Source organism: Chitinophaga polysaccharea (assembly GCF_007829335.1).
Classification (GTDB): domain Bacteria; phylum Bacteroidota; class Bacteroidia; order Chitinophagales; family Chitinophagaceae; genus Chitinophaga; species Chitinophaga polysaccharea_B.
Genome location: NZ_VIWO01000001.1, coordinates 1,903,159 through 1,960,829, shown reverse-complemented (window position 1 = coordinate 1,960,829; position 57,671 = coordinate 1,903,159). Strand labels below are relative to the sequence as shown.

Genomic DNA, 57,671 nt, shown 5'->3' with positions numbered 1-57,671 from the left:
GGTCTGTAATGTCAAGCCCGGTATTCATCGGGTATTCCTTCACAAACTCCCATGTGGGGTCACATGCACCGGCGGCGCCGGAAGATATCGAATTCGGGCGTTGTCCGGCCACAAAGCCATTTGTCCTTTCCGGATAGTGGAAGCGGACATACAGCACCATTTCTTTTGCAGCCTGGGCTTTATTGTACCACATATTTTCATTTGGCTTCGCCGTATTGTCTGTATACAGTCCATAACCATCTGCATCCAGTTCTTTTTTGGCGGCAGTCAGCGCATCAAAGGCATCTTTCCAGTAGCCTGCATTGGGCGTTTTACAGAAAAGCGGGCTTGCCTTCAATAGCAGCACTTCCCCTTTTACCGCCATAGCTGCGCCTTTGGTAATCCTTCCCACGTCGTTGGGGCCCCATGAAACCGGCAGGTTCAGAATGGCGCTGTCTAACTGCTTCGATATAAAATCGAAACACTCCAGCGTTGTATTTCTTTTTACCATCAGCGTATTCACATCAGCGAAAGGATTTTGTACGTCTGTGATAATAGGTACTCCGCCCAATATTTTTACCATCCTGTAATACAGGAATGCCCTGAAAAAGTATGCTTGTCCGGCTAAAGATTTGAAATCAGATTCCACTACAGTGGCTTTCACACTGGAAATATTGGCAAAGAATGTATTCAGCGAACGAACGCCTCCCCAATCCCATACCAGGTCAGGATAGCCGGATGAACTGGTATACTTCCCGGTTAAAAAGTTGTTGCTGGATGTGATCCCTCCACTGCCGCCGGAATAAGCTTCCGCTGAAATTTCTTCTGATCTGTTCCAGTTAGGCAGAAAGCCATAAAAGCCATTTACATACCCTTTGATAAAATCCGGGGAGCTCCATTGCTTTTCCGGGGTGATAGTTCCCCCGGGGCGTTCCACATCGAATATTTTTTTACAGGAGCTGGCAAGCGCCATACAGGATGCCAGCAAGAATAATTTATATGACAATAGTTTCATTAGTAACGGTTTTAGGTATTTACATGGTCACGTTCACGCCGAAAGTGAAGCTTTTGAGAATCGGATAAATTTGCCAGTTGGTCATCTCAGGATCTATATCTTTATTATGCTTCCATTGATACAGATTTTCACCGCTGAAATATGCTCTTGCCGCCCTGATCTGGCTGTTTTTAAACCACTTTGCCGGCAGGTTATAATTCACGACAAGCGATTTAAGACGCAGGAAAGCGCCGTTTACCAACCAGAAATCGGAAGGTTGATCTGCGTTGATAACGCCGAAGCTCTTGCTCATGGCAGCACTGGGCATAGTTGCCGTATTGGCGGTTTCCGGTGTCCAGGCATCTTTCCACATCAGCATGTTATTATTCCCCGGGTATGGGCGGCGATAGAAATACTCAGCGGGCAAAATCTGGTAATTGGCAAGCCCGGAAAAGACAACGGCAATATCAAAGCCCTTCCAGTTTACGCCAACATTAACACCATAGTTAACGCGGGGCGTTCCATTATAAGCCAGTGTAGTTTTATCATTATCATCAATCTTCCCGTCGGGTGTATCAACGCCAAGCGGTCCGCGGAGATCCTTATACATCAGCATTCCGGGCCTGGGCTTATTACCGAGAATGGTAAACCCGCTGCCATGTTCTTTTAGAATTCTGTCTACATCGTCTTGTGTACGGATGATACCTTCACAGATAAACCCGGTTATTTGTCCATTGATAGGATTGCCTAGTTTGTTCTGATAGTCCCTGACATTTGCAGCCTGGTCAACCTGGATATACTTATTTGAAGAAGCGGCCCAGTTCACGCCAAGCCGGTAGGCGAGCTGCCCGATATGGCTTTCGTGGTTGAGTGATATTTCAATTCCGTGCGCAGCGGCAATTCCATAGTTAACCGCGGGTAGCGAGGCACCAACTGTATTAGGAACAGAAGCATTCCGCGTACCGAGGATATTTGTTGTTTTTTTATACCATACGTCCACACTGCCCGATAATAGCCTGTTTTCCATACCTATATCAAGCCCCCCGTTATAACTATGATTTTTCTCCCAGGTGATATCCGGATTAACGGAGCCTCCCATACCCACAGCAGGCACGAGGCCGTTACCAATATACTGGCCGGAGTTGGCTTTAAAATTATATGCCTGCTGCCACTGCCAGGGCCCTGTATTATCAGTTCCTGTAACACCATAGGAAAGCCTTAGTTTCAGCAAATCCACACCATGCGCCCAACCGGAGAAGAATCCTTCCCTGGCAATATTCCATGCTGCAGAAACAGCAGGAAAATATCCCCATCTTTTGTTTGGAGGAAAAATATAGGAGCCATCTGCACGGAAAGTAATACCCAGCATGTACTTTGAACGGTAATTATAATCCATCCTTCCCAACCACGAGGCAAAAGCAGTAGGCTGATAAATATCTCCTCCAATTCCCCAGTCCTGCGGGTTCTGGGATCCGCCGTTCATTTGCTGATATGCGGGGTTAGGGAAATTATTAGCCGACACCTCTGAATGGTGGCCTTTATATGCCGCCTGTTCATAACCGCCGGTCATCGAAATATTGTGGTTGCCGAAAGTATGCACATAGTTCAGCATCAGGTCCAGCTGGTAATTGGAGGTTTGAGCGTAACTCTCAGAAAGCCCCGTAGTAGCGCCTATCCCGGCAGACTGGGCCTGGTCCAGTACCTTGTAGCCTCCCGCTATTGAAGAGTCCAGCTGGTCTGTAATGATATGGGAATGCGCGCCTGCCGTTTTAAAATAATAAATATAGGGAGCCTGACGCCACGATTTGGTATACGAATTTGTGTTGTTATAGGAAAATATTCCTTTCGCCGACAAGCCAGGAATACCTGGTATATCATACTTTAACTGGAAGGAAGGCGTGATACGGCTGTTGTTTGGTTTTGTATACCCACCATTACCCAGGGCGAGGTTAGCTGTATTTGTATTATCCATATTTCCTACCGGCATTCCGTTGATAAAGGAGGGCCTGCCCGGATTTACCATTAAGAGGCGGCTATACATATTGGCCAAATTCATATCCCCACCATCATAAGCCCAGTAAGGACGGGAGCCATTGTCCCATTCACCGTTCAATGTAAGATTGTAGGAAAGCCTGGCTGTTATCATACCATCCATTTTAGCCAGGAGGTTGTATTTATAAAAGTTGTTGGCAGTGGCCCCCTGTTGCCGGAAGTATCCTCCTGAGATGTAATACCGGGCCACCTTGGAACCTCCACTCACAGATAAATTATGGCTCGTATTCCAGGGATTGATCCAGGTATCTTTGAGCCAGTTGTAGGAATGGGTTTTGAAATATTCCAATTCATCAGGCGAATAGATCCTGGGATCAGTTGCAGGTACATTTTGCTGCTTCAATGCATCATTAACGAAACTGTAATTTTCATACGCATTCATGAGTCTCGGAACTGCCGTCCGCGTGTTAACAGTATACGAGCCGCTGTAGGAGATCACCGTTTTTTCTGCGGTTCCCTGTTTAGTCGTTACGAGGATAACACCGTTACCGCCCCTGATTCCATAGATAGCAGCTGAAGCGGCATCTTTGAGAACGCTGATATTATCAACATCTGCGGGATTCAGTGCCGCAAATGTAGCCGCATCGCGAACAAAGCCATCGATAACATACAGGGGATCTGTTGAACCCGCCCAGGTAGAAGCCTCGCGGATTTTTATGTTAGAACTGGCTCCGGGATAACTTCCCTGGGTAACAACCGTTAAACCTGGTATCAACCCCTGGAGCAGGTTAGCGGGAGACGATGTGGGCCGGTCCTGCAAGGCAGCTCCTTTAATAATACCTATTGCTCCTGTAAGGTTCTCCTTCCGTTGCGTGCCATATCCAACTACCACGGCTTCTCCCAGCTCTGATACAGAAGGCACCAGCTGAATTTTCAATTGCTGACCTTCTCCCGCTTTAAAACTGAAAGGTTTGTAACCGATCATAGTGGCAATGACTTCATCCCCCTCTTTCGCCTTTAAAACGAAATGGCCGTTATTATCGGTCAGGATGCCTCTACTCGTTCCTTTGATTGCCACAGCAACGCCGGGAACCGGTATTCCATGCTCATCATATATCGTTCCGCTGACTTCAATGATCTTCTCCCGCTCTCCTGTAATGTTTGTCTGGTCCGGGAGTCTGGCCTTTTCGATCATCACCACGTTGTTTTTAAGTCTGTACGACAAATTGAAACCTTTGAGGCATAAGTCCATCACCTGCGCCAATGTTGCTTCTTTTACATGGAGGTTAATGACCTGTGATTGGTTTAAAACCTTTCCATTCCATAGAAAGGAATAAGGAGTTTGTTGTTCAATGAGATGGAATGCTTTTTCCAGTGTAATACGCTTCGCAGAAATGGTAATGGACTGCGAAAAGCCAACGGCATGTAGTTGCAACAGGGCAAACAACATCAAAACAGCAGTCAGTTTCATGACAAGAAATAATTTAGGACACCGTAGCTCTTTTCTTTTAGCTTTTTGGCAAAGTAATGATAGATCCATACTTTTGTGAAGTTTGGTTTAATTGGTTCAGTTATCAATTTTGTGCAAAAGTTGTGCGCCGGATAAGCCAAAAACTTTCAGGGTCCTGATGGCTGTCAGGACCTTTTTTTTGGTCTCAGCAATGCAATAGAGATACTATAATTTCATACTAACATATTTTGGTTATCAATACTATCCTTATTAAAATGATGGCCCAATGGGGTTTACAACCGGCTGTTTATGGCAAGATTGTAATCGTTCTATTTTCGATTTTATAATGTATGCCGTTCTCTCCAAGGAACTCCAGAACTGTTGATAGCGGCACATCCCGTTGCAGAATACCCCTGATAGATATATCCGGCACTTTGCCCTGGTACACCACATCAACATCATACCAGCGGGCTACCTGTCGCATTAACACCTGGAAATCCCCAGCGCCTATTGCCAAACGCCCTCTTGTCCAGGCAATAACCTGGTCGGCATCAATTGACTGCATTGATAAACGGCCTGTTTTCCGGGCTATATTACCTTGCTCTCCGGGCTTCAGCAATAGTTCCTGCGCACCATTAACAACTTTTACCGCTCCGTCAACAAGCGTAGTGCTGATATTACTTTCATCGTTATACGCCATCACATTGAAGCTGGTGCCCAGTACAACAATTTCCGATTGATTAACCCGGGCTACAAAAGGCATATGCTCATTCCTGCTTACTTCAAAATATACTTCTCCGGTAACCGCCACATTGCGCCTGCTGCCAATAAAAGCAGTAGGAAACCTGATAGAACTTCCTGCATTTAACCATACTCTGGTGCCATCTGATAACACGAGCTGGAACTGTTTGCCCATAGGCGTCATCACCGTGTTGTATACCATTTCATTACTACCAGCGGTTGTTTTTTCATAGCTCAGTTCCCGGTTGTCTTTCCGCAATGACACCCCTCCCTGCACGCCCAGGTCGCCGTTCCTGGAACTGTCGAGCCCTATTTTGCTGCCGTCAGACAATATTAATATGGCGCCTGTTTTTCCCCGGGCGTCGGTAACCGCCATTGGTGCAGCGGTTGCCAACCGGGCATGTTGTGAATGATGGTGTACGGTAAACCAAAACGTTGCGGCACCTGCCAGCAACAGAAAAGACGCCGCCCACCCTATCCACTTCCCGTGGTATAAGCGCACTGTCTTTCCCCTCACGGCACCCTCATCTGAGTGACTGATCTTTGAGAAAATCATCTCCCAGGAATCCTGCTGGTCTTTTTCACCCGCTTTCACCGCATAGCGGGGGTTGATAAGGGTTTCTTCCAGCAGGGAGTCTAGCTGGCCGGCATCATAGTCCGCATTCATCAAGGCGTGCAATTGCAGCAATTCTTCCCTGGTGATCGTTTCATCCAGGTATTTTTTAAACAGTTGCTGTAACAGCATGTCATCGTTATTCGTCATACCACACTATAGACGTATGAGTTGTCAAAAAGAATACATCGATTCCAAAAAAAATTAGTGCTGATTCGGAAACAATTCCCGGGATGGCTTGTCAAAATGTTTCCTGATTAATATAAGCGCCCGGGTAAGGTAAGTTTTAGTAGATATGGGGCTTATATTCAGCTTTACGCTGATTTCCTGGTGGCTGAGCCCATCGAGGCGCTTTAACACAAATACTTCTCTCAATTGCGGAGGAAGGCTACTAATAGCTTCTGCAAGTGCGTTACCCACCTCTTTTTTTTCCAGTTGTTCGTGTGGCGTATTTTCCTTCAATGAAAAATAATCCACCAGGAATTCCTTATTTGACTCCTGGAAAATCTTCTTCCTGAGCTGATCATGAAAAAGGTTTTTTGTGATTACAAACAGGTACTTGCTTAAGTTCCTTATTTCAGGCAAAGCGGAACGATTATCCCATAATTTGAGAAATATTTCCTGTGCCAGATCTTTCGCAGATTCGGGAGATTTAGTGAGGTAAAGCCCAGCGCCATATACTTGCTCCCAGTATTCCTGAAATAATTGCTTATACGCCACGGTACATCCCTCAGCAACAAGCTGTAATAATTCCTGTTCACTATTTAAACCAAGTTCTCTCAAATCAAAAACATATTATACTACTGCCTTGCATTGGAAATAAAAAGAATTTTATCACCCTTTGTTATTATGTTTACAAGTGTCCAACTATTACTCAAAACAATAATTGTATTCCTCTGTTATTGTATAAATCAAAAGTAACCAGTAATCAAAACCCTGATATAAAGTTCACATTCTATAATATTATCCTGTCGCAATTACTGTTCGATAATAGTTTTGCTCCAGGTATACACAGAAAATAAACTCAACAAACAGTCACTAATTGCTATTAAACGCTTGCTGTATTACCGGGATATGCAAATATAAAAACAAGTGCTTGCTACATTACCAGGATATTAAAAATTGATCATTTCTTAACTTTCCGGATGAACCGAAATACCTGCCAGCAGCGGATAAAAAATGTCTAAGTTCGATAATCGTTATAAGTTCTACGCTGTCAATCTCCTTCGTCCGGTCCGCAAATAAAAGTCACCTCCCAAAAAGGTGTGGCTTTTTTCATTATACCGGATAATAAGGACCTGTCATGGTCTCTACTCAATAGAACGGCACACCCGAAGCGTTGCCCTTTCTACAACGATTCTAGCGTTGAATAAAGCTTGCAAGGTGGCGGTGACTAAGAGGTGGGATAGTTGTCAACACTTTGTTTTTTTCGTATATTAGACAACCAGCGCTAATATTATCAGGCTCCTACTTTCAATAATATGACCTTACAGCAAAAGACAAAAACTCTTGTTACGTTATATGTAATGGCAATTATTACGCTGTCTTTGATGCTGCTTACGATGATGTTCCTGAAATTCCCGATAAATAGCGCCGTTGCAGGAAAATCTATTATAACACTGAATGGTCCATGGAAATTTAAAACGGGAGACCATCAACAGTGGGCACAATCTGATTTTAATGATTCGGATTGGGAAAGCATCGATCTTACTGCACCTGCGGGAGCGCATGACGGAGATGTTGGTCTCTCCGGCTATGTACCGGGATGGACTGCCAGGGGGTATCCCACCTATTCAGGTTATGCCTGGTACCGCATGAAAGTGTCATTGGATAACGCCGAAAGAAACAACATCGCGTTAGCTGGGCCACCCGCTATTGATGATGCCTATCAATTATTTTTTAATGGAGCATTATCAGGCAATGCAGGAGATTTCTCCGGTAAATTTCCCATAACCTACAGTATACAACCCCGCATGTTCCTGTTGCCGGAAAGTGTAAAAGCACACAGCAATATTACCATCGCCTTCCGGGTATGGATGAGTGCTGCTACCCTGGGGCAGGCGCCCGATGTGGGGGGCATTCACATTGCACCGGAGCTTGGAGAAAAAAGTAGCATCGAATCAAAATACAGGTTCCAATGGGAACAAACCATTAAAGGCTATATTGTAGAGATAGTGGAGCCTGTAATATTTATGCTGCTGGGCATATCCCTGTTTTTGCTGTTTGGGAACCAACAACCACCCCGATCCTGCAAATGGTTTATTTTGGCGTTAGTCCTGCTGGCACTAGTACGTGCCAATCAAGCTATCTACTTCTGGCTACAAATAGAAAGCACGCATCAATACGATATCCTGACAACTGTTCTTCTGCGACCGTTGATACTGGGAAGTTGGCTGATGGCCTGGTGGGAATGGTATGAACTACGTCAACCAAAATGGATACCTCCCATGATGGCTATCCTTACTTTGATCTATATGGGAACGCAACTGCTGGGGCTTCCATGGATATCAGGGTCCATTGATGATACCCTTTTTCAAAAAATGGCGGACTATACACGCCTATTATTTGTTCCTTTAATGCTATTTATTATCTACCGGGGAATTCTTTGTCAGCAGCGGAGAGAATGGTTAGTCTTATTGGCGGTACTATTGGTGTCAATAGGTCTCTTCTCACAGGAATTCGCTAAGCTGCATATTATTCCGGGCATTTGGTTCCCCTATGGAGTGGGGGTGTCAACAACGCAATACGCTTATGCCGCTTTCGTATTAGTGATGTACATAATATTAATTCAAAGAAGCCGAAAAGTATTTGTAACTGTTTATCGGGAGACAGGCAACCAGGCATTGAGTACAGATCATAATGCCTGATGCTATATGCCGGGCATCGATTTGCAGCTGTTACTATTCTGACAGAAAATCTCAGCGCTTCTCCAAAACACTTCGATATAATATTGAAAATCAATTCCATTCGAAAAACTAAATATACTCCTGATATAAATCATACTACTTATTGACCCATGTCATTCAATAGCCATAATAGGTGATCTACATTAGTATTGTTAAAATTTGTCTGGTATACCTCTCTTAAACCGGAGTATATGAAGAAGATAATTGTAGTATTGGATGGCCTGCGCTTCCGTCAGAATGCCGTAGATTATGCCATCGCCGTCACCAAAAGTGAAAAATCGCACCTGGTGGGTGTCTTTCTGGAAGATTTCACTTATCGCAGTTATGGCTTTTATGAACTGGTAGACGAAGCGGGTAAAGTGACCGACCAAAGGATTACGGCGTTATCTGAGCACGATAAAAACCTGCGTGATAATGCTGTGGCACGTTTCGAAGAGATTTGCCAACGCGCTGGGCTGAATTACTCCATACATCGCAATAAAAATATTGCTATTGAAGAGTTGCTGCATGAAAGCATTTACGCCGACTTACTGGTCATTGACGCCCATGAATCCTTTACCCGTTCCCAGGAAGAAGCTCCCTCCCGATTTATCCGACACCTGCTCGCAGATGCCGCCTGCCCGGTACTCATGGTGCCCGATCCCTATCAGCCTATAGGCAAAATCGCTTTACTGTTCGACAGCTCACCCGCATCGGTACAAGCGGTGAGAATGTTCGACTACTTATTGCCAGGTATGAAACAGCTGCCTATAGAAGTTATTACCGTTAAAAGCGCAGCGGAGGACTTCCATCTGCCAGACGGCAAATTGATGAAAGAATTTATGAAGCGGCATTTTCCAGATGCGCACTACAACGTATTGAAAGGAATACCGGAAGATGAGATCGTTCAGCTAGTCAACGAAATGAACAGCAATACGCTCATAGTACTCGGCGCATATGCCAGAAGCGGTATCTCCCGTTGGCTTCGTCCCAGCATGGCCGACATCTTGGTGGAAGGAACAAGTGTACCATTATTTATTGCACATAGTAAATAACATATATAATGTTATCCACTATCCAACTGCCACATACCGCATCCCTACCCCCTGAAGAAATTGAGCAGCTACTAAACACCAGCATCATCCGGGGTATTACGGAACAGGAAGCGCTCGGGCGCCTGCGGCAGTTTGGGCCTAATGTAACTGGCAGTAAAAAGCGCGCAACCGAACTAGCTGAGTTGTTATCCCATTTCAAAAATCCGCTGGTACTGATCCTGCTGGCAGCAGCCGGCATCTCGGCGGGGATGGGAGAAACTGTGAATGCTGTTATCATCTTCGTCATCATCCTGCTCAGTATATCGCTGGATTACATGCAGGAAAGGGGTGCCAGGAATGCCGCAGCTACGCTGGGAAAAACGCTCGGCAGTAAAATTACTGTCACCCGCGGCGGGGAGAGTTACGATATAGCCACCTCCCAGCTTTGTCCGGGCGACCTTATTTCTTTACGTGCAGGCAACATCATACCGGCAGATGTACGGCTGATAGCAGCCCACGACCTGTTTGTGAACCAGTCTTCACTTACCGGCGAGTCATTCCCGGTAGAAAAAAATGCTGCCACCATCCCGGTTACAGCCAACAATGATACCTTCCTTGAAAATATGTGCTACATGGGCTCCGGAGTTATCTCCGGTACCGGGAAAGCGATTGTGTTGTACACTGGCCGGAAAACAATGATAGGTACCATTGCCGATGAACTCAATAGCGGCCAGGAAGAGACAGATTTTGGCAGGGGCATGCGGCAGTTCGGTTTGCTGATCACCAGGGTAACATTGATACTGGTGGTGTTCATATTCGTGGTAAATGCTATCAGTCACCATTCCATCTTCCAGTCTTTTCTGTTCGCAGTAGCCATTGCAGTGGGTCTTACCCCGGAGCTGTTGCCCATGGTAATGAGTGTGGCTATGTCCAGGGGAGCCATGAGAATGGCGCGCGAAGGTGCTATCGTAAAAAGAATTGCAGCCATTCCTAACTTCGGTAGTATGGATGTACTATGCACAGATAAAACCGGTACCCTTACCACCAACCAGATCAGCCTCGTAAAATGTGTAAACGCCACAGGAGAAGTATCTGCAGACGTATTCAAACTGGCCTATCTGAATAGCTCCCTGCAAACAGGTACCATTAACCCGCTCGACCAGGCGGTAATGGCCGCAGGAACACCTGATATTGCCTCGTTTGAGAAAACTGATGAGATACCCTTCGACTTCAACCGGAAACGTATGAGCGTAGTGGTAAAACACAGCGATACCTTTACCATGATCTGTAAAGGAGCGCCGGAAGAAATATTAAAAGTCTGTAATGTAGATACCGATACCACCAAACAAATACAGCTCCTTTATGAGCAGTTAAGCCAGGACGGCTTGCGGGTACTGGCTATCGCTTCGAAATCATTGCAAAGCGGCAAAAATCTCCTCGAAAGCGACGAATGCGACCTGTCCTTTGCCGGACTGGCGGTTTTCTTCGACCCACCGCGTGACGATGCCGCTACTATGATCGCCGAGCTGGAGAAGATAGGCGTGGACGTAAAAATTATTACCGGCGACCATTACCTGGTTACAGAAAAAATATGCCGGGAAATAGGCCTGCCTGTAAAAGGCATCCTGCAGGGTTTTGAGATGGACCAAATGACTGATGTGGTATTACAGGAAAAAGTACGCAATATCAGCATCTTCACACGTTTTTCACCAGACCAGAAAAATCGCGTCATTCATGCTTTAAAAACACACCATAGAGCAGTAGGCTACCTGGGCGATGGCATCAACGATGCTCCTTCACTAAAAGCCGCTGATATAGGCATTTCTGTTGCCGGCGCCTCGGATGTGGCAAAAGATGCTGCAGATATTATCCTTACCGACAAACAGCTCTCCATCCTTTACGATGGCATTATTGCAGGCAGGGAAACATTTGCCAATACCATGAAATATATCCTGATGGGGCTCAGCTCCAACTTTGGCAATATGTTCTCTGTGGCTGTAGCCGCGGTATTTTTACCTTTCCTGCCTATGCTGCCGGTACAAATCCTGCTCAATAACTTCCTTTACGATACCGCGCAGATCACTATTCCTGCCGACAACAACGACGCCGATATGCTCTATCATCCGCAGCAGTGGAATATGGCTGTTATACGCAATTTCATGCTCATATTCGGCTTGCTGAGTTCTGTATTCGACCTCATCATCTTCTTCCTGTTGTATCACGCCTTTCCTGTAAGTCAAGCCCAGTTCAGAACAGGATGGTTCATGGAATCGCTGGCCACGCAAATATTGGTAGTATTCATCATACGCACCAGGAAATTACCTTTTGTACAGAGCAAACCTGCCATGCCCCTGGTTATCAGTACGCTGCTATGCCTTACTGTTGGCTGGATCCTTCCCTACCTGCCATTCGCAGCATTAATGGGCTTCAAACCGCTTCCATCACATATCATGTTGTATATCTGCGCCATAGTAATCGTATACCTTATATGCGCAGAAATTACCAAACGGCTATTATATAGCTATCATTCAAAAAAACAGGCCGCAGCGGTATAAATATCTGAAGATTAAAGGTGGTGATCAATAATTCCTGCCATGACTGACATCACGCACCAGCATGACTGCTGTCATAGGATGAACAGTTTTTTTTCAGGAATCTTGTTATAAAGTTCAGTATATGAATACTTTCATTAAACAGTTCTCTGCAATTGGCATGAGCGATGTGCCGGAAGTAGGCGGAAAAAATGCATCTCTCGGCGAGATGATATCGGGGTTAAAGGGTAAAGGTATCCGCGTGCCAGATGGATTTGCCACCACCGCTGCGGCATTCCGGTATTTCCTTGATGTCAACCAGCTTACCGGTCAGCTGGAAATACTATTGCAAACACTGAACCGTCAAGACTATTCCAATCTTGCTGCCATTGGCGCCGCCATCCGTAACCTGATACTTCAGGCAACATTTCCGGATGACCTGAAACAAGCAATCCTCAGCGCCTACCAAACCCTTTCAGGTAGTACGCCTGCCGCTGTAGCCGTGAGAAGTAGCGCTACTGCAGAAGATATGCCGCAGGCCAGCTTTGCAGGGCAGCATGAATCTTTTTTGAACATACAAGGCCCAACAGCGTTAATCGACGCAGTACATCGTTGCTATGCATCTTTATATACAGACAGGGCTATCAAATACCGGGAAGACAATCATTTTGACCACAATAAAGTGGCGCTCTGCGCAGGGGTACAACAAATGGTACGTTCTGATCTGGCCTGTTCCGGCGTAGGATTTACCCTGGAACCAGAATCAGGTTTCCGTGATGTAGTACTACTCACCGGCATATGGGGCCTTGGAGAAAATATCGTACAGGGAACTGTTGTACCGGACGAATTCTATGTATTCAAACCCACTCTCCAGCAGGGTAAACAGGCAATTATCCAACGGAAAAAAGGCAGTAAAGCGCAAATGCTGGTTTATGGCGCCACTACAGCAACGTTAAACATCCCAACACCCGACTATAAACAAGCCCAATATGTATTGTCTGATGAAGAAATTACCAGGCTTGCCAGGTGGGCGGTAGATATCGAACAACACTATCAATGCCCGATGGATATTGAATGGGCTAAAGATGGTATCAACGGCGAGCTGTACCTGATACAGGCAAGGCCTGAAACCATTCACTCCCGGGAAAAGCCGCAACATGTTACCACCTACCAGCTCAAAGACAAGGGGCTTCGCATTGTATCGGGTGAAGCCATTGGCAGCCAGGCCATCAGCGGTACCGCACGTGTGCTGGCTTCGCCCACTGATGCCGGCCGCCTGAATGCCGGCGAAATCATTGTTACTACCAATACTAGCCCCGATTGGGATCCATTACTCAAAAAGGCCGCCGCCATTGTTACCGATAGCGGCGGAAGAACCAGTCATGCTGCCATCGTTGCAAGAGAAATGGGCGTACCGGCCATTACAGGCACCCAACACGCCACCACCACTATCCACGACGGACAGCTCATTACCGTTTCCTGCTGTGAAGGCAGGACCGGGTTTGTATACGATGGCGCTATTCCAATTGAAAAAACAACCTCCGACTACAGCCAGGTAAAAATGCCTCAAGGCACAGCTGCCATGCTGATCATCAGCGATCCGGAAAAAGCATTTCAACTGTCTCTTCTTCCTAATGACGGTGTGGGATTACTTCGCATGGAATTTATTATTACCCGGTATATCAACATTCATCCCATGGCCCTGGTGAAATACAATGTTTTAAAAGACCAGGAAGCAAAAGAAAAGATCGCAGCACTCACAGCAGACTATGGCAATAAGGAACAATTCTTTATCGACCGCCTCTCTGAAGGTATTGCCACCATTGCCGCTGCCTTCTACCCCAAAGATGTCATCGTACGGATGAGCGACTTCAAAACCAATGAATACCGGCAATTGCTCGGTGGTAAAGAGTTTGAGCCCTCAGAAGAAAACCCGATGCTCGGCTTCCGGGGCGCCTCCCGCTATTATCACCCGTTGTACCGGGAAGGTTTTGCGCTGGAATGCGCCGCCATCAGGCGGGTAAGGAATGAAATGGGACTCACCAACGTAAAAGTGATGATACCTTTCTGCCGCACCGTAAATGAAGGACGCAAAGTATTGCAGGTAATGGCATCCTGCGGTTTGAAACAGGGAGAAGACGCACTTGAGGTGTATGTAATGGCTGAAATACCTTCCAATGTACTGGAAGCTGAAAAATTCGCCGATATATTTGACGGTTTTTCTATCGGGTCAAATGACCTCACCCAACTTACCCTGGGCATTGACCGCGACTCAGGATTGATCGCCAACATTTTTGATGAGGAAGATCCTGCTGCTATGCAGATGATCAGCATGATGCTGCATAATGCTAAAAAAGCAGGCGCCAGGATAGGACTATGCGGACAGGCCCCCAGCGATATCCCCGCATTTGCAAGCTTCCTGGTAGCACATGGCATAGACAGCATTTCATTTAATCCAGACGCTTTGCTGAAAGGCATTGAAAATATCCGGAATGCGGAAGAAAAGCAATCAGCAGGTGAGCTTCCCCTGCCAGTACTGTTATAGTAAGCAATGCCTGCTATAAAAATTTAGCAGGCATTCTTTTCCCTCCATTACTATTCATTAAGCAAAAACATGGCAGATTTCAGACAAGGATTAATCTTAATCCGGCCGCTGGTATAGTACTGATCATAATCAGCCAATATCTTGCTGCAAGTCATTCTTTCCTTTCCTTCAGCAAGCTAATTTTATATCAAAAATCAATATGAAAAAGGTCTTGATTGCCTTCGACGGCACCAATTTTTCAAAAGGAGCGCTTGAATTTGCGGGCAAACTGAATGAACTTGCTCCAATTTTATTAGTAGGTGTGTTTCTGCCACAAACTGATTTTTCTATGGCCTGGAGTTATGCTGTACCAGATGGCGCCCCTTTCGCCCCCCTGGTAGAGGCAGCTACCACAAAAGAAATAGAAGAAAACATCAAACAATTTGAAGAAACTTGTATAAAGAAGCATATTGAATACAGGGTACATAAAAACCTATACGATGGTACATTGTGGGAATTGAAGAAAGAAACACGCTTTGCCGACCTGTTGATACTGGGAAGTGAAAAATTCTACCAGCAAAGAGGTACTGAAGATTACCTGGAAATTGCATTGCACGACACTGCATGTCCGGTCATTATTACACCGGAATCCTGCGTATTCCCTGAAACCATCTTGCTGGCTTATGATGGGAGCGATGATGCTACTTATGCAATTAAAACATTTGCAGCATTATTTCCCGAGCTGTGCAACAGGAAAGCAGTACTGTTATACGCAACCAGTAAAAATCATACAGAGATTCCTGATCAGGAATATATTAAAGAATTAGCTGCCAGGCATTATTCTCAGCTTGATATCCAAGTATTGCCTGCAACACTCAAAAAGTACTTCGACACCTGGGCGGAAGAACAGGGACACCCCCTCCTGGTATGTGGCGCTTTCGGTAGATCGGGATTATCACAGCTCTTCAGGAAGAGTTTTTCTTCGGAAGTGATCAGTGAGCACCATATCCCGGTATTCATTGCACACCGTTAAATGATTCGTGATATGGGAATTTACAAATGGTGTTTTTTCCTATTAATACTAGGTGGCTGCACCGCCACCCATATTACAAGCGAGTGGCAATCGCCGGATATTCATCCTTATCGCTACCGGCACATACTGGTATTCGCATCCTTACCTGCCTCTATGCAACAATGGCGACCATCACTTGAAACACACCTCGCCAATGATATTGCGGCAATGGGCTATACCACTATGCTATCATCTAATACGCTTTACAGTGAGGCACTTAAAGGAAAGGATGAAAAAACAGCCATAGCATTGCTGCAACAAGAAAAAGTAGATGCCATACTGACCATTACACTGTATAGCACCGCTAAAGAACGCTACCATATTCCATGGATTCTTGACTATTACTTCCTGGACGTAACTTCCGACTACTCTTTAGAATACTATAACCAGGCACTTCTATTAAGCACGCTTTCAGATTACGACCCTGATCATACCATCTTTTACTGGGAGAGCAACCTGTACGATATGACCAATGGTCAACGGGTTTACACACTCCAAACATCAGCATTGGATATCAATTCCGTAAAGCGGTTCAGTCATCATTACGGAAGACAGGTCGTAAAACGTATGAAAAGGGCAGGTATATTAAAACAACAATATCCAAGTGATTTAGAATAAATTACAATGAAAACGAAGCTCATTCTTTTATTGGTGGCCTGTATTCCCATTTGCATAAAGACGGTATGCCAGGATAACAACTTACAAAGGGAAATCCCCATACTTTGTTACCACAACATTTTTTCCGGCAGTGACGGCAAACCCGGCCCGCTGCGGATCAGCGCCAGCCAGCTGGAACAGCAGCTGCATGCCCTGGCATCGAACGGCTATCATAGTATTTCCCCCGACGACCTCCTGCAATGGATGCAAGGCCGCACACAACTACCAGCCAACCCGGTTATGATCACCTTTGACGATTCCCATTTGGAACATTTTACACTGGCGGCACCACTATTGAAGCAGCTGGGGTTCAGGGGCGCTTTCTTTGTTATGACCGTTACCATTGGCAAACCACATTATCTATCAGCAGCACAGATAAAAACACTATCAGATAATGGTCACGTAATTGGCTGCCATACCTGGGATCACCAACCACTTGGTACCGGCACTATCGACTGGCAGCAACAGCTTACAAAACCCAAGGCAATCCTGGAAAAAATTACAGGAAAACCTGTAAACTGTTTTGCCTATCCCTATGGGGAATGGAATATAGCTGCCATACAGCAAATTAAAGCCCATGGTTTCACAACAGCATTCCAGTTAAGTAATGCACAAAACAGCCAGGAACCCCGCTTTACTATCAGGAGAATGATTGTAGCAGGCAACTGGTCCGGCACACAATTGCTGCAGAAAATGAAAGCAACCTTTCCTTCCACCGGTAAAACAGCCCGGTGATTTCGGGCGACTGACAGTAATCACGCGATATACTGACCATCATCATTTTCAAAGTACCTATTTCGCCATAGCTTGCAGGTAAACCGAGAAAAGATGAAAAGTGCTGTAACCCTTTTCCGCATCCGTAAAATCGACATCTCTATTCACTGGTCGTTTCCGCTGCTAATGGCACTGATACTAATTGTCATGGCACTTCAGCGTGAAACTCTCTCCAGTACTTTGTGGGCATTACTGGGAATAATAGCTGTATTCAGCTGCGTAATATTGCATGAACTAGGGCATGCATTTACGGCAGCGAAATATGGCATCCATACCAAAAGTATCATGTTGCTGCCTATTGGAGGAATGGCCAATATGGAGCGTATTCCTGAGCAGCCAATCCAGGAGATTAAGATCAGTATCGCTGGTCCTCTCGTAAATATAGTCATCGCAGCAATGCTGCTACCCTTTATCCCCCACTATGTCCCATTCTGGAAATATTGGACCACTTTTACAAATCTGAACGGCGCCAATTTCCTGCTTTATCTCCATACTGTAAATATTTTACTGGCTGTTTTCAACCTGATACCCGCGTTTCCGATGGATGGCGGCCGTATTTTCCGGGGAGTACTGGCACTGGGTACCAGTTACCCACGGGCTACGGCGATCGCTGCCTTTACGGGGCGCATCATAGCGGTATTGTTTATTATTACCGGCCTTGCTTCCTTCAACCTGTTATTGCCTATCATCGGTTTTTTCATTATGGTAAGCGGCAAGGCAGAAGAAACAACCACCTACCTTCGTTACCATGCTGCGGGCCTGCTCATCCGGGATATCGCCATTACCCATTTCGTAACACTCCCTGGCGGACTGCCTTTGCAAACAGTTGCCAATGTGTTGCTTCGTAATGCCAATCCTTGTTTCGTAGTAACTGATGATAATATGCCTCCGTCCGTCGTTATGCGTAACGACGTGCTCCAGGCAATCGCAAAAGGCCATAGAAGTGAGCCATTAAGAAGTATTGTTGGTAACAATAAGACTATATTACAGTCGGATACTGCTGTCCTGGACGTAATGGACCAATTATTGGTCAATCCTTCACAAATATTCCCGGTATTAAAAGGCGGTCATCTCTCGGGTGTAGTAAGTCTTAATAACCTTACAGAGTACTCCCTGGTACATGAGCAGCAAACAGATACCACTATCAGTCACGAAGGCGGTTGGCAAACAACATCATAATAATTTATCTAATAAATAGTGATGGATCAGTACATACCCGAAGGCACTATGCGTGCAATGGTAATAGAAAAAATTGGTGCGCCACTCACCATGCAAACCTTACCCATCCCTGTTCCGCAGCCGGGACAGGTACTCATAAAAGTGCGTGCCTGTGGAGTATGTCGTACAGATCTGCATATTATTGATGGAGAGCTCTCTGATCCTATCCTGCCATTAATTCCCGGCCATGAGGTAATCGGTGAAGTAGTAGCAACAGGATCACCGTCAGGATCACTAAAAAATGGGGAAATCGTTGGTGTGCCCTGGCTGGCCCACACCTGTGGCCACTGCCGGTATTGCCGGCAACAGCAGGAAAACCTGTGCGAACAGGCACTTTTTACGGGTTACACCGTTAACGGTGGCTATGCAGAATTCATGGTGGCATGGGAATCTTACTGCGTAAAGATGCCAGCATTATACCAGGACGCACCTGCTGCCCCGCTTCTGTGTGCCGGATTGATCGGCTATCGCTCTTGGCGGATGATCCCCCCAACCGCACATAACATCGGCATTTATGGCTTTGGCGCTGCAGCGCACATATTAGTGCAAATCGCTACCTACCTAAATAAGAACATTTATGCATTCACAAAGCCAGGAGATGTTGCAGGCCAGGTATTTGCCAAAAAAGCTGGCGCTATATGGGCTGGAAACTCAAATGAGGCGTCACCGGTAATACTAGACGGCGCTATCATTTTTGCACCTGACGGAAGCCTTATACCGGAATCATTGTCACGCCTGGATAAAGGAGGCATCGTCGTATGTGGCGGCATACATATGAGCGACATTCCTTCATTTCCTTACCAGCTGCTCTGGGAGGAACGAACCATTAAGTCGGTAGCCAATCTTACCCGCGATGATGCTACCGCCTTTTTTCAACTTGCACCGGAAATACCCCTCACTACTACCGTCCAGCTCTTTCCGCTACACCAGGCAAACGAAGCGCTGAACCAGCTGCGTAGTGGTAAAATTAAAGGGGCTGCGGTACTTGTTACAGATAATTGATAACCCCGCCACTACACACAGGGCGAAAGCTTAATCATAACAAATCATCATGAAAATACTCATCTATAGCCTCCGGGATTTCGAACAGCCCTATTTCGATGATACCTGCGCAAAACATTATTCCCTTCTAACGACCTCCAAACGCCTTACGGAAACAACCGTTGCCTTATCTGAAGGTTGCGATGGAATCTGCATTTTCACTTCTGATGACGCCCGGGCGCCTGTCCTGCAAAAGCTCTCATTACAGGGTATCCGTTACATCGCCATCCGCGCCGCCGGCTATGACAATGTCGATTTACAAGCGGCCGCTCAATTAGGCATACGTGTAGCTAATGTACCTGCTTATTCGCCCTATGCCATTGCCGAACATGCTGTAAGCATGATGCTGGCATTGAACCGGAAAATCAGGCTCTCCAACAGCCAGGTTCATCAGTATGATTTTACCATCCGGAACCTGGTCGGATTTGATATGCATCAAAAAACTGTTGGCATCATTGGTACTGGTAAAACAGGCGCCGTTGTTGCTACCATACTACATGGTTTTGGTTGTCAATTGCTGGGATATGATATTGAGCGAAATAACAGCCTGGCATCAAACCTCGGACTGCGATATACAGATCTGGAAACATTGTACAGCTACTCCGATATTATTACCCTGCACACAGGTCTAAATAGCGGTACCAAATACATGATCGACAAAAAAGCGATCATGTCCATGAAAAAAGGCGTGATGCTGATTAATACGTCCCGGGGCGCTATAATTAATACAAAAGATGTTATCGATGCCCTGGAAACCGGGCATATAGGCTACCTGGGCATCGACGTCTATGAAAATGAGAAAGGAATATTCTTTGAAGATCTCCGCAACAAAAAACCGGCAGACAAAATACTGGACAAATTATTAAATATGCCCAATGTATTGGTAACGCCACACCAGGGGTTTGCAACACACGAAGCGCTGCAAAATATCGCCACAACTACCTGTAACAATTTTCATGATTGGGAAATGAACGAAACCTGTCCAAATGAGCTTAACAATATTGCCCTCATATGACATTTTCATCTGTTACATTATCAAAACTCCTTTACCATACTTTCCATCTCACCACATCTGTATCCATGAACCATTCGCCATTACCAGAAGTTGTCCGGTATCTTCCGGTACCATACGCGGTGAGCAACGTTCCGTCAGGCAACTGCACGGTGGAGGTAGACTGACAGGAGCGATAAAAGTAGTTGGGATTTGTTAATGGCAAATTACCTTTCCACCTGGAAATTACATACCGCTTGTTGATATTCCAGGTTGCACCGTTGTCGGTACTAAGTATGGCTTCAATACCGTAGTAGGGGTAACCATCAGTTGAATTACTGAAATTATCATCTATGCCATTTCTTGCACCACCTACGCGTACCGCATAAGTCATCAGTAGCGTATGCTGATCGTTCAACACCAGCATACTGGCATGGTGCCGGCCATAGGAAAACAACACTTGTGGTGTGGACCAGGTAGCACCCTTGTCTTTTGAAATGGAAACAGCCAGCCCACCGTAGTTGTCATAGTTCGGCTTATGATCATTATAGTTAAATTGCGCGGGGTCTGTATCCTTCCTTAAAGCAGCTACCCAATCGCCGTTAGGAGCCACCACCAGGCTGACTTCATTGAAGCCTTTCCAGTTAAGAACCTCCCTGGCCGTGCTCCAGGTAGTTCCCTGGTTGGAGGAAGACCGGATAAAAGACTGTGAAAAATAATTAACGTTTCCAAACACACCGTTTGGCTTGAATCCCGTTTCAGTTATTTGCTGAATGCCGTTATCATTGCTAACCAACAGTGGATTCCAGGGAAATATGTTTGTGGTATCTGGATTACTGAGAGAAACCCAGGAGGCACCATAATTTGTACTCCTATAGAACGCGTTCTTAAAATTATCCTCAAATGAGTATAACACCCCATTACCCGCATACGTCAACCCAATCGGCTTACCTATCGGGAACTGCGTTCTGCCGCTCCAGTTCATACCCTGATCTGTGCTGGACACAAGCACTCTTTGACTGCTATTATTACCATTTACTACAGCAGGAAAAGAGAGCAACTGCATCAATAATTTATTTTGCTCCGGCATATATACCAGATACGGCTGCTGGATATCGTCATTGTTCCATGCCTGGCCACCAAGATGCTGCAACTCCGCCGATCTAACAGTTGTACTATCCGCTTTCCACACGGAGTGATTATATGACCACAACGTTGCCTGTCCGGTGGTATCTCTTACCGCCAGCAGATCATATCGTTTATCGCCAGAGAAATCAATACCATTGAACTCTCCCAGGCAAAACGTATGACCGGAATAATCGCCCTGTCCCTCCATCATGGTGGCAACAGCCCCGAAACTACTGCCAGTGTTGTTCCACATCACAACCCGGCCGTATTGCGGCGTAACGGCTACAAGATCACTTCTTCCATCACCCGTCATATCAGCCGCCATAAAATTATAACCAGTATAATTACCCTGGTTCTCCATCCAGGAAGTGGCAGTACCCAAAGCACTGCCGGTACTGCTCCACACAACAGCCCGACCAGGCTGTGGTATTACCGCTACCAGGTCCGACTTGCCATCTCCGGTCATATCGGCTGCCAAAAATGTATAGCCGGTAAAATTCGCCTGATTATCCATCCATACAGCGGCAGCTCCCATCCCATTACCAGTGCTGGGCCATATAATAGTACGCCCTGTGGCTGGCGTAACAGCCAACAAATCGGCTTTCCCGTCACCCGTCATATCCGCCGTCAAAAATGTGTAGCTGCTAAGGTTACCCTGGTTCTCCATTAAAGGCGTCATTGTGGGGAAACCGCTGCCAGTACTTCTCCAGATCACTGCTCTTCCAAATTGTGGCGTAATAGCAATCAAATCAGCCTTTCCGTCGCCCGACATATCAGACACCATAAAATTATAACCGCTGTAGTTGCCCTGGTTCTCCATCCAGGCTATCGGAGGCCCGAAAATATATCCTTTATTTTCCCACACCACGGCGCGACCAAATTGTGGCGTAACGGCGATCAGGTCTGCTCTCCCATCACCCGTAACATCGCCTGTGAGAAAATTGTACCCGGTAAAGTTTCCCTGCCTCTCCTGCATAATCTTGCTTTCGAACAACAGGTTATTAATGGGCGTACCCTGTAGTTGTACGGCATCCATCGTTTTTCCATTTGCATCAAGCCGGCCTAAATTCTTCTGGGTTTTCTTACACGAAACAATAATTAATACCATCAATAACTGCATGGTAACATAGGTTTTTCCAAATAATAATTTCATGAAATCAGGGTTTAAAAAACTGCGATTAACAAAGTGGGTTTTCTCCCCCAAAATACAATTATCCGCGGTAATATTTTACGCTTGTCTATTTTACGAAAATATATATGCCGGCATACTTTGTATATCAACTCTTCCGGTACTAACAATAAAACACCATCACTCCGTTGCCACCTTCCTCACCCGGAAAATAAGCCCTTCCACCACATCACCTTCCATCCGAAACCTGATAGTAAACGGCAACTTAACCACCTCCGCTGCCATACCCTGCTTCTGCAGTTGAACAGTATCAATCCTGGCGGTATAAGCTCCCGGCGGCAGGCCCATATAATCGAAATAACCATCTGATTCCGTTTGCGCGCGCGCTACCAATGTAGTATCATTTTTATAGAAACTAACCGTCAGCCGGCCCATTCCATTCTGGCTATCCTGGCCATCCAACAACAATTTACCGGAAACTTCTCCCATGATGCTGACAGGCACTTCTATCAGCTTCATCTGGTTAGGATCGATGGCTACACTGATAGCAGGCTTTTTAATGCGCCATGCCACATTTTCGAAACTATTTTTTGCCAGCTCTATAAAATAATATTCATACGGCTCCAGGTTTACAATCCGGATGGTGGTATCATGGAAGTTTTGCAGTATTCGCCCTGCGTTACAGTTTACTTTCAGTCCATACGCTTTGGGCTCTCCCGGGTCGCGACGATCATTGCCATTGAGGTCCAGGAAAGGCACCAGTACTACTCCTCCGGTACCTACGCTGGTCCGGTTGCTAAACCCAACAGACCGGGTCTTATCATCATATATCAGGCTGCCCCGGGCAGATTCTACGAGGGTACTCATATTGGTTCCCTTCCACGCGGAAAATCCGATCTGTGAAAATGCAAAATCATAACGCAGTCCTACTCCCACGTTGGTAATATCACTTTTATAATTGCGCTCATAGGAAACATTCACATAACCGTGTCTGAAAAGATACTTGCCCAGCTCACATCTCATCGCCATCACACTATTGGTATTATACTGATATTGCAACTGCGGTGTGGCTATGATAGCTCCCGGCAGGCGGAAAGTGAGCGCCAGGTTACTATAAACAAAAGCGGGTTCTGGCTTCAGGAAGATGGCATAGGTACTTACATTAACGCCCACACGGGCAACAGCGCCGGAGATCAGCCATTCTGCCGTGGTATACCTGGTATCAGGCATGATGATCTGGTTAAGCGTAAGGCGGTTGTAAAAAGAAAATCCTTTGGTAATAAAAGGTTTTGAAATAATAAATTTCCTTTCTTCCACATAATTATAAATGATTGCCTGCTGTCCCTTTTTATACCGGGTGTAATATAATTCAAACTGCAAGTTGGAAGGCATGCGATAGGTGAGAATACCCCGCCCTCTTACGCCATAGGTATAGTCTGCCGACAGCAAAAGATTAGGTGTCATACGCATTGATGCCGTTACAAAAGGCATCAATTTACCTTTGGTGATAGATGACAGGTATTCCATCCCCGCCCCCAGGGTAAGCTTCCGGCTAGCGCCATAATTCATTTGCAGGCGGAAAAAAAAACTATTATGGCCATCCTCTACAACACCGGCACTGGCAGTATACTCAAACTCGTGTAACGGTAGAAAATTGAAAGGAATGCTTATATTTTCTTCCCTGGACCTTTCCTCACCCCAGGGGCCGTAGAAACGAAGCTTTACGATTGAATTACCATATACCAACGGCACCTGGAAAGTATAAAAACCTGCCGCATCAGCAGTGGTATAATCTACCAACGCATTGTTAACATACAGCTCTACGGTCCATCCCGGATCAGTATAATTACTCAATGTATAGGAGCCATAGGAACGTCGGTAGGAAGTAGGCGAATTGGTAAACTGTACCCCTACTATCGGATCAAAAATAGAGGCCACCGATGGTACAAATATCTTTCCGGCTATCACCTGTCGTAACAGGCTGTTGTCGTTGTTAACATACCGCCACCGGTAGTATTGCTGTCGCTGATCGAATGGCTTTACAGCAGATAAAGTATCATGACTGAATGGTAGCTGGCTTTGCGCATAGTTGTTATAGTTAAGCGATACATTGGTTTCGCCGCCCAGCACCATACCTCCCAATGCCAGGTTCACCCAGGTATCGTTCGCATTGGTTTCCGGGCGCTGGGTAGCAACCACCGACCAGTCGGCCGTACCTATACTAAACATCGGGTGCCGCGGACCTATGATGGTATCTGCTTTCAACTCTCCTTTCAGGCGACTGATATTCTTACGCATCATTTCCTGCCGCATTTCCCGGATAGCGGGCAGCTCCTGCCTGGTTTCCAGTTTCACCGAAAGAGAGCGGAAACTAAACTGGCAGGTCAGGCCAAATACGGAAGCCAGGCAACCGGTACTCAGGTAGATGCTGGTTTCCGTACCCACCATATCATTCTTATTCAGTGGCGTCAGCTTTTCCCCGTAGCGGATAACACTATTCTTTTTGTCTATCAGGAACGGCGCTTTCTCCGTAATAAAAAAACCATATACCGAATCCATATGAGGAGTAGCAATGTTCTTTATCTTCAGAAAATTAAACAGGTCTGTAACAGATAAGTAAGCTGAATCATTGTTGATCACGGCCGAAATTTCTGCGCCACCAATACCCTGCACCACTACAAACACAGAGGTTTCATAGAAAACCGGTTCTGGTTCAGGGCCTATCGCCAGGGCTTTCCGGGGTACAAACAATGATAGCATGCCCAATATAACCGGGATGACTATCATCCTGGTTATACGACACAAACGGCCGAAGGTGCTATTTTCATATGCTGCTATCATTTGACCTGCCTGGAATTATTCCTGTATAAAAGTGACATTAAACACGCCACTATAAGCGCCTGATGGATTAGAAATCGGGGGCCCTACCGTAAGCGTTCCCCCGATTTTCACCAGGTTCGTCGCCGGCGGCGTTGCCGTGGTAATGAAAGTACTGCCTGTACTGGCAGCACCTATATGTAAACTGATAACACCGCCATTACTGCCGGTGAGCGTTACATCCGGACCATTTAATATTGAAACAAGCGTTCCCCTGTTGGCCGTTATTTCAAATATAGCCGGTGAAAAAGGATAACCCAGGTTCGCCTGTATAACACTACCGGTAACAGCGCGCGAGCCATCCGGATAGATGATCACAGTACCTCCCGACATACCCTGGAAAAAAGCGCCAAAGATAAGTCCCTGTGCAGGGTTCACATACACAGAAATTGGCTTTGGTGGCGGCTCCTGGGCATACGCTATTGAATGGCCTATTAACAGGTATATGCCAGCAATTGCCACCCGGTACAGCCAATTTGTAGATATAATTTCTCTAAGTCCCAAGCCCATCTCAAAAAAATTACTGGTTAACGATAAACACTTTCCTGGAAACCACTTTATCATTTGCATGGAAAGAAACGATATAAATGCCACTGCTGTATTGCTTGCCAATCACATGCTGCTGCCCATTTCCCACCACTTCTTTCGACCACACCACCTGACCAAGTAGATTAGAAATGGTGATATGGCATTTTTCACCTGTTACTTTATCAAAATATCCATAAAGTGTTTTCCCATTGAAATAAGCGCGGAATACCGGTTCCGAAGCTGGAGATACTACTTCCCCACCTTTCCGGAATACCAGGGAGAAACGCCTGTCATAGCTGCCTGCCTCCAGGTATACCCTGTACTTTGCGTCTTGCAACAGCTCCACTGTTTTACCAACCGTTTCATCCTTCAGGTAAATGTGTAATCCGTCGGGAATACGCAACAACTCTATGGTATTGAAAGTGATCCATCCGGTTTTTTCCATTTTTAATCCTATAGGAATGACGGTATTGGAATCCGGGTTCGCCGGCCACGCATTGATAGAGAGACGTTGATTATCCGCCGACAAAGTATACATATTAGGAACAGTGGGATCGGTATTCATCAGTTTCAACGCATCCATGTCTTTTTCAAAAGATGGCGTGGCAGCAGCATCGAAATAAACCACCAGCGGATCCACCGACAATCCATCGTCAGCAAAGGCAGCCCCCAGCCTCAGTAGTGGCATTGTTTGCGGCACCCGGTGAAAAACAGGCGAGAGATTAGTCGTTCTCACATTGTTGTTAACAGACAAAGTGCCGGATACAGGGAACGTACCACTGGTTACATGTATGAAAAATCCCTGCATGGAGGCAATGATATTTCCCGCGATGCCATCACTGGAAACCCCATTTATATAGGAGCTGTAGGTGCCGGTATACTGGTCGGTGGCACCCGTATTAAAATAGTAAACGGCGTTATCCACATTGGTACGTGTCCATCCGATAGCTGCGTCCCAGTCAATCGGCGATGGATACGGATTACCTACCAGATTAAACCCTTGCGTATATGGTTGATTGTTATTAGTGACTGTAGGCGCCGTCACCGTACCGTTATTCACGGTTCCGGTCATATCTACGGTTACTGGTGAAGTGGAAGTGCCCATTTGCGCAGCATATCCCACCATAGGTGTAAGTATATTGGTAGTGGTAGTATAGGCTACCCACCCGGTAGATGCACGGTTTTCCACATATTGATAAAAAGAGGGAAACGTAGCATTAAGATTAATGTCATTGGCAAATTCATTCACTGTTGATGCCTGGAAGGGAGCACTAAAATACCGGTATCCGAAGCCGGTAGGAAGATATCGCCGCATGGTAACGTTCCCAGACACCTGCCCGGCGCCGCTGCCATCAATCAACGCCGTTTGGCTGGCGGTGGAAAGCAGGGTTAAAAAGCCCCCGGTAGTTAACTGCCCGGCAGTGATCCTTAATATACCACTCAGGTTCAATACTCCGCCCAGTGTTACGCCGGCAATATTATTAACAGTAAGGTGTTGTATAGTATTTGAAGAGAAAGTAGACGCTGGTATTGCCTGGGCAGATAACCCATTTAACACAATAGTACCGCTTGTGGCCGTAAAAGTACCGCTGTTGGCGATTACGCCGCCTATCTGCAGGATACCTCCATTTACGGTTACGCTCGCACCGCTTTGAATGGTAATGTTATTGGTAATCGCTGTTCCGGTATTGATCAGCGGATAATTAACAAGACCAGTAGGAATAGTTACATTGGTAACACTTACCGGTATTGCCGCCGGCGACCAGTTGCCGGTAACATACCAACTGGTGCTGACAGCCCCGGTCCAAACAGCACCTATCGACAACTCGCCCACCGCCAGATCGCCGAAGGCAGTCAAACCCGTTGTTTGTATGGAAGTAGCCAGGGGGGCCGTTACCGATGGCTGCGTCCAAGATCCGCCACTATACCTGGCCACTTTAAAATTAGCTGTATTGGCCCCTGCATCTACGTCGGCGGCGGTCCAGTTGAGCGTAGCAGTAGCTGTGGTAAATACGGTGCCATTGTTGGTAACAGACCAATAACGGTTTACTTTCTTACTGGTATTTAAGCCGGAAGTAGCCAGGTTGGGATGGCTTTCTGGAGTTACCAAAGCAGTTACATTTCCGCTGGTACCCACGCTGGCAAATAGCAGGGTGGCCGGTGTATAATTCAGGCTATCGCCCACTTCGTACAGTCGGTTGATATTAGTACCGGTGGCAATGTTCTTTTGCAGTAAACCATATACCCATCCGGTACTTTGCCCACCGCCAATTACACTTCCGGTGGAGGCAATAATCATGGTATTACTGCCCGTCCGTATCCCTTTTGCGGTAAATGTTAAGTTACCGTTGGCGGTTATATTGGAAGATAATACCACTGCTCCTGCCGTCTTATTAATAGTAATATGATTAAATGCCCCTGTGGAACTAACGTTTTGATCCACGCTCCCCGAAAAGTAAATGGTGGAACCGGTATTGGTAAATGTGCCACTCGTCATTGTCCAGTGTCGCCGGAGCGTATCCGTAAAGCTACCTGGTACAAAGGTGCCATTGCTCAATGTAAAATCATTTTGTATTGTTAATGCAGCGGTGGCCGTTTTGGTGCCTGCTGTAGAAATGGTCAAATTTCCATAGGGAGTCACGGCAGACACGGTTTGTGTACTGCCACCATATTCTACCGTACTTAAAGTATCCAATGCGTAATTATCAAATGCAGGGAGACTGTAAACGCCTCTCACAATTAGCCGGGCACTGTCGTTGATCGTCAGCACGCCACCGCCGGCAGGATCTTGTATAATAGTAGAATCTCCTGTATCCAGCGTCCCACTTACTATTGAAAGGGTTGACATTAAACTGAGCGTTCTTGCTTGTGTTACGGTGGCGGTAGCCGATTTTTGTACTCCCAGCTGCGCCAGGTTAAACGGACTGGCCGTACCGCCAATAACAGAAGGTCCGCTGCCTGTCATATTAGGCATACCAATAGACGCATCCAAGGCACCGTTGATCGTAAAATTATTCTGTATGTTGAAATTCGATTCCGTTTGTATCGTTCCGTTGATCACCAGATTGTAAAATGTTGTACCCAGGCTGCCTGTCAACGTCCCGGAGGGTGCCGTCATCGTAAAAGTAGAAGTACCTCCATTCAATGTCCCATTACTTTCAATGTTGCCGTTTGTAGTAAATGTATTACTGCCTGCGTTAAAGATGGCATTTCCGGCAATATGCAAATCTGCGTTCAGGCTCCAGTTAGCGGTAGGACTAACACCTGCGGTATTGGTGATGTTGACGATATTCAGGCTATTGGGCGTACCATTCACCGTTATGGCGGCTGTACCACCAAATATAACTGTACCTGTGCTGGAAAAAGAAGTACCGGTAAGTTGTATATTCTGGGGAGAAGAAGGATTAAAATTCAGGGTACCGCTGCTGGTTACGGTGCCATTGTTAGTAAAACTGCCCTGAATAGTATGCGTAGGCAAGCCTCCGTTAAAAACAGCACCACTACTGATATTAAACGCTACCAGCACTAGCCACCCCACACTGGGATTGATACCCGCCGTATTATTTACATTCAGCGTGGCGAATGTGGGAGAACTGGTAGAATTTAAGACCGGGGAAACATTCCCGTTAAAATTGATAACCCCGGTCGAGTTAGACACCAGGGCATTAATGAAACGGATCGTTTGTAAGGAGGTACCGCTAAATGTGGTCACACCATTGCTGATAAGTGACCCGCTATTGATCAGATCGCCGTTCACGGTAGCCGACCCGCTGCCCCCATCGTACGAACCGCCGGTGACTATTTGTAACAATCCATTATAGGTGATATCACTACCAGCCACCGCATAACTACCATATACGGTAAGCCTGTTGAAAGTAGTATTGCCGGTAATTGTTTTGCTGCTTCCATTTAGTGTAACCGTTCCCGTTCCTCCCGAAAAAGTACCGCTATTGCTCCAGTTACCATACAAATTAGTGGTAAATGCACCGGCACTATAGGTAACGCCACTACCAATTGTGAGGTCATTATTGACGGTGAAATTTGCCGCCTGTGTTTTAGTACCACTCCCACTTAACGTGAGGAATCCATACGAAATATTACCAGACACAGTTTGGGCCCCTGCCGCATTGTAATTAACCGTACTTGTATTTCCTAACTGGTATTGGGAGTAATTGGCCGGAAAATTGGCGGTACCACCCACTGTTAATAGGCTGCTGTTCGCCACCGTCAATATCCCGCCTTGTGTAGCACGGTTGGCAGTAAAGGTGGCTAGCCCAAGGGTACCGGCATTCACCGAAAGATTTCCATTCATCACGATGTTGCCGGTGAGTGAAGCTGTTCCTCCCGTTTTATTAACCACCAGGTTGTTAAAGGTAGTACTGCTGATATTTTGCGCATTACTGCCAGTAAAATTAATTGTTCCTGTCGACGGTGTAAACGTACCGCTATTGTTCCAATTGCCGTTGAGCGAAATAGCAGCGCCGCCTCCGTTGGCAGTCGCACCTGTACCGAGCGTTATATCACCGGTTACCGTGGTAGCAGCATTCACACTCAAATCGCCACTACTCACGGTGAGGTTGCCATTCACGGTGGTACTGCTATTAATTTGGGCGCTGTTGGCAGACTTATTAATGGTGAGGTGATTATAGGTAAGACCCGCCACCGACTGTAATGCGGCGCCATTATATATCACCGTGCCGCTGCCGGCGGTAAAGGTACCACTGGTATAATTAAAATTGCCACCGATACTGAGTGAACCAGTACCGGAGCAGGCAATACCCGCCCCGCCTGATTGTGTCACTGATCCGCCCACGGTAACACTGCCATTGCCCACGTTTAACTGGACGGTATGCCCGGCGGTACCATCGCTTAATACCAGGTTGCCATTTACGGTCATCGTTTGAGCGCCCACATTAATTGTATGTGCAGCATTGCCCGACCATACCCCGCCGATATTTCCCTGGGTGGTCAACGATCCTCCTGAGGCCAGTGTGAGGGTAGCCGCCTGCACACCGCCAAAGGAAATACTTTTCACATTGGCGCTGGCGCTGATCGTCGGCTGGTTCGTAAATGCAATAGTGCCTATTTCAGCGATGTCATTAACACCTGGCGGACGGGATGGACTACCCTGGGCAACCGTCCAGTTACCGGCGGTGTTCCAGTCTGTACTCACACTACCATTCCACCTCACCACATTGGCGGTTGACGAAAGCGTATAACGCCCGGCAAAAGAGGTCAGCAGCTTGCTCTGTTCCACATAGTTTGAGGTAGTGCTGCTGACAGAGTTGCCATATACGCTCCAGCCCGAACCGGTATTGCTCCAAATCGTGAGCCCTGACTCAGTGTTACCGTTCAAGTCAGCATCTTCGTAGTGAAAACGTAACGTTGTGGTAGCGGCCAGGGCAAGCGCTCCGCCAACAGTGATATCATACTCGCGGTTAATAGCTGCACCGGATGGAAAATCTGCTACCGGTTGCGAAAGTACAGACATGGTAACAGAAGTGACACCAAGAGCGTTAAGTGTAATGGTGGTATTGGGTCCTTCAAAAGCATAGGTAGTGCCCAAAGCAAAGGCATGGGCGTGTTGAATAGTACCCAGTATAATGCCGTTGCCACTTCTGTCGCCGGTAATGGTAACAGTATTAGCCCCGGTATTCATGGTCCCGCTGGTCATCGTGAGCGTTGCCACGGAAATATTATTGACCAATGTTACCTGGGTAGCCGCAGTCGATTTATTTATAACGAGCGTACTAAAGGTAGAAGCTCCTGTGATAGAGGTGTTAGTCCCACCGGTAAGCGTTACCGTACTTGTAGACGCTGTAAACGTACCGTTATTAATCCAGTTACCGGATATGGAAATAGACTGACTGGAACCACTAAACGTGGTACCTGATGCAATGGTAAAGTCGCCATTCGCAGTCACTGTTCCTCCCAATGTTTTGGTATTGCCTCCACTAACCGTCAGGTTGTTAAAGGTGCCTGCGGGTATTGTCTGAGCAGCCGTGCTATTGAAATTGACGGTATTGGGAACGGAGGAGGTTACGTTGAGTGTACCCGCAGTAACGGTATAGGTATTGGCAATACCCAGTGTGGAATTTGCCGACAATAGTAAAGAGGTACCATTCAGGGTAACGTTAAAAAGATTGGCGGTACCATTGAGCACGCTGGTGCCGGTAAAGGTAGCAGTACCGGCGCTGGCCGAAAAACTACCAGATACATTCAGTGTATTATTAACAGAAAAATTGGCTGTCGATGTAATGGTACCTGTTGGTATCAGACTTCCGAAATTCAGCGTACCGGCACCGGAAATAGTTTTTCCAGTGCCACTCATGGTAACACTGCCGGATGTATTGGTAAAGGTGCCGCTGGCAGAAATATTACCCGTTAAAATAATATCTACTGCCGCTGTCACGGTTCCTGATATGGCCAGGTTTTCGAAAGAAAAGCCGGTACCGGTAATACTGGCGCCAGTACCACTCATGGTAACCGTACCACCTGTTTGATGTGTAAATGTTCCGGGAGCCGTGCTGGCAAAATTACCGGAAAGGTTAAGTGAAGTACTGGCCGCTGCCGTGATATTGGTGGCAGCTACGGTCAGGTTGTTAAAATTATGCGTCCCCGACCCACTGATAGAAGTACCACCTCCTGTCATCACTACGGTGCTCGTACCTCCACTGAAAGTACCATTGTTGACCCAGTCGCCTCCGGTAGTTACTGTAAAGCTACCTCCACTAAATGTAGTTCCTGTGCCGATGTTGACATTACCACTTACGGTAATATTGGAAGCGGCGGTATAGGAAACAGCGGTACCACTACCTATAGCCGAAGTAAGGTTTCCCGCCACCGTAAACGCCGTAGATGGCATCGTTTTCACAGAGGCGCTGCTACCGGACGATAACGTAAGATTACCATATGTTTGAGCGGCTACTGTTTGAGTGGTACCATTGTACTCTACAGTGCTGGTCAAACCGAGGGATACGGTGCCGTAATTGGCAGGAAAGGTACCAGTACCCCCTATCTTTAACGAGGTGGCATTAGCTACGGATATACCTCCGCCCGCCACAGTGGTTCCCCGGCTTGCGGTAAACGTCGACAGGTCGAGCGTACCAGCCAGCACCTCTATAGTACCTGCTGTTGCTGTAGTGGAGTTAAGCGGGTTCAGGTTACCCCCCAATGTCTTTATGCCGCTGCCACTAATTCTCAGCGTGGAATAAGTCAGGTTATTTTTAACCGTTTGATTCACCAAGGTGCTGCCATAGTTGACTATACTGCCGGCAGCCAGCGTAATAGTCCCCGTTGAAGCATAATTACCGGCAAATGTGGAGGCATTCACCTGCAAAATACCACCGGCACTCACGGTAATATTGCCGTTTCCCGAAGTAGTAACAGGCGTGGCAACATCTGCTGGAATAAATGTACCATTAACGGTCAATGTACCGGCAACAGTCATGTTCGTATTCTGGGTGGTAGTACCTCCCACGCCAATGGTCAGACTGCGGAAAGCGGTAGCAGTAGTCCCTCCAATGCTCTGGGTTACTCCCGCAAATGTTACTCTGGCATTGTTGGCGGTAGGCGTATAGCTTCCGTTGTTTGTCCAGTTCCCATTAACAGTAAGCGTACTCCCTTTTTGGCTAATAGTACTGCCAGCAGCAATCAACAGGTTACCGGAAACGGTAAGGTTCTTACTCACAGTGAGGGTAGCGTTTACTCCGGCTCCTACAGTAAGTGATTTACAGCTGGCGCTTGCACTAATGGTCGGGCTGAAAGCTCCCGTAAAACTGGCATTACCAATCACCACATCCACCGTGGCATTGGGAACCCCGGCAGTCCAATTGGCATTGTTAGACCAGGCAGTACTGGCAACTCCCGTCCAGCTGGTTTGCGCCAATGATAATACGGGCAACAGGAAAAGCCCGGTTGTCATGAGCCAACCAGTGATGAATAGAATATGGCTCCGGCCCATAGCAATACAGGGGCTGCCTATGTGGGAAATCCGAAAATATTTATTGATACCTGACTGACGAATTAACCAATGCATAATCACTTCCATAGGAGCGTTATTTGGTTGATGCTTCCCCGCTACAGTACCAACTCAGCCGCTGCTAATTGCTGGGTAGCTGTCTTCAATTTCGTGGTGTATGCTACCCGTAACTTTCCTGCGTGATAATTAATTCCTGGCTTGTTTTCGAGGGGGAGGCGGAGATAACGTTGTTTATTGGGGGTATATACTGCTAATCCTCTGGCTACGGCCACTTCTGTTACCTTTCCCTGGGGAGAAATATGTTCTACTGTAATATCACCATACACGGAAGCATTCCCTGACCGGTTGAGCAAAATGCCCAGCGTGGGTGACGCAGCCTTGGCAAGGTCTACAGAAAGATCTGATAACTGCACATTAGCGGTAGTTTCCCCCACTCTTATGATAACCGGGATCGTAATGCCAAAGACCGGCGTAAGCTTTACGTTAATACTATTACTATCTGATGCTGGCTTGTTTTCACTGGAAGTCATATCACCGGGTACTGCTCTGAAATAAAGATGAGAGCGGTATTCGCCCGTTGTCAACTCCCCGCTACCGGTTAACTGCAGCTTTATTACCTGTGCTTCATTAGGGCCCAGCACAACGCTTCGGGGAAAAAAACGAAGGTACTTACTGGCAAATTGTTGCCCCGAATCCGGTTCGTTAATCTGGTCAAAAGTGCCATTTTGATTCATCCGGATTTCCACGAATGAAATAAGATACCTGGCGGTATCTGTACCGGCATTTGCCAGATTCAATTCCTCCGCGCGTTTCTGCCCTTCAAAAACAACTCTTACGGGCGTCACCAGGAGATTACCCTGTGCGCTTGTCAGGAGTCCGTAACAACATAAAATAGTAGTAACAATAAAACGGGAGGTACATCCGATATTTAAAATATCCGGTCTTACCGATATCCTCATGGGTTCATGCTTTAAAATAAAAGCGTATAGCCGCAGCATGCCACGTACTATACAGGAAGTTCATAAAGTTTACCTGGGGAAAAATCAGACGGCTTTACACAATCCCTGCGTCAGTTATAATTAACAGTTACATTAAAAGGGGTGCCTGATACATAAGTTCCGGCTGGCTGAGCAGCGGTAACATTCAGGGTAGCACCCACATTGAGCGTTTGAGTACCCGCAGTGAGTGTTCCCACCCCTGAAGGAGTACTTGTAAAAGTGCTGACTGTCATCGTGTTCGACCCACTGGTAATGGTCAGTGCCGAAGATGGCAGGGTAATGGCGTAAGTGTAATTGCCTGTTCCATTCACGGTAAATGAGGCAGCTGTAACAGTTCCGGTAGCCGTTGTAGGCAGGGTTACACCTCCGGTAGCAGAACGGACACCGGCTGGGGTAAGCACTACTGTACCTCCTGTTGTAGACTGAACAGCTACATTGCCGAAGTTCATGTCAACAGTCTTGGTAATGCTAATGGGAGTTACAATAGTGGCCGTAGCAGTGGCCGAGGCCGTTTCCTGTGCTACAGCGCGGGCGCCCACAGCCATAAACGCCAGCGTGATGAGTGCAGTAATTTTAGTTCTTTTCATTTTTGCGGTTATTTTAATTTTGAAGGTATATTCGTTAAACTACCGGCAAATAATAGAGATAGTTTTGGCTATATCACATGTCTTCTTTCTGATTCTGGTTGTTAACTCACAGCGTTTTCATTCTCCCGTTACCGTTAGACCGGCTATTTCTATAATGAAGGTAATATAAATATTACTCGCTGGGAAATATTTATACTTACCCATCAGGATAAGTTAAGCTGTTATATATCAGGGCCTAACGGCAGAGCACCATCATCTTCTCTCTACCTTTAAATACATCAAAATGAACAAAATGTTCATTACTGGTCCCACACAAAAAAGCCCTCCGCCTAAGCGGAGAGCTTCTACTGGCATTTATTTACTACTTTCCTGCAATAACAACTCCAACTGCCCCTGCAGCCGAGGTAATACCTCCGGTCCCTCAAACCCAATATTGGTAAAGCGGATATCCCCTTTTTTGTTGATCATATAAGAGGCAGGAATGATATTAAAACGGAACTTTTCTCCTATTTCCGGATCCGTATTGTAATATACCGGGAAAGAATATTTTTTATGTTCACTCCATGCCTGCGCATCGGCCAGCGTATTCCTGGCGCCACTGTTGGTGATCATAAACACCACGTCGGGATGATTTTTATATTGGTCGTACAATTCCTGCAGGTAGGGCATTTCCTGCATACAGGGAACACACCACGTTGCCCAGAAATCAATGACAATAATTTTTCCACGAAGCGAAGCGGCAGACACCGGTTTTCCCTGCATATCCACGAAACTATTGAGCACAGGCGCCGGCTTACTGATCTGTTGTTGCAGCATCTTTTCCAATTGTATTTTCTTCCTGAATTGCGCCAGCATCGCCAGCTTTTCGGCGTTACCTGTTTGCCGGTAAAAAGCGGCAGCATCATCCAGGGTGGCTTTATCGGCATCGGCTTGCACGGCCAGCTCCATATGCTTACCGGCATCCTCCAGGCGATGTTGTTGCAGGTCTATCAGTCCCAGCAGGGCATGCAGGCGGTGACTGGCCTTACGATACACCGCCTGTTTGGTGCTATCATCTGCATAGGGATAGATATAACCTGTTTCCGGGAAATAACGGATCACACCTACCGGGTAGGTATGCACACTATCTAAGGCACGTTGTGCATAAGCCCGGGCGCTGTCTGGTACAATACCACTTTCCAGCAGGGTTTGCGCTATTTCCTGCCAGGTCGTTGCTTTGTAGGGATCGGGTTGCTGCGAAGTCAGAAACCGGGCATGGTACAAGGCTTTGTCGCTGTTTTTGCGGGCAGCATAATAATGGAATAATTTATCATGCATCTCCACAAAGGATTCCCGGTTGTCAATAGTCTCCTTTTGCAGCTCTTTTTCAAAGAAAGCTATTTGCGCGGTCGTATCTTTTCCTTTGGCCCGGGCAGCGGTATTGAGTTCCCGGCCAGGAGCCGATTCGGGATAGCGTTCCATCACCACTTTCCGGATGGAGTCCAACCGCGTGCTTTCACCGATAATAAGATACCCCATCGTTACCTTATTAAGATTCCCGCTGTTGCCGGGAGCGGCATTAAAACGACCGGCGATCACCCGGTGTGCCTGTTCCCTCAGCTGTAACTGTTGTGCGGGAGATGTGGACTTGTTGATTTCATAAGTGAGCAACCGGAGCTGCGCCTCGTAGTTACCCGGGTACAACGCTAACTCCTGTTTGTAAAGCGCCCCTTGTTTGTCTGCCAGCAGCGGGGATTTTCCTATTTGAGCGCTCAGGCTGTAGGCTTTATAAAGGTACCCGTTTTCCACGGGCACCTTGTTTTTATAAACGGGGACTTCATAATGTTGATCCTTGGCTGGCTTATCCACCGCTTCACCGCTTTCCAGGTAAAAGGTGGCAAAAACAGTATAGTCTGCCAACACAAAGGAAGCAGTCCACTTACCATCCTGCGGGCGCATTTTCATGCGCCAGGGCAGGTTGTAAAAGTTGGAATAGGAAAACACCAGGGTGATATCTGTACTGCTGGCTGGTATGCCACTGCCAGGCGCCGATGGATCGTAGGTAACGGTAACCGTTTGCCCACGCTCCGGGTAGGCAGGCGTTATCGTTACCCGCTGCTGTGCATCAACGCTGGCGATAGCCAGGAGTATAAACCCCATCATCGCAATAATCTTTTTCATCTGGCTGGCTTTAATTATAACCTGGATTTTGTGTGAGATGTTGGTTGGTGCTGATGGCATCTGTAGGAATCGGGTACAGGGTATCAGTCGGTTGCCAGTTGGCGCCTTTCAACGGTCCTAATACAGCATCAGATCTTTTGGTACGCTTCAGGTCAAACCAACGATGGCCCCATTCTACAAATAGCTCCGACCGGCGTTCGCGTTCCACTGCCAGCAGCAGTGCCGCCTGGTCCAGGTTAGCAGGTAAATCGGTCAGACCGGCTCTCTCCCGTATGGCATCCAGGTCGCTACGGCCTTCATCACGTTTATTTTGCCGGATACGCGCTTCGGCACGAATTAAATATTGTTCTGCCAGGCGCATCACCATGGAATACTCTGTTAATGCCGCAGAAGGAGCGGTACGTATCTTATACTTATAAGGGAAGTAATACACGCCGGAAGCAGTGGTCCTGAAATCTGTCCATTTCGCTGCACGCTGATCACCACTTTCAAAGGCAGCCACCAGGCTGGAATGCAGCCGGAATACGGCGGTACCGGTGGCGGTAGCTGGCGTAGAGGTAAATCCTTCCCAGGTGTTGCGGCCTCCCAGCACATTCAATGGCTGCAACTGGAAAAGCGCCTCCTTACTATTGGCCAGGAACACAGTGTTCAGGTCTTTCAACAACGTATAGTCGTTATTGTTAATCACCAGGGAAGCAGTGGCTTCTGCCTGTTGCCAGTTTTCCGTATAGAGATATACCCTGGCCAGCAATGCATTAGCCACGGCCCTGTTAGGGCGGTTGCGCTGTGCGGTAGGGTATTGATCGCCCATCAACTGCACGGCTGTTTTGAGATTGCTGATAATGGTGTCGTATACTGCTGCACGCGGCGCCCTTGGCAGTTGCCCATTTACCTGGTAATCGGTACCTGTCACCATAGGTACATCTCCATACATATTCACTAAATAAAAGTAAAAGAAGGAGCGCATAAAATAGGATTCTCCCAGCAGCTGGTTCTTTACAGCAGGCGTAAGCGTAGTTGCGCCCGACACGCCTTCAATACAGGCATTCATCTGGTAGATATAACTATATACATCGGCAAACATGCTTTGTACATATTGACTACTCGGCAGCAGCCGGTTTTCCCTGAACACATCGTAGTTGGCGAAGCTGGCAAAATAGTATAAATCATCGGCCTGCATAGAGGTGAGGTAATTCATCAGCACATTGGCAAACTGGTAGTTGAAGGAATACATGTTGCCATATACGCCGGTTACCGCAGCCGTAGCCGTTTTATCATCTTTAAAAACAAGACCGGATACCAGTTCATTCTTTGGCAAAGGCGTATCTACATACTTGCTGCAGGACGTAGCCATGAAAAGGAAAATACCGGTTAATAATATATGAATACGTTTCATGTGATATCTTTTATCTGACGTCAGAAAATTTATTAGAACCCAAACTGTACCCCGATCGTATATGACTTCAATGGCGGCATCACGATACCCAGCGTTTCAGGATCCAATCCTTTATAGTTGGTGATCGTGAGCAGGTTCTGTCCAAGTGCGTACACACTGGCGCTGGTGATTTTCCATTTTTGGGTATACTTAGAGAGATCATATCTCAGGGAAACATTCTTTAACCGGATATAGGAAGCGTTGCCCCAGTTGGCGGTAGACAAGCTATAATTACGGTAAGCAGAAGAACCATCGGTAGTGGTGGCGCCGGGAACAGTGGTGATATCTCCTGGCTGATGCCAGCGGTCTAATGCACGGGTATCCTGGTTGGCGAAAGCTCCAATGGTGGTGGTGTTATAACCATAATTAATACCCGGCCCATCCTGTTTCACAAACTGCCACAGGAAATCCAGGCTGATGCCTTTCCAGGTAAAGCTGTTCAGCAGTCCTCCATAAAAGTCGGGGGCCCGTTTGCCTAATATCACATAGTCATCAAACTCAGTAGGCGTGCCACTCTTGCTGAAAAATTGAGGGACACCGGTGTTGGGATCTATTCCCTGGAACTGGTAACCTTTTACGATAGACAGCGGCTCTCCTACTACATAAGTGTTCTTGTAAGTAGATGATTCAATACCAGGGAATGATTTCAGTTTATTCTTGTTTACAGAAAAATTGAGTGAAGATTGCCAGGTAAATGTTTTGCGCTTTACATTGGTAGATGATACTTCAAATTCCCAACCGCTGTTCATCACACTGGCGGGGAGGTTGGCTGTAATAGAGCCAAAGCCAACCTGCGGTGTAAGCTGGTAAGGCACCAGCTGGTTATTGGAAATATTGTAATAGTAATTAGTATTAAAGAGAATGCGGTTTTTCAGGAAACCCAGTTCCAGTCCTACTTCTTTCTTATGATTTTCTTCCCATCTGAAATTCGGATTTGGCAGGCGGGAAGGTGTTAATCCCGGTATACCTGCGTAGGGATAAGGATTGGAGCTCCATGCGTCGAGATATTGGTAATCGCTGATGTTGTCGTTACCAGCATTACCGATGCTTGCACGCAGCTTACCAAAGCTCAGGAAGCCGTCTTCACCGATAAAACGTTCTTTACTGAAAATCCACGCGGCGCCTACGGCGCCGAAGTTACCAAAGCGGTTACCAGGCCCGAAGCGGGTAGATCCATCGCGACGGAAAGAAGCATTGATAATATATTTTTCTTCCCAGTTATAATTCACTCTACCGAATATGGAAGTGTAGCGATAAAAAACATATTGGGAAGGGCGTGGCACTACCAGGCTGGCAGCTTGCTGATCTTCCAGTAAAGCATCGCTGGAAAACCCGGAGGCAATCACCGATTGGCCTTGCGTAATGCTCTGCTGGAAGGTGGCGCCAGCCATTACCTGCAGGTTGCCTTTGGCAATGGCCCGGCTATAATCCAGTTGTGGCTCTATGATATAAGACCCCATGCCCGACGACCCAAAATAAGACTCACTACCGGTAGACGTAAGTGGATTAAAGCTGGCGTCCGGCGTAATCCGCATCTGCTTCATATCAGTACGGGTATAGCCCAGGCTGGCCTTTGCATTTAACCCAGGTAAAATAGTATACCGGATCACGGAATTAGCCAGCAACATGTTGGTGGTCAGTTCCGATTTTCTTAGCAGGTAAGCCTGCGGATTCTGCGCATTGGAAAACCAATACAATTTACCGGTTGAGTCGTACAACGGGTAGTTGGGTGGCAGGTTATAAAACATCGTCAGATCCACTGGCAAAGAATTATCCTTGCTGCTGGTATAGTTAACAGACGCGGTAATATTGAATTTACTATCCTGGCTGGTATGGTTCACATTAAGATGTCCGGCGCCGCGCTGGTAGCCCAGACTACCCGGCATTACAGTGGTTTCTTTATGGTAAGTACCGCTCAGGAGGAACTGCGTTTGTGCCGAACCACCGGATACAGATCCCTGCGCTTCAGTGATATGCGCGGTATTCCCCATAATAAAACGCTGCCAGTCGCTCGTTTGCTGCTGGTCCCAGATGGTCAGGTCCGGCGCTATGTCTTTGTCGTAGGGTTTATTATCATGTGCATAAGCTTCTTTACGCATGGCAATATATTGCGGCGTATTCAGCATAGGCATGGTGTTCACCACTTTACCTGCACCCGTATATACGTTAAAGTTAGTTTGCGTTTTACCGGCCTTTCCTTTTTTGGTGGTAATCAGGATCACGCCATTACCGCCCCTGGAGCCATAGATAGAAGTAGCATCGGCATCTTTGAGTACGTCGATACGTTCTATATCAGCGGGGTTAATAGATGCCATAGGGCTTTGCTTGCCATTGGCAGAGGTAAATTGGTTGAGGGGCTCCGAATAAAACGGAACCCCGTCTATTACATACAATGGATCATTCGGGCCGGATAAAGAGCTTTGTCCGCGTAATACTACGCTGTAGTTGGAGCCAGGCAAACCGCTGGAAGAATTCACAAATACGCCGGATACCCTGCCCTGCAATGCAGCAAGGGCATCGAGTACCGGTTGGGAGGCAATATCGCTGGCTTTCACGCTGGATACTGAACCAGTATTAAATCGTTTGCTGGTAGTACCATAGCCAATCACTACGGCTTCATCGAGTCCACTGGCCTGTTGTTTCAGCACGATATACAGCTGACTTTTTAAATTTACCGGCACCCGCCTGGTTTCATACCCCACATAGGAACAAACCAGTGTTTCGCCGGGATTGGCGGCAATGGAGAAATAGCCGTTCTCGTTAGTCAAGGTACCGGCAGTGCCATTCAGTATTTTCACTGTTACCCCGATCAGGGCGGTGCCGGCAGCATCTTTTACAATGCCCGTTTGCATTTGCTGTGCCGCCTCGGGGCTCACGATCTCCGTTTCCTTTTTTTCCACCGGCAATATCTTCTTCCGGATAAAAATTGTTTTGTCTTTGATTGTAAAGTCCAGCGCACGGTCTTTAAACACATCGGTTAAAAAGGTAGCCAGCGCAGTATGTTCCGCATGAATGGTAACCGGCTTCACATGTTGCAACACCTCCCTGTCGTAAAAGAACAGGTATCCCGTTTGTGCTTTTACGGCGTCGAATACTTCCTCCATCGGCGCATTCTTTACATGAACGGTGACCGCCTGCGCAAATGCGCCGGCAGATACTTTGAGTGTAGCCACCATCATGAGAATAATTGTCAATCTCATAGTGAGTGCAATTTTGGTTGAGATAAGCCCGGGCATAGAAAGGGCTTTACCATGAAAATTCAATTGCATAGATTTGCATTTGTCTGGTTGGATAATCGGTATTAAGTATTTGCGTGCTTATGGCGAATGACAGCCGGACTTATGCCGGGGGTGGCTCCAATCACCTCCGGTTTTTCACGGCTGTCCTTTCACACATCTAAAATTGGCTGTACATCATGTTTTGTTAACTATAGCTATAAAAAATGATTATGGCTCCACGATGATATTGCGTCCCTTTACGCGAAAATGTACACCGGTGGTTTCTAACCCCTCCAATACATCTGAAAGCGGTAACCGTCGCTGGATCTCTCCCCGGAACCTCTTGGCCGGGATGTTGCCGGCATATACAATGTTCACGTCATACCACCGGGCCAACTGGCGCATCACGGTAGGAATGTCGGCATCGTGAAAATAGAAGGCTTCCCTTTTCCAGGCCAGGATGGCGGTGGTGTCGGCATGGGTAATAATGCCGATTTGATCCGGGCGGGTTATCCTTGCCTGCTGGCCGGGTAATAATACCCTGGAGGCATGTCCGTTGTTCACCTTTACTGTGCCACGGATAAGGGTGGTGGCAATTCCCTGTTCATCCGGGTAGGCATTTACGTTAAAGCTGGTTCCTAAAACATCAATGGTAGTTTGATGATCAGTGTTAACACGGAAAGGCCGCTGCGGCTCTCCGGCTACTTCAAAATAGGCTTCGCCTTTTACAGTTACTTCGCGTTTATCCTGGCCGAAAGCAGTGGGATACGTGATCGCGGAAGCGGCGTTGAGCCACACCCGGGTGCCATCCGGCAGGGTAAGACGGAATTGCCCGCCCCTGGGTGTAGTCAATGTATTGACACTGTAAGCGCCACCTGGTTGGGCAACGCTATACTGCAACTGGCCATTGTTGAGTTTTACGATACTACCTTGTTGGTTAATTACCTGGTTGGCATTACTATCGAGCGGCATGGTGGAACCGTCGGCCAATGTGAGTACGGCTTTGGTGGAGCCGGGTAATATCGGTGCTGTGTTTACCGCCACCGTGTGCACCGGCCTGGTAGTGCTGCGTTGGAATAGATAAATACCGGTTCCCAGCAGTAATAATATGGCCGCAGCTGCAGCCCACCTGTAATATATAGGACGAAAACGACCTTTTGCCGCAGCAGGATAATGCCGGTCACGAAAGATTTCCCAGCCGGCATTTGCATCAAAATGGCGGTATTGCTGCAATCTCCTCTGCAGTATAGCCGTATCGGTTAATTGGTCAAAGAATACACGGTTCTCCGGAGCAGCCTCCAGCCATACTTCCAGCTCTGCCTGTTCTGTTTCCGTTAATGATTGCTGCTGGTATCCATATACCAGGTAGGCGATCCGCTGTAAAAAAATAGTATCCTTATTCTCCATGTTCTTTGGCACTCCCTACCCCGCTTTTCTATGAAAACAAGAAAATTATATTTTCGATTAAAGATTCGGTTAACTTTTTTTGAAAAAATTTTCCAGGCTGGCTATCAATTAGTGATGGTAGTAATATTTAAGCAAGGAAATATATACGCCCAGCAAGGGTAAAATGTTCTTTTTGATCAGGCTGCTTCTGATTAACTTCAAAGCCCTCAGCTTCTGTGCCCTGACGGTATTATAGGAAATCCGGAGCGCAACGGCAATATCCTCGTTTTTCCTCCCTTCCAGGTAGCTCATCTTAAAGATCTTCCTGCACTGGGTGGGTAATGCCTCAATTTCGTTATATAGCTGCTGGATGACTTCTGTTTCTGTTAATAGTGGATCAAAACCTGTATCGACCGTTTGCAGGTAAGAAAACTCCTTCTCCTTAATAGTGAGCCTTTCCCTGCTTTTCAGGAAATTGAGGCAGGCATTCTTGGTGGCAATAAACAGGAAGGCTTTTATATTAGCGGCGGTCTTAAAGTCGGTCCTTTTGTTCCATAATTTGGAAAAAGACTCCTGTACCAGGTCTTCCGCCTCCTGGTCATTAGCTACAATACTGTTAGCGAAATAGCATAACGCCCTATAGTGTTGATTAAATAAAAACTGAAATGCGGACTGTTCCCCGGCAGCGAGTTTTTGTAATAATAAATGTTCGGCTTGTAAATACTCCTCCATTATCTACGGAAAACACCCCCTTACATAAAATGACATATCGGTATAAAAATACCCAAAAAAGATGATTTATTATATCCAGGGCGGTAAAGTACTATTCTACAGAGTGTGTTTCTTCGTGCCCTACCTGGTGAATAGTAATTTTTCCTCCCTGGCTGCACATACAGGAAGATTTCTCTGTGAGTAACTTCATATCATTAATATCGTCTTTCTGGGAGGTATCCTGCCAGGCTATCGGAGCTGGTGTACAATTCTTGCGGGTAATGGTACACATGCCAAAGGCAGGAATATTTTTCATTCCCTTTTTGTCTTCTGCGGTGGCTACCAGTTTACCTGCCACGTAAAAGAACTGCTGGCTATCTACCTTCAATTGCGCCGGGGTAGTTCCCTTATCGCATTGTAATAGCGCAGATTCCGTGATTTTTTGTGCCATGTTGCCAATATTGGGGATAAAAGTTACCGGATGATGTCCTGGTCTACTTCTTTCAGCTTTTTACCGGTTTTACCGTCCAGGGTAACTACCCGGTTCTTTCCATTATTCAGGTAAGTGATATCCCATTCAGGCTGAGGAGCAATGCGTTTATCAATGAATGTATGGGATTCGTGAAGATCAATATTATTGCTGCTGCAATATTTAACCAGGTCTTCATAGGTAAACCCGAAAGGCTGGTCATAGTCTACCGTCTTCTCCAGGCGCCCGCCTTCATCATAGTAATGCCAGGTACCTTTCTGAAAATTCCCTCTCACAAACAAAAGCCCTTGTTCTTTGCCATTTCCATTCTTATAAAACAGGGAATATTGCTGGAATAAACTGTTTTTGGGGACTTCCATCCGGGCATAACCTGCAGCATAACTGTGTTCTTCTATAACAGTGCTATCGGCCGTAATCCAACGCCGGCTGCCATTTTCACTGTGCTGATTGAAGTCTTCGATATTAAAACGTTCCATGTGTTTAGTATTTTGTGACTGGCATGAAAGCATCATGCCGAACGAAAATATGATTAGCAGGATCTTCTTCATCTTATTGCATGTTTATTATTCAGCATCAATATTAGGTCTGATGGCCTCCCACTGCCATTTCCATAGTTGAACAACCGGAATAGGGGTAGCTGCCACATCAGAATAGTCCATAATATTATCTGTCAGGTTTTGCGTAAAGGTATGTTTTCCATGATCATCAAACGAATGGTATAATCCCAAAGCATGTAAACACTCATGCGCCAATGTACTGTCTGTAAATCCGGGAGCGAAAACTACTACCGACCGGGGCGTAGATGGTATACCATAAGATCTTCCATACAGTGAGCCACCGGCGCCCGCAGAAGAAGTCGCTCTTTCATTGATAAAATATATTTTGTAGTGCTTCGTATAGTCTTTCCCTCCCTTATTATAAAGTGCATACAACGCATTATTCATATGATCCTGGATTGCATCGCTGGCGCCATCCGTAATAATAGCACCATTGGAATGATTACTGTTAAAGGCGGCATCTGCCGATAAGTCGAGCGTTAGCGTCTCGAAGGAAGGCTCTACCAGTGCCTGTCGCAGGTATTTCCTCAGCTCATCTTCTCTTCCCGGAGGGCTGGCTACCTTTAGGACTGCGCCTATTTTAGTAGTTACCTGTACGATCGCTATCTTCACTTTGTAGCGCTGATGATTAGCCAACAATCTCAACTTTCCCGCCAGCTTTTTCTCGATGGTGCCATCCGCCTTTTTGCTATGCGCCAATATCTCAATACTTTGATCTTTCTTGAAAGCGGATAAACACTCAACCTTCAGCGATACTTTGCGCGGCGTACCACTGGTTACTGATTTGGCTGTAATTTCCTCTTTATCCAGTTTAAAAAGGCTTTTATCGTATTTAATCTCCAGTTTTTCCGGTTCCACATCTACGGTCACCTGCATAGATACTTCGGCACTGGTATTGCTAAAGCTAGTCGCCGTTTTTTGTGCTACCGGAGGTTTACCTTTTCCGGGAGATACCATTTTGGTCACCTGTTTTGGAAATAAACATAACCACGGAACATAATACTCATGGTATAGCTTCTTTTTAGTAACCGGATCTGTCTGCGGCTTCCCGGTGGCATCCAGCTTAGGCTTAGACACAATAACATGTGTAGGATTCCCATACACCCCCTTTAGTTTCTCATATTCTGCCGGATCGGGAAAAGACGTAGCTCGTTTACCGCATATCTTCTCGTAGGTGTTGGCAGCATCATCGCCATGAGACAAACCACTATCCGCCACCCGCATCCAATCGAACCCGTAATCGCCTGCCCAGCTGGTCTCTGGCCTGAAGTGAACAATACATTGTGCATCCAGCTTTATCTCCGTCACTTTATACTTATCGGCCGTATTACTGTGCTTATTACCCTTCGCACCTTTCATTTCCGCCGTGCCCTTGGAATTAACTGTTACATTCTCATCGGAGTGGATAAAGATTTTGTCCTTGCCTGCGGCAAAAATTTCGCGGGATTCTATTTTTATTTCACTTTCGGCGTTAATTAAGGCTTTGCCGCTGAATAAATGCATGTACTCGGATACCATCTGGTATAGGATGGGTGTGTTGACCATCATCTTCTGTAATACGTCTATGTTCAGCTGGTTACCGACATTCATAGCTAAGGTATCGCCGGCATTCATGGTCACATTCCGGGAGCTGACTATTATTTCTTCCGGTGCAGAGAGTGAAATTTTTGTTCCCTGCGTATCCATGTGAATGATATTACCTCCCTTATCACTGATGGTAATGCTTTCCTGACCATCACTATCATTAAGGCGGATTTCGTGCCCAGATCGCGTTTTGATAGCTTTGATATTATTCTGGACATCCCCGAACCCGGCTGCCGCCTTTCCATTCCAGGCAGCGCCTACCACAAAGGGCGCCTCAGGATTCCCATCTTCAAAATCCACCCATACTTCTTCGTACACTTCGGGAATAAAATAGAAGCCCTTGTCTTTCCCACCGTAAGGCGTGAGTGTTCGTAACCAGGGACTACTCCCCTGCTCCTGCCAGCGAAATCGTACCCGGATACGGCCAAGCCCCTTAGGGTCACGGTTATCAGTCACAATAGCACTTTGCGGCTCGCAACGCGGAAAATCATGGATGTTGATCACCGGACTGGCAATATCCACCGGTATGCCTTCCAGCGTATTAGTGTAATGTCCGCTACCTGTGCAGGTATGCTTCAAATAAGTGATCACATATTTGCCATGGCTGACGAATGTGGGAAACTGTTCGTTAATCTGCACGATGTCACCTATACGCAGTGCCGTACTTTTACTGGTAGCTGTCAGCAACATCATCCGGGAAAGCTGCCCCTGTTGATGCAGGCTGGTAAAGGTATCTAACTCAGACTTTGCATTACCGCTAAACCCGTAGTTCATTTTATACAGAGAAGTATGCCGGTATAATTTACTGCTCACCGATTTCAGATAGGCAGCAGGGCCATTCAGGCCGGGCGCCGGCACTGCATCCGCCGTTTGGTCAATGACTTGATCCTGCCTGTACTCGTAGCCATTTAAGCGGGTATTCCCCGCCTGTACCTGCATGGAAATATCAAAATCCACCAGGTCGACCTGATGCGTCAGGCTCATTTCTTTTCCTTTATACTTTCCAAAAATGAGCTGCTGACCATTATAAAAATACCACTCCCCGTGCCGGGCCGCCAGGCGTTTAATAAACTGCTGGGTGGTTTCTTTGTATTGTACCGTATACTTCAGGGGAACGGTGGTAACCGGTTTTACAGCCGGCTGGCCGGTATATGGCTGGCAACCTTTCAGACATTGTGCGACAATATTTTGCAAGGATTGTCTTTCAAAGCAGGCAATATGGGGATTATCTTCCAACAGTATATCTGGGCTATTTGCCTTTATTACGCAAAAGCCATGCGTACCATCGCTTTCCTTGCCCGTATGGATACTGGTAACTATTCCCTTAAACTGTAAAGGGCTATAGTTACCTGCTGCCTCCACACTGGTAATAGTCAGGCTGATTTCTTTACCCAGGAAATTCCTGCCCGCAGAAAACAGGCTATCACCCAGCTTTTCGAGCCAGTCATATCCGATCAATATCTCCAGGCAATGATGCCCCTGTATAGTTTGGGTTAGGGTAAGCGAGTGAAAAGCAGAAAACTGATGATCTCCTATACTGAAAGTAGTGTGTACGTACAATGACATGGATTAATTTTATTGGGTATAACAATCGTATGACCGGCAACGTTATTCAACGATCCGGATAGGAATATGATTCGCTTTCTTCAGCACTTTACCTGTTTCTCCATCCAGCACATAGAGATTATTAAATCCATTGATCTCAATATCAGCCTCCCATGTTTTCTTCCCATCAATATTATTAAACTTCAGGTGCAGCTTTTCCCTGTTTTCCCCGGTATGTATATTGATCATTTTTTGTTGATGGAGATAGTGCAAAACATCGTTATAGCTGAATTTTCCAAAAGCTGCGTCTTCATTGGTTTCTTTCGTCAGTTTACCCTGCTCATCAAACTGGTATGATTTACCAACATAAGTATCTTCTCCTAAAACCACAGCCTTCTCCCGGATATTGCCATTGCCGTAATAGTATTTATAAACAACAAAAAAAGACGGTTTGGGTGGAGTAGTATTGACAATAAACCCGGTTTCCCGGTTGCCCGATTGAACAATGGAGGTGCCGTCGGGCAAAGTAACATGGGACTCATTATGCTGCTGCACCTGGTATTTTGCGATATCAAATTGCTCAAATTCTCTGGTGATCATATGCAATGGATTTTGCGATACAAGCCTGGTCGATTTGCAGGCAGTAATACTGATAATAATATAGAGGAAACATATTTTTCTCATGCATCAGATTTGATTGTTCAATACTTGCCACTGCCAGTACCAGGTGCTGATACGGGTAATGGGCGTGTGAGGGTTGCCGTCAATATCCACATTCCAGTTGGAATAATCAAGTATATTCTCTGTTTTTTGTGCTTCATAACAAAACCGTGCCTGGCTGTCGAAAGAGTGTGGCAACCCAAGCGCATGCAACATTTCGTGTGCAATAGTGGGCTTATCATGCGTAGCAAAAAAAACGCCCCATTTTACATTCAGTTGAGAAAATCCCTGTTTACTCCTGGTTTGCTGATTCCCGCCGGCATCGGCGGTATTTTCGGTAGCACTATCTCCCAGGAAAAAAAGTCGGTAATGATCTGGAAATAAAGGTCCGTACCTGCTTTGATCAAATTGTCTGTTCAGAAACTGTCCCAGGTCAGCCCGTACAGGCCGCAAATAATTGCCATTAGGCGCATAATTTGCCGCAAAGTTCAGCCCTGGTTCCATTACATCAAGGGTAATCACTGCCGGCACGCCGTTGGCATCATTGGCCTGGTCAGTAATATTCAATTGAATCAGCGCTTGCCGAAGGCTACGCTGAAAATCATCCAGGCCTCCCCTGATGGGTACCCCTTGTTTTACTGCCCTCCGTACCCTGGTTAATACCCTAACAATCACCACGTTTACCTGCCTCGTTTTTCCGCTGCCAACCACTTGCAGCTTTCCAACCAATTTACGTTTATCCCTGGTGTCATCAGGTTTAGCGTAGGCAAACACATTTATCTCCTCATCCCTGGGGAATGCCATCCTGCAGGAAACTTTAAGGGTGTCTTTCTTGTGAATATCTGTTATTGTTTTTTTGTCGAGGGACAAATGTGCTTCATTAAATTCAAATTCTATTTTGGCGGGCTTATCCTGATAATCGATCAACAGCTTCAGCTCCACTTCAGCTGCACCTGGCTGCCCGGATGGCAAAAGCGCCATCCATGGCGCATAGTAGCGCAATGCTACTGCGCGGTTATCCTTGTCTTTCTTCAAAGCATAATGAAAAGGCGTATATAACAGTTTGAGTTGCTCTAGATCGGCAGCTTCTTTTCTAAAAAATTTACTCCAGGCATTACGGTCCGTCACAATATCTGTATACGCGGCACTAGTATAATACTTACCAACAATATCTTCATAATCCACATCACCGGAAATACTGGTATCATTCTGCCGGAACCAGTCAAACCCATATTCTCCTTTCCAGTTGTTCTGCGGCCTGAATTGCACCACACAGGCTACCATCAGTTCATCATCTGCCGCCTGATAAGAATCCGGGCTATTCGTGTGCTTACTCGCCGTAGCTCCTTTGATAAAGTTAGTTCCCTGTGAATTGAGCACCGTTTGTTGCGCTGAATACAGGAACATTTTCTCCTTGCCCGCCGCATAAATTTCCGGCGATTCTACCCGGATCTCATCTCTGGATTGTAGCAGCGTCTTTTCGCTAAATAAGTGCATAAACCCGGGTACCGTTTGCTGGAATAGAGGCGAATACACCAACATGCGTGTACCAGTATTCATCAAAAGCTGGTTGCCCGCATTAAGTGTAAGCGCATTGGCGATGTGAAAGGTTATGTTACGGGCCGACCAATCTATGGCTTCGGCTGCCGTAATCATGATGCTTTTGGCCGGTGTATCCAGGAAAATGATATTTCCATTTTTATCGGTGATGGTAATACTTTCCTGGCCATCTGTATCGTCGAGTCTAATAAGGTGTCCGCCGCGGGTTTTAAGTGCTTTGATATTATTCCGCTGACTACCGAAAGTCGAATGCGCCGTACCATTCCAGACAGCACCCAGCACATAAGGATTCTCAGGGTGCCCGTCTTCAAATCCCACCCATACTTCTTCATTGATTTCAGGCACCAGGTATATTCCTTTACCTGTACCGGCATGCGGAGTAATAATCCTTAACCAGGGTGTGCTCCCTTGTTGTTGCCAGCGGAACCTGACCTTTACCCGGCCCAGATTTTCCGGATCATTATTGTCTGTTACCACCGCACTTTGTGACTCACATCGCGGGTAATTGTGTATGTCGGTAGCCGGTCCTGCCAGATCTGCCGGAATTGCTTCAAACTGGTTGCTATACATCCCATGCGCTGTGCAGGTGTGCGAAAGGGAAGTAATAATAAAATCACCATGTGAGGTGGCAGCAGGCAGCTGCTCCTGTATACTCACCCTATCGCCTATACGCAGAAAAGGAACTTTGCTGCAACCCCGTAATACCACCATTTGCGACAACTGGCCCTGGTGCTGCACTGCTGCTATTTTGTCCAGTTCCGCCTGCGTGCTCTCCGTAAACCCGTAATTCATTTTGTACAATGCGGAATGACGATAAAGCTCATTACTTATGTTTTTTACATGAGTCGTATAGCTGTTGCCGTTCGACAACGGTACTGCGCCGGCATTGGATGCCAACATCTGTCCGGGGGTATAGGCATAATGTTGTAAACTGGAATTGCCGGCCGTTGTCTGTAAGGAAATATTAAAATCTACCAGGTTATGCCGGTGAACCAGTATTGTTTTCCCGGGTGTATATTGCCCGAAAATGAGTTGTTGACCGTTATAAAAATACCATTCACCAAACCTGGCTGCCATGCGCTTCACAAATTGCCCGGTAGTTTCCTTGTATTGCACAATATATTTCAATACCGGGTTATCCCGCGATTGGATAAGGGATGTCCCTCCATAGGGCTGTAAACGTTTCAGGCAGGTGGCAATAATATTGTCCAATGACTGTAACGTAAAAGTAGTTGTGTGCTTATCATCTTCCAGCAGGAAATCTGGGCTATGGGCGATGATACGGCAATACCCATGCTCGCCTGCTATACCTTTGCCTATATGTACTTTGGTAATAATACCATTAAATGACAGCATATCGGTCGATCCGGTTTCGGCTATACCACCAATCGATAAGGTGATTTCCTTGCCCACCAACTGTTGGGTAGAATCAAAATGGTAATGCGCTATCCATTCCTTTCCCATCGTTATTTCAAGCCGGTGAGGCTGCATAATGCTCTGCTCTAGCCGAAGTGAATAAAACGAGTGAAATTGAACATCTTCAATCCGGAAAAAAGTTTGGGTATACAGTGACATGATATGGTTTTATACAGGGTCACAAAATCTCAATCTGGCGGCGTATCAACTAAAATAAGGATTCCATACCGAATAAAAAATAACGAAACAAGGGGACGGAATAAGATAACGCCCTGCCAGTACGGGAATCCCATCATCTGGTCAACTGAAACAATCCTTTCCATTCTTACCATGTACCGCTATATCCGGACATTTCCTGTTTCAAAACCGAACAAATTAAAATAATACAAATACGTATATTCGTCGTGGACAACATATAATTCCATGGCACTTCCTTTGTCCGCAAAAAGCAAATTTCCGAGCTATGTTTGTCACCTATCTTAAAACCGCCTGGCGTAACCTGTTAAAAGACCGCAAATTTGCATTCCTGAATCTCGTAGGATTGGCCACCGGGTTAGCTTGCGCGCTGCTGATTTATATCTGGGTGATGGATGAACTCAGCATGAACAAATTTAATCAGCAAGATGCACAACTCTACCAGGTACTGGAAAATCGTGTGCAAGCCAGCGGTGTATGGACCGCCAAGTCCTCTCCCATGCCCATGGCCGAAGCTCTCGCCAAAGAAATGCCAGAAGTGGCCTATACCACCCAAACTACTTATATAGATGACGTTGTACTCTCCACCTCTAAGGAACTAAACATCACCAGCGATGGAAAATATGCCGGCAAGGACTTTTTCCACCTGTTTTCATACCAGCTCATTGCAGGCAATCCCGACCAGGTACTGGCCAACAACAATGCTATTGTACTCTCCGAAGCCACTGCTATCAAACTGTTTGGCACTACACAAAATATAGTGGGCAAAACGGTGGAATTTCAACATGAAAAATTCTATACCGTATCAGGTATTTTCCGTTTGCCGGAACAACATAACGATGACCTGTTCGACTTCCTGTTACCCATGATGACAATGAAGTGGGCACAGAATAATAAAGACAACTGGGGAAATACCGCCGTACATACCTTTGCATTACTGAAACCCGGTACCCATGTAGATAAACTGAATGCCAAGCTGGCGGGCATTGTCAAACAAAAAACAAATGGGGATATCACCCATCGCACGCCATTCCTGCAACGATATTCCGACAACTACCTGTATGGCCGCTTCGAAAATGGCGTCCAGGTAGGAGGCCGCATCGAATATGTACGCTTGTTCTCCATTATTGCCATTTTCATTCTCCTTATTGCCTGTATCAACTTCATGAACCTTTCTACCGCCAAAGCGGCCAGCAGGGCCAAAGAGGTGGGAGTTAAGAAAGCCCTGGGCGCCGGCAGAAGTACCCTCGTCCTGCAATACCTGGGCGAATCGGTATTAATGGCCTTCGCTGCCCTGCTGCTGGCCATATTACTGGTATACTGTTTATTGCCTGCTTTTAATCACATCACCCAAAAACAACTATCCTTATCAGATCTCAATACCAATTTCATTTTATCGGCAATCGGCATCACCCTGTTCACCGGCCTGGTGGCCGGCAGTTACCCAGCCTTCCTGCTATCGGGTTTTAAACCGGTAACTGCCCTGAAAGGAAAGTTCAGCAATTCCATTGGCGAACTACTGATCCGCAAAGGGCTGGTAGTTTTTCAATTTACCCTGTCTATCGTATTAATCGTGGCCGTACTGGTGATCTACCGGCAGATCAGCTTTATACAAACCAAGAACCTCGGTTATAATAAAGATCACATTGTCAGTATATACAAACAAGGCAAGCTGGAAGATACCCACACACAAGATGCCTTCCTGGCAGAAGCCAGGAATATTCCCGGTATCACCAGCGCATCAGGCATAGGTCATGAACTCAGCGGCCATAGCAGCGGTACCTCCGGCGTATATTGGCCTGGCAAAAATCTTAAAGACAGAACTGAATTTGAATATGTTCCGGTCGATTACGACATGCTGCAAACGCTCAACATCCAGCTCAAAGAGGGAAGGGCCTTCTCCCGCAGCTTCGGCTCCGACAGCAGTGCTATCATCTTCAATGAAGCGGCCATTAAATTTATGGGATTGAAAGATCCCATCGGGAAACAAGTGAGGTTATGGGACAACGATGTAACTATTGTAGGCGTAGTAAAAGATTTTAATTTTCAGTCGCTTCATGAAAAGGTAAAACCCCTCCTGCTCAAACTGGAACCGGGAGGCACTTATCGTTTTATGATGAAAATTGAAACCGGAAAAGAAAAGCAGGTGATGGCCGCATTAGAGAAACTATATCAACAGTTCAACCCCGGATTTCCCTTTAAATATACCTTCCTGGATAAAAACTATGAAAAGCTGTATGCCGCAGAAAACCAGGTATCACTGTTGTCCCGCTACTTTGCTGGTTTAGCCATCCTGATATCCTGCCTGGGATTATTTGGATTGGCTGCCTTTACTGCGCAAAAAAGAAATAAGGAAATAGGTATCCGGAAAGTATTAGGGGCTACCGTTGGCGGTATTGTGATGCTCCTGTCGAAAGATTTCCTGCGCCTGATCCTCCTGGCCATCCTGATTGCCGTACCGCTGGCCTGGTGGGCTACCCAGCAATGGCTGAAGGGCTTTGCCTATAGCGTGCATATAGGTCCGGCCGTATTTATCACTGCCGGCATCACCGTGATCGTACTCACCTTCCTCACTATCAGCTTCCAGTCTATAAAAGCTGCATTGGCCGATCCGGCCAAAAGCCTCAAAACAGAATAGCTGCGCCGGCAAAAGGCGTCGGTGCATAGTGCCCGGTAACTATGCGCCGACGCTTATACGTTGCACGCACTCCTTGTGGCCATCATGGCTTCATCATCAGAAGTTACGATGTAATTGCCTTCCATTCCTCCCAGGGCTTTCCGGTTACCCTGCTTACCCACACTTCAAAATCAGCCGCCTGCTTAATATACCGTATCTCCCATCTGTATTGGCTACCTGGTAGCATCGGAAAATGAATACGAACGGGATCCCGTACAAAATTTCGATGGCTGAAAACCTCCAGGAGGTCAGCTAACCACTGTTGTTCATCCGGTAATTTGCTTTGCGCCACCTTTTGAAACACTTCGATTAATGGTACCGCCATATCATCACAAGCAGAAAGATAACGGTGCAAATTTTCACGATACAATAAAGCTTGCGGTGAGTTTCCTGTCAATACCTGTGGATGATGACTCACAATATGCCCCCTGGCATAATCTGACAGGAAATGCTGGTAGTCAGAAAATAAGCTGGATGAGGTTATCTCTCCATATTTTAAGATCAGTACAAACGTGGGTTTAATGCGAAGACGGTGATAAGCCAGCAATTTATGATGTCCATCCAGCACAAACGCACCATCGTTGTAATCCCCTGTGTCTAACTGGAAAACGATCGCTTTGGGCCTACCTCCCGCCGCAATCATGGCTTCATACCAGGCTACCCTTTCAGGAGAAATTTTCTTTCCGGGCTGTGTAAATAGCAAATCAATATCTTCCGGATAATAATTTATTTCCGAAGTTGCTCCGGAATATACCTGGTCGGATACGATGTTATAGGTAAGCTTGTCGTTATTATAAATATTCAAAAAATATTCCCCATTGCTGAAGTTATTCATAAAATGCTTCATTTCTTCCAGTATGGCCTCATCCGTTCCCCTAATCAATACTTCATTCAAACGGGTGGCCATTTCTATCGCTTCCACCTTTGGCGACGTGACGTAATACCTCATACAGGTGTCACCATAATCATACCAGTCGATAGCTGCAGCCTCCCTTATCTTCAAACAGGTAACAGATCCATCGTTATAGATATCAATAATTGCCGCACCTTCAGTCACGGTAACTTTAGACATAGTCATCAGTTTGTAGATTTACCGGAAAAAATACGAGACAGCGCTTTTTTAGTGTATATATCGCCGTTATATACATAATGATCAGTTCTTTGCTCTCGCTGTTTTTACATCGGCAGTAGTTACTGCACTGGCTTTGTTACCAAAATTACGCCGCACATAAGTCAGCACATCGGCAATCTCCTGGTCTTTCAGGAAATTATGCGGCGGCATATTATTGGAGTAATATTCATCGTCAATAGGCTCAGACGCTTGCATTCCCTTTAAAATAACCTGTATCAGCTTTCCTTTATCGCCCAGTACAAACGATGTTTTAATCAACGGAGGATTCAAATGCGGTACCCCGCTGCCATCCACCTGGTGACAGGTCAGGCAATACTGCTCATATACCTTTTTTCCCCGGGTAACCGACGACTGGCTACCAGCAGGTTTCTTCGGCGTTTGTGCCAACAAAAAAGAAAGTGTTGCACAAAGTGCAACACCTATCATAGCTATTTTCTTCATACGAAATTCCATTATTTACCGCTGTAAGAAATCTTATACACTGTACCCTTCACATCATCTGTTACGTACAACGCGCCATCAGGCCCCTGGGCTAACCCGCAAGGGCGATGTTGCGCCTGGCCGGGCGACTGGATATTTTCCACGCCGGTAAAATTGTCGGCAAATACTTCCCAATTCCCGGAAGGCTTGCCATCTTTAAACGGCACAAATACAACATAATATCCCTTCTGCCCTTTCTGCCGGTTCCAGGAACCATGAAAAGCAATGAAGGCGCCATTCTTATAACGTTCCGGGAACTGGTTGCCGGTATAAAACAATAATCCATTAGGGGCCATATGCGCCGGGAAGGCCACTACCGGATCAATCGCATCGGCGCCACCGGTTTTCTTACCATCACCACCATACTCCGGCGACAGCATCTTCTTATGCTGTATACCATCATAGTAAATATAAGGCCATCCGGCATTGTCGCCTTTCTTCAGCGCATACATACATTCTGCCGGTAATTCATTTCCTTGCTGTAAATCGTAGTATTCCGGAAACATATCAAACAATCCATCGCGGCCATGCTGCATCACAAATAACTGGTTCTGGGCTGTATTCCAATCCAGGCCCACTACATTACGCAAGCCAGTGGCATAACGAACACCATCGCCGTAGGTTTGGTTCAGCTTATCCGCTTTAAATTGCCAGATCCCCGCAGCAGAATCCAGTATAGGACAGCCAGGTATTCCCTTGGAACCTTTGGCCCTGTCCTGTTGCTGGCAGGAATTAGAGTAA

General features: G+C 46.5%; 34 protein-coding genes (2 of these 34 only partly in view). 11 read left to right on the top strand and 23 right to left on the bottom strand.

Annotated features, from left to right (window positions below; all coding sequences use genetic code 11):
* From FHW36_RS08080 to FHW36_RS08065, 4 genes are all read right to left on the bottom strand, one after another.
* Window positions 1–994, bottom strand: the 5' portion of a protein-coding gene (locus FHW36_RS08080; RefSeq protein ID WP_145665149.1) for a RagB/SusD family nutrient uptake outer membrane protein. Its footprint begins 845 nt before the window's first position; the window shows 994 of its 1,839 coding nt (coding positions 1–994); the start codon lies at window positions 992–994; the stop codon falls past the left edge of the window.
* A 19-nt stretch (window positions 995–1,013) separates the two neighbouring features.
* The gene (locus FHW36_RS08075) at window positions 1,014–4,436 is read right to left on the bottom strand and encodes a TonB-dependent receptor (protein ID WP_186452338.1); all 3,423 of its coding nucleotides are present in this window, start codon (window positions 4,434–4,436) and stop codon (window positions 1,014–1,016) included.
* A gap of 286 nt (window positions 4,437–4,722) precedes the next feature.
* A complete protein-coding gene (locus FHW36_RS08070) occupies window positions 4,723–5,919 on the bottom strand; it encodes a FecR family protein (protein ID WP_145665143.1) in 1,197 nt (398 codons plus the stop codon).
* A 54-nt stretch (window positions 5,920–5,973) separates the two neighbouring features.
* Window positions 5,974–6,552 (bottom strand): RNA polymerase sigma factor, encoded by a 579-nt coding sequence (locus tag FHW36_RS08065; RefSeq protein WP_145665139.1) that lies wholly within the window; start codon window positions 6,550–6,552, stop codon window positions 5,974–5,976.
* A 743-nt stretch (window positions 6,553–7,295) separates the two neighbouring features.
* Between FHW36_RS08065 and FHW36_RS08060 the strand changes: the two genes are divergently transcribed.
* From FHW36_RS08060 to FHW36_RS08015, 10 genes are all read left to right on the top strand, one after another.
* Window positions 7,296–8,636, top strand: coding sequence for a glycoside hydrolase (locus tag FHW36_RS08060; RefSeq protein ID WP_222429005.1), 1,341 nt, complete (start codon window positions 7,296–7,298; stop codon window positions 8,634–8,636).
* Between the two features lie 230 nt (window positions 8,637–8,866).
* Window positions 8,867–9,709: a universal stress protein gene (locus FHW36_RS08055; protein ID WP_145665133.1), complete on the top strand. Its 843-nt coding sequence runs from the start codon at window positions 8,867–8,869 to the stop codon at window positions 9,707–9,709.
* A gap of 8 nt (window positions 9,710–9,717) precedes the next feature.
* Window positions 9,718–12,243: a magnesium-translocating P-type ATPase gene (gene mgtA / locus FHW36_RS08050; RefSeq protein ID WP_145665130.1), complete on the top strand. Its 2,526-nt coding sequence runs from the start codon at window positions 9,718–9,720 to the stop codon at window positions 12,241–12,243.
* Between the two features lie 121 nt (window positions 12,244–12,364).
* Window positions 12,365–14,764: a phosphoenolpyruvate synthase gene (gene ppsA / locus FHW36_RS08045; RefSeq protein WP_145665127.1), complete on the top strand. Its 2,400-nt coding sequence runs from the start codon at window positions 12,365–12,367 to the stop codon at window positions 14,762–14,764.
* A gap of 199 nt (window positions 14,765–14,963) precedes the next feature.
* Window positions 14,964–15,776 carry a universal stress protein gene (locus FHW36_RS08040; protein WP_145665124.1) on the top strand — a complete coding sequence of 271 codons (813 nt, stop codon included), beginning with the start codon at window positions 14,964–14,966 and terminating at the stop codon, window positions 15,774–15,776.
* A 12-nt stretch (window positions 15,777–15,788) separates the two neighbouring features.
* Entirely contained in the window at window positions 15,789–16,433 is a 645-nt protein-coding gene (locus tag FHW36_RS08035; RefSeq protein WP_145665121.1) for a hypothetical protein, read from the top strand.
* 6 nt (window positions 16,434–16,439) lie between these two features.
* Window positions 16,440–17,207, top strand: coding sequence for a polysaccharide deacetylase family protein (locus FHW36_RS08030; RefSeq protein WP_145665119.1), 768 nt, complete (start codon window positions 16,440–16,442; stop codon window positions 17,205–17,207).
* A gap of 93 nt (window positions 17,208–17,300) precedes the next feature.
* Window positions 17,301–18,425, top strand: coding sequence for a site-2 protease family protein (locus FHW36_RS08025; protein ID WP_145665116.1), 1,125 nt, complete (start codon window positions 17,301–17,303; stop codon window positions 18,423–18,425).
* Window positions 18,426–18,446: 21 nt separating this feature from the next.
* Window positions 18,447–19,466: a zinc-dependent alcohol dehydrogenase family protein gene (locus FHW36_RS08020; RefSeq protein WP_222429004.1), complete on the top strand. Its 1,020-nt coding sequence runs from the start codon at window positions 18,447–18,449 to the stop codon at window positions 19,464–19,466.
* A 49-nt stretch (window positions 19,467–19,515) separates the two neighbouring features.
* Entirely contained in the window at window positions 19,516–20,520 is a 1,005-nt protein-coding gene (locus FHW36_RS08015; RefSeq protein WP_145665113.1) for a 2-hydroxyacid dehydrogenase, read from the top strand.
* A 31-nt stretch (window positions 20,521–20,551) separates the two neighbouring features.
* On the opposite strand, the gene FHW36_RS08010 is transcribed toward FHW36_RS08015, so the two are convergent.
* The 16 genes from FHW36_RS08010 to FHW36_RS07935 form a co-directional block, all read right to left on the bottom strand.
* Window positions 20,552–22,777 (bottom strand): FG-GAP-like repeat-containing protein, encoded by a 2,226-nt coding sequence (locus FHW36_RS08010; RefSeq protein ID WP_145665110.1) that lies wholly within the window; start codon window positions 22,775–22,777, stop codon window positions 20,552–20,554.
* Between the two features lie 156 nt (window positions 22,778–22,933).
* On the bottom strand, window positions 22,934–25,594 hold the full coding sequence (locus tag FHW36_RS08005) for an MSCRAMM family protein (RefSeq protein WP_145665107.1): 2,661 nt from the start codon (window positions 25,592–25,594) through the stop codon (window positions 22,934–22,936).
* 15 nt (window positions 25,595–25,609) lie between these two features.
* A complete protein-coding gene (locus tag FHW36_RS08000; RefSeq protein WP_186452337.1) occupies window positions 25,610–26,014 on the bottom strand; it encodes a DUF4402 domain-containing protein in 405 nt (134 codons plus the stop codon).
* A 136-nt stretch (window positions 26,015–26,150) separates the two neighbouring features.
* Window positions 26,151–34,208 carry a T9SS type A sorting domain-containing protein gene (locus FHW36_RS07995; protein ID WP_145665100.1) on the bottom strand — a complete coding sequence of 2,686 codons (8,058 nt, stop codon included), beginning with the start codon at window positions 34,206–34,208 and terminating at the stop codon, window positions 26,151–26,153.
* 29 nt (window positions 34,209–34,237) lie between these two features.
* On the bottom strand, window positions 34,238–35,098 hold the full coding sequence (locus FHW36_RS07990) for a fimbrial biogenesis chaperone (protein ID WP_145665097.1): 861 nt from the start codon (window positions 35,096–35,098) through the stop codon (window positions 34,238–34,240).
* A gap of 110 nt (window positions 35,099–35,208) precedes the next feature.
* Window positions 35,209–35,724 carry a DUF4402 domain-containing protein gene (locus tag FHW36_RS07985; protein ID WP_145665094.1) on the bottom strand — a complete coding sequence of 172 codons (516 nt, stop codon included), beginning with the start codon at window positions 35,722–35,724 and terminating at the stop codon, window positions 35,209–35,211.
* Window positions 35,725–36,078: 354 nt separating this feature from the next.
* The gene (locus tag FHW36_RS07980) at window positions 36,079–37,884 is read right to left on the bottom strand and encodes a TlpA disulfide reductase family protein (RefSeq protein WP_186452336.1); all 1,806 of its coding nucleotides are present in this window, start codon (window positions 37,882–37,884) and stop codon (window positions 36,079–36,081) included.
* 10 nt (window positions 37,885–37,894) lie between these two features.
* Entirely contained in the window at window positions 37,895–39,280 is a 1,386-nt protein-coding gene (locus FHW36_RS07975; RefSeq protein WP_145665088.1) for a RagB/SusD family nutrient uptake outer membrane protein, read from the bottom strand.
* Between the two features lie 32 nt (window positions 39,281–39,312).
* A complete protein-coding gene (locus FHW36_RS07970) occupies window positions 39,313–42,519 on the bottom strand; it encodes a SusC/RagA family TonB-linked outer membrane protein (RefSeq protein WP_186452335.1) in 3,207 nt (1,068 codons plus the stop codon).
* Between the two features lie 246 nt (window positions 42,520–42,765).
* Window positions 42,766–43,944 (bottom strand): FecR family protein, encoded by a 1,179-nt coding sequence (locus tag FHW36_RS07965; RefSeq protein WP_145665083.1) that lies wholly within the window; start codon window positions 43,942–43,944, stop codon window positions 42,766–42,768.
* 108 nt (window positions 43,945–44,052) lie between these two features.
* Entirely contained in the window at window positions 44,053–44,655 is a 603-nt protein-coding gene (locus tag FHW36_RS07960) for an RNA polymerase sigma-70 factor (RefSeq protein ID WP_145665080.1), read from the bottom strand.
* 91 nt (window positions 44,656–44,746) lie between these two features.
* A complete protein-coding gene (locus tag FHW36_RS07955) occupies window positions 44,747–45,085 on the bottom strand; it encodes a DUF4280 domain-containing protein (protein WP_145665078.1) in 339 nt (112 codons plus the stop codon).
* 23 nt (window positions 45,086–45,108) lie between these two features.
* Complete coding sequence (locus tag FHW36_RS07950; RefSeq protein ID WP_145665076.1) at window positions 45,109–45,600, bottom strand: hypothetical protein; 492 nt, start codon at window positions 45,598–45,600, stop codon at window positions 45,109–45,111.
* Window positions 45,601–45,687: 87 nt separating this feature from the next.
* Window positions 45,688–48,831, bottom strand: coding sequence for a phage baseplate assembly protein V (locus FHW36_RS07945; RefSeq protein ID WP_145665074.1), 3,144 nt, complete (start codon window positions 48,829–48,831; stop codon window positions 45,688–45,690).
* Window positions 48,832–48,873: 42 nt separating this feature from the next.
* Window positions 48,874–49,410: a hypothetical protein gene (locus tag FHW36_RS07940; protein ID WP_145665072.1), complete on the bottom strand. Its 537-nt coding sequence runs from the start codon at window positions 49,408–49,410 to the stop codon at window positions 48,874–48,876.
* An 87-nt stretch (window positions 49,411–49,497) separates the two neighbouring features.
* Window positions 49,498–52,605, bottom strand: coding sequence for a phage baseplate assembly protein V (locus FHW36_RS07935; RefSeq protein WP_145665070.1), 3,108 nt, complete (start codon window positions 52,603–52,605; stop codon window positions 49,498–49,500).
* 304 nt (window positions 52,606–52,909) lie between these two features.
* Between FHW36_RS07935 and FHW36_RS07930 the strand changes: the two genes are divergently transcribed.
* A complete protein-coding gene (locus FHW36_RS07930) occupies window positions 52,910–55,279 on the top strand; it encodes an ABC transporter permease (RefSeq protein ID WP_145665068.1) in 2,370 nt (789 codons plus the stop codon).
* A 103-nt stretch (window positions 55,280–55,382) separates the two neighbouring features.
* Here FHW36_RS07930 and FHW36_RS07925 read toward each other — a convergent pair whose 3' ends face one another.
* The 3 genes from FHW36_RS07925 to FHW36_RS07915 form a co-directional block, all read right to left on the bottom strand.
* On the bottom strand, window positions 55,383–56,390 hold the full coding sequence (locus FHW36_RS07925; RefSeq protein ID WP_145665066.1) for a hypothetical protein: 1,008 nt from the start codon (window positions 56,388–56,390) through the stop codon (window positions 55,383–55,385).
* Window positions 56,391–56,471: 81 nt separating this feature from the next.
* Entirely contained in the window at window positions 56,472–56,891 is a 420-nt protein-coding gene (locus FHW36_RS07920; protein ID WP_145665065.1) for a c-type cytochrome, read from the bottom strand.
* 11 nt (window positions 56,892–56,902) lie between these two features.
* Window positions 56,903–57,671 carry the 3' portion of a PQQ-dependent sugar dehydrogenase gene (locus FHW36_RS07915; protein ID WP_145665063.1) on the bottom strand. Its footprint extends 515 nt past the window's final position, so the window shows 769 of its 1,284 coding nt (coding positions 516–1,284); its start codon lies off the right edge, out of view; its stop codon occupies window positions 56,903–56,905.

Excerpts from the sequence above, each read along its gene's own strand:
- FHW36_RS08075 (WP_186452338.1), bottom strand. The coding sequence starts at position 4,436 with ATGAAACTGACTGCTGTTTTGATGTTGTTTGCCCTGTTGCAACTACAT.
- FHW36_RS08070 (WP_145665143.1), bottom strand. The coding sequence starts at position 5,919 with ATGACGAATAACGATGACATGCTGTTACAGCAACTGTTTAAAAAATAC.
- FHW36_RS08060 (WP_222429005.1), top strand. The coding sequence starts at position 7,296 with ATGGCAATTATTACGCTGTCTTTGATGCTGCTTACGATGATGTTCCTG.
- FHW36_RS08055 (WP_145665133.1), top strand. The coding sequence starts at position 8,867 with ATGAAGAAGATAATTGTAGTATTGGATGGCCTGCGCTTCCGTCAGAAT.
- mgtA (WP_145665130.1), top strand. The coding sequence starts at position 9,718 with ATGTTATCCACTATCCAACTGCCACATACCGCATCCCTACCCCCTGAA.
- ppsA (WP_145665127.1), top strand. The coding sequence starts at position 12,365 with ATGAATACTTTCATTAAACAGTTCTCTGCAATTGGCATGAGCGATGTG.
- FHW36_RS08040 (WP_145665124.1), top strand. The coding sequence starts at position 14,964 with ATGAAAAAGGTCTTGATTGCCTTCGACGGCACCAATTTTTCAAAAGGA.
- FHW36_RS08035 (WP_145665121.1), top strand. The coding sequence starts at position 15,789 with ATGGGAATTTACAAATGGTGTTTTTTCCTATTAATACTAGGTGGCTGC.
- FHW36_RS08030 (WP_145665119.1), top strand. The coding sequence starts at position 16,440 with ATGAAAACGAAGCTCATTCTTTTATTGGTGGCCTGTATTCCCATTTGC.
- FHW36_RS08025 (WP_145665116.1), top strand. The coding sequence starts at position 17,301 with ATGAAAAGTGCTGTAACCCTTTTCCGCATCCGTAAAATCGACATCTCT.
- FHW36_RS08020 (WP_222429004.1), top strand. The coding sequence starts at position 18,447 with ATGGATCAGTACATACCCGAAGGCACTATGCGTGCAATGGTAATAGAA.
- FHW36_RS08015 (WP_145665113.1), top strand. The coding sequence starts at position 19,516 with ATGAAAATACTCATCTATAGCCTCCGGGATTTCGAACAGCCCTATTTC.
- FHW36_RS08010 (WP_145665110.1), bottom strand. The coding sequence starts at position 22,777 with ATGAAATTATTATTTGGAAAAACCTATGTTACCATGCAGTTATTGATG.
- FHW36_RS08005 (WP_145665107.1), bottom strand. The coding sequence starts at position 25,594 with ATGATAGCAGCATATGAAAATAGCACCTTCGGCCGTTTGTGTCGTATA.
- FHW36_RS07995 (WP_145665100.1), bottom strand. The coding sequence starts at position 34,208 with ATGGAAGTGATTATGCATTGGTTAATTCGTCAGTCAGGTATCAATAAA.
- FHW36_RS07990 (WP_145665097.1), bottom strand. The coding sequence starts at position 35,098 with ATGAGGATATCGGTAAGACCGGATATTTTAAATATCGGATGTACCTCC.
- FHW36_RS07985 (WP_145665094.1), bottom strand. The coding sequence starts at position 35,724 with ATGAAAAGAACTAAAATTACTGCACTCATCACGCTGGCGTTTATGGCT.
- FHW36_RS07980 (WP_186452336.1), bottom strand. The coding sequence starts at position 37,884 with ATGAAAAAGATTATTGCGATGATGGGGTTTATACTCCTGGCTATCGCC.
- FHW36_RS07975 (WP_145665088.1), bottom strand. The coding sequence starts at position 39,280 with ATGAAACGTATTCATATATTATTAACCGGTATTTTCCTTTTCATGGCT.
- FHW36_RS07970 (WP_186452335.1), bottom strand. The coding sequence starts at position 42,519 with ATGAGATTGACAATTATTCTCATGATGGTGGCTACACTCAAAGTATCT.
- FHW36_RS07965 (WP_145665083.1), bottom strand. The coding sequence starts at position 43,944 with ATGGAGAATAAGGATACTATTTTTTTACAGCGGATCGCCTACCTGGTA.
- FHW36_RS07960 (WP_145665080.1), bottom strand. The coding sequence starts at position 44,655 with ATGGAGGAGTATTTACAAGCCGAACATTTATTATTACAAAAACTCGCT.
- FHW36_RS07955 (WP_145665078.1), bottom strand. The coding sequence starts at position 45,085 with ATGGCACAAAAAATCACGGAATCTGCGCTATTACAATGCGATAAGGGA.
- FHW36_RS07950 (WP_145665076.1), bottom strand. The coding sequence starts at position 45,600 with ATGGAACGTTTTAATATCGAAGACTTCAATCAGCACAGTGAAAATGGC.
- FHW36_RS07945 (WP_145665074.1), bottom strand. The coding sequence starts at position 48,831 with ATGTCATTGTACGTACACACTACTTTCAGTATAGGAGATCATCAGTTT.
- FHW36_RS07940 (WP_145665072.1), bottom strand. The coding sequence starts at position 49,410 with ATGATCACCAGAGAATTTGAGCAATTTGATATCGCAAAATACCAGGTG.
- FHW36_RS07935 (WP_145665070.1), bottom strand. The coding sequence starts at position 52,605 with ATGTCACTGTATACCCAAACTTTTTTCCGGATTGAAGATGTTCAATTT.
- FHW36_RS07930 (WP_145665068.1), top strand. The coding sequence starts at position 52,910 with ATGTTTGTCACCTATCTTAAAACCGCCTGGCGTAACCTGTTAAAAGAC.
- FHW36_RS07925 (WP_145665066.1), bottom strand. The coding sequence starts at position 56,390 with ATGTCTAAAGTTACCGTGACTGAAGGTGCGGCAATTATTGATATCTAT.
- FHW36_RS07920 (WP_145665065.1), bottom strand. The coding sequence starts at position 56,891 with ATGAAGAAAATAGCTATGATAGGTGTTGCACTTTGTGCAACACTTTCT.